Annotated in this window: 48 protein-coding genes, 1 tRNA gene and 1 pseudogene (2 of these 50 cut by a window edge); 19 read left to right on the top strand and 31 right to left on the bottom strand. The window is 46.3% G+C overall.

All coding sequences use genetic code 11. From position 1 onward, the window contains the following. Window positions 1-1702: the 5' portion of a PspC domain-containing protein gene (locus tag A8O23_RS16605; RefSeq protein WP_066623580.1), read on the bottom strand. The gene continues 776 nt to the left of window position 1, outside the view; the window shows 1702 of its 2478 coding nt (coding positions 1-1702); it begins with the start codon at window positions 1700-1702; its stop codon lies beyond the left edge, outside the window. A 2-nt stretch (window positions 1703-1704) separates the two neighbouring features. Then, complete coding sequence (locus A8O23_RS16600; RefSeq protein ID WP_066623577.1) at window positions 1705-2043, bottom strand: PadR family transcriptional regulator; 339 nt, start codon at window positions 2041-2043, stop codon at window positions 1705-1707. Between the two features lie 424 nt (window positions 2044-2467). Here A8O23_RS16600 and A8O23_RS16595 point away from each other — a divergent pair, with 424 nt between their 5' ends. The 3 genes from A8O23_RS16595 (at window position 2468) to A8O23_RS16585 (ending at window position 9952) form a co-directional block, all read left to right on the top strand. Continuing rightward, a complete protein-coding gene (locus A8O23_RS16595; RefSeq protein WP_066623575.1) occupies window positions 2468-3547 on the top strand; it encodes a putative type IX sorting system protein PorV2 in 1080 nt (359 codons plus the stop codon). Between the two features lie 17 nt (window positions 3548-3564). After that, the gene (gene porU2 / locus A8O23_RS16590; protein ID WP_066623571.1) at window positions 3565-8547 is read left to right on the top strand and encodes a putative type IX secretion system sortase PorU2; all 4983 of its coding nucleotides are present in this window, start codon (window positions 3565-3567) and stop codon (window positions 8545-8547) included. 313 nt (window positions 8548-8860) lie between these two features. Next, window positions 8861-9952: an acyltransferase family protein gene (locus A8O23_RS16585; RefSeq protein ID WP_161486759.1), complete on the top strand. Its 1092-nt coding sequence runs from the start codon at window positions 8861-8863 to the stop codon at window positions 9950-9952. A gap of 85 nt (window positions 9953-10037) precedes the next feature. On the opposite strand, the gene A8O23_RS16580 is transcribed toward A8O23_RS16585, so the two are convergent. The 3 genes from A8O23_RS16580 to A8O23_RS16570 are packed head-to-tail and all read right to left on the bottom strand — an operon-like array spanning window position 10038 to window position 12725. Beyond that, window positions 10038-10544, bottom strand: coding sequence for a dihydrofolate reductase (locus A8O23_RS16580; RefSeq protein WP_066623567.1), 507 nt, complete (start codon window positions 10542-10544; stop codon window positions 10038-10040). Beyond that, on the bottom strand, window positions 10541-11482 hold the full coding sequence (fmt, locus tag A8O23_RS16575) for a methionyl-tRNA formyltransferase (protein ID WP_066623565.1): 942 nt from the start codon (window positions 11480-11482) through the stop codon (window positions 10541-10543). Before fmt ends, A8O23_RS16580 begins: the two co-directional genes overlap by 4 nt. A gap of 1 nt (window position 11483) precedes the next feature. After that, window positions 11484-12725, bottom strand: a complete 1242-nt coding sequence (locus A8O23_RS16570; RefSeq protein ID WP_074988415.1) for an exo-beta-N-acetylmuramidase NamZ family protein — start codon at window positions 12723-12725, stop codon at window positions 11484-11486. 53 nt (window positions 12726-12778) lie between these two features. Between A8O23_RS16570 and A8O23_RS16565 the strand changes: the two genes are divergently transcribed. Continuing rightward, a complete protein-coding gene (locus tag A8O23_RS16565) occupies window positions 12779-13993 on the top strand; it encodes an ABC transporter permease (RefSeq protein WP_066623563.1) in 1215 nt (404 codons plus the stop codon). 52 nt (window positions 13994-14045) lie between these two features. Here A8O23_RS16565 and A8O23_RS16560 read toward each other — a convergent pair whose 3' ends face one another. The 3 genes from A8O23_RS16560 to A8O23_RS16550 are packed head-to-tail and all read right to left on the bottom strand — an operon-like array spanning window position 14046 to window position 16805. Beyond that, on the bottom strand, window positions 14046-14891 hold the full coding sequence (locus A8O23_RS16560) for a mechanosensitive ion channel family protein (protein WP_066623560.1): 846 nt from the start codon (window positions 14889-14891) through the stop codon (window positions 14046-14048). 32 nt (window positions 14892-14923) lie between these two features. Next, the gene (locus tag A8O23_RS16555) at window positions 14924-16105 is read right to left on the bottom strand and encodes a hypothetical protein (protein ID WP_066623558.1); all 1182 of its coding nucleotides are present in this window, start codon (window positions 16103-16105) and stop codon (window positions 14924-14926) included. Window position 16106: 1 nt separating this feature from the next. Next, on the bottom strand, window positions 16107-16805 hold the full coding sequence (locus tag A8O23_RS16550) for a peptidoglycan DD-metalloendopeptidase family protein (RefSeq protein WP_066623557.1): 699 nt from the start codon (window positions 16803-16805) through the stop codon (window positions 16107-16109). 178 nt (window positions 16806-16983) lie between these two features. Here A8O23_RS16550 and A8O23_RS16545 point away from each other — a divergent pair, with 178 nt between their 5' ends. Further along, window positions 16984-18063: a ferredoxin--NADP reductase gene (locus tag A8O23_RS16545; RefSeq protein ID WP_066623555.1), complete on the top strand. Its 1080-nt coding sequence runs from the start codon at window positions 16984-16986 to the stop codon at window positions 18061-18063. Window positions 18064-18081: 18 nt separating this feature from the next. Beyond that, window positions 18082-19815, top strand: coding sequence for a M3 family oligoendopeptidase (locus A8O23_RS16540; RefSeq protein ID WP_066623553.1), 1734 nt, complete (start codon window positions 18082-18084; stop codon window positions 19813-19815). A 178-nt stretch (window positions 19816-19993) separates the two neighbouring features. Here A8O23_RS16540 and A8O23_RS16535 read toward each other — a convergent pair whose 3' ends face one another. The 6 genes from A8O23_RS16535 to A8O23_RS16510 all read right to left on the bottom strand — a co-directional run bounded on the left by A8O23_RS16535 (window position 19994) and on the right by A8O23_RS16510 (window position 24434). After that, window positions 19994-20629 (bottom strand): hypothetical protein, encoded by a 636-nt coding sequence (locus A8O23_RS16535; protein WP_153042257.1) that lies wholly within the window; start codon window positions 20627-20629, stop codon window positions 19994-19996. 3 nt (window positions 20630-20632) lie between these two features. Next, on the bottom strand, window positions 20633-21115 hold the full coding sequence (gene paaD / locus A8O23_RS16530; RefSeq protein ID WP_066623549.1) for a 1,2-phenylacetyl-CoA epoxidase subunit PaaD: 483 nt from the start codon (window positions 21113-21115) through the stop codon (window positions 20633-20635). 214 nt (window positions 21116-21329) lie between these two features. Beyond that, window positions 21330-22085 (bottom strand): 1,2-phenylacetyl-CoA epoxidase subunit PaaC, encoded by a 756-nt coding sequence (gene paaC / locus A8O23_RS16525; protein ID WP_066623548.1) that lies wholly within the window; start codon window positions 22083-22085, stop codon window positions 21330-21332. 6 nt (window positions 22086-22091) lie between these two features. Continuing rightward, on the bottom strand, window positions 22092-22706 hold the full coding sequence (locus A8O23_RS16520; RefSeq protein ID WP_066623547.1) for a phenylacetic acid degradation b: 615 nt from the start codon (window positions 22704-22706) through the stop codon (window positions 22092-22094). 156 nt (window positions 22707-22862) lie between these two features. Then, window positions 22863-23846, bottom strand: coding sequence for a 1,2-phenylacetyl-CoA epoxidase subunit PaaA (gene paaA / locus A8O23_RS16515; protein WP_066623544.1), 984 nt, complete (start codon window positions 23844-23846; stop codon window positions 22863-22865). Window positions 23847-23867: 21 nt separating this feature from the next. Beyond that, on the bottom strand, window positions 23868-24434 hold the full coding sequence (locus A8O23_RS16510; RefSeq protein WP_066623541.1) for a TetR/AcrR family transcriptional regulator: 567 nt from the start codon (window positions 24432-24434) through the stop codon (window positions 23868-23870). Window positions 24435-24673: 239 nt separating this feature from the next. Between A8O23_RS16510 and thiL the strand changes: the two genes are divergently transcribed. Both thiL and A8O23_RS16500 read left to right on the top strand, forming a co-directional pair. Next, the gene (gene thiL / locus A8O23_RS16505; protein WP_066623538.1) at window positions 24674-25702 is read left to right on the top strand and encodes a thiamine-phosphate kinase; all 1029 of its coding nucleotides are present in this window, start codon (window positions 24674-24676) and stop codon (window positions 25700-25702) included. A 1-nt stretch (window position 25703) separates the two neighbouring features. After that, window positions 25704-25964 (top strand): hypothetical protein, encoded by a 261-nt coding sequence (locus A8O23_RS16500; protein WP_066623536.1) that lies wholly within the window; start codon window positions 25704-25706, stop codon window positions 25962-25964. 229 nt (window positions 25965-26193) lie between these two features. Here the strand turns inward: A8O23_RS16500 and A8O23_RS16495 are convergent, their stop codons facing one another. Both A8O23_RS16495 and rlmD read right to left on the bottom strand, forming a co-directional pair. Continuing rightward, window positions 26194-26562 carry a hypothetical protein gene (locus tag A8O23_RS16495; protein ID WP_066623535.1) on the bottom strand — a complete coding sequence of 123 codons (369 nt, stop codon included), beginning with the start codon at window positions 26560-26562 and terminating at the stop codon, window positions 26194-26196. Between the two features lie 107 nt (window positions 26563-26669). Beyond that, on the bottom strand, window positions 26670-28106 hold the full coding sequence (gene rlmD, locus A8O23_RS16490; protein WP_066623534.1) for a 23S rRNA (uracil(1939)-C(5))-methyltransferase RlmD: 1437 nt from the start codon (window positions 28104-28106) through the stop codon (window positions 26670-26672). A gap of 409 nt (window positions 28107-28515) precedes the next feature. On the opposite strand from rlmD, the gene A8O23_RS16485 reads away from it, so the two are divergent. Beyond that, a complete protein-coding gene (locus A8O23_RS16485) occupies window positions 28516-29322 on the top strand; it encodes an SDR family oxidoreductase (protein ID WP_066623533.1) in 807 nt (268 codons plus the stop codon). Between the two features lie 150 nt (window positions 29323-29472). Here the strand turns inward: A8O23_RS16485 and A8O23_RS16480 are convergent, their stop codons facing one another. Beyond that, the gene (locus A8O23_RS16480) at window positions 29473-30084 is read right to left on the bottom strand and encodes an SH3 domain-containing protein (RefSeq protein WP_239693428.1); all 612 of its coding nucleotides are present in this window, start codon (window positions 30082-30084) and stop codon (window positions 29473-29475) included. A gap of 210 nt (window positions 30085-30294) precedes the next feature. Here A8O23_RS16480 and A8O23_RS16475 point away from each other — a divergent pair. The 7 genes from A8O23_RS16475 (at window position 30295) to A8O23_RS16445 (ending at window position 36531) form a co-directional block, all read left to right on the top strand. Beyond that, window positions 30295-30367, top strand: a tRNA-Lys gene (locus A8O23_RS16475). A gap of 415 nt (window positions 30368-30782) precedes the next feature. Next, window positions 30783-31481, top strand: a complete 699-nt coding sequence (locus A8O23_RS16470; RefSeq protein WP_066623529.1) for a DUF421 domain-containing protein — start codon at window positions 30783-30785, stop codon at window positions 31479-31481. Then, window positions 31478-32167, top strand: a complete 690-nt coding sequence (locus A8O23_RS16465; RefSeq protein WP_066623524.1) for a DUF421 domain-containing protein — start codon at window positions 31478-31480, stop codon at window positions 32165-32167. Before A8O23_RS16470 ends, A8O23_RS16465 begins: the two co-directional genes overlap by 4 nt. A 28-nt stretch (window positions 32168-32195) precedes the next feature. Further along, window positions 32196-33158 (top strand): TIGR03885 family FMN-dependent LLM class oxidoreductase, encoded by a 963-nt coding sequence (locus A8O23_RS16460; RefSeq protein WP_066623630.1) that lies wholly within the window; start codon window positions 32196-32198, stop codon window positions 33156-33158. A gap of 558 nt (window positions 33159-33716) precedes the next feature. Further along, entirely contained in the window at window positions 33717-34196 is a 480-nt protein-coding gene (locus A8O23_RS16455) for a DUF4890 domain-containing protein (protein ID WP_153042256.1), read from the top strand. Between the two features lie 361 nt (window positions 34197-34557). After that, window positions 34558-35478 carry a serine hydrolase gene (locus A8O23_RS16450; RefSeq protein WP_161486758.1) on the top strand — a complete coding sequence of 307 codons (921 nt, stop codon included), beginning with the start codon at window positions 34558-34560 and terminating at the stop codon, window positions 35476-35478. A gap of 48 nt (window positions 35479-35526) precedes the next feature. Further along, entirely contained in the window at window positions 35527-36531 is a 1005-nt protein-coding gene (locus A8O23_RS16445; protein ID WP_066623516.1) for an N-acetylmuramoyl-L-alanine amidase family protein, read from the top strand. 67 nt (window positions 36532-36598) lie between these two features. Here the strand turns inward: A8O23_RS16445 and A8O23_RS16440 are convergent. From A8O23_RS16440 to A8O23_RS16380, 13 genes and pseudogenes are all read right to left on the bottom strand, one after another. Further along, window positions 36599-37429 (bottom strand): annotated as a pseudogene (locus A8O23_RS16440) (PfkB family carbohydrate kinase). Window positions 37430-37534: 105 nt separating this feature from the next. Then, window positions 37535-38815 carry an RNA polymerase sigma factor gene (locus A8O23_RS16435; protein WP_066623515.1) on the bottom strand — a complete coding sequence of 427 codons (1281 nt, stop codon included), beginning with the start codon at window positions 38813-38815 and terminating at the stop codon, window positions 37535-37537. After that, a complete protein-coding gene (locus A8O23_RS16430) occupies window positions 38796-39152 on the bottom strand; it encodes a YciI family protein (protein ID WP_066623513.1) in 357 nt (118 codons plus the stop codon). Before A8O23_RS16430 ends, A8O23_RS16435 begins: the two co-directional genes overlap by 20 nt. A 119-nt stretch (window positions 39153-39271) precedes the next feature. Further along, window positions 39272-40249, bottom strand: coding sequence for a serine hydrolase domain-containing protein (locus A8O23_RS16425; RefSeq protein WP_239693427.1), 978 nt, complete (start codon window positions 40247-40249; stop codon window positions 39272-39274). 472 nt (window positions 40250-40721) lie between these two features. After that, entirely contained in the window at window positions 40722-44051 is a 3330-nt protein-coding gene (locus A8O23_RS16420; protein WP_066623508.1) for a UTP--glucose-1-phosphate uridylyltransferase, read from the bottom strand. A gap of 56 nt (window positions 44052-44107) precedes the next feature. Further along, entirely contained in the window at window positions 44108-45058 is a 951-nt protein-coding gene (locus A8O23_RS16415) for a UTP--glucose-1-phosphate uridylyltransferase (RefSeq protein WP_066623506.1), read from the bottom strand. A 145-nt stretch (window positions 45059-45203) separates the two neighbouring features. Continuing rightward, a complete protein-coding gene (locus tag A8O23_RS16410) occupies window positions 45204-45587 on the bottom strand; it encodes a DUF3037 domain-containing protein (protein WP_066623504.1) in 384 nt (127 codons plus the stop codon). Continuing rightward, window positions 45565-46362 carry a HipA family kinase gene (locus A8O23_RS16405; RefSeq protein ID WP_066623502.1) on the bottom strand — a complete coding sequence of 266 codons (798 nt, stop codon included), beginning with the start codon at window positions 46360-46362 and terminating at the stop codon, window positions 45565-45567. The genes A8O23_RS16410 and A8O23_RS16405 overlap by 23 nt, the downstream gene beginning before the upstream one ends. Before the next feature lie 213 nt (window positions 46363-46575). Beyond that, the gene (locus A8O23_RS16400; protein WP_153042255.1) at window positions 46576-47172 is read right to left on the bottom strand and encodes a hypothetical protein; all 597 of its coding nucleotides are present in this window, start codon (window positions 47170-47172) and stop codon (window positions 46576-46578) included. 192 nt (window positions 47173-47364) lie between these two features. Further along, entirely contained in the window at window positions 47365-48933 is a 1569-nt protein-coding gene (locus A8O23_RS16395; protein ID WP_066623499.1) for a serine hydrolase, read from the bottom strand. Between the two features lie 60 nt (window positions 48934-48993). Beyond that, window positions 48994-50082 (bottom strand): phosphoadenosine phosphosulfate reductase domain-containing protein, encoded by a 1089-nt coding sequence (locus tag A8O23_RS16390; protein ID WP_066623496.1) that lies wholly within the window; start codon window positions 50080-50082, stop codon window positions 48994-48996. Continuing rightward, on the bottom strand, window positions 50066-50704 hold the full coding sequence (locus A8O23_RS16385; protein ID WP_153042254.1) for a hypothetical protein: 639 nt from the start codon (window positions 50702-50704) through the stop codon (window positions 50066-50068). The genes A8O23_RS16390 and A8O23_RS16385 overlap by 17 nt, the downstream gene beginning before the upstream one ends. An 88-nt stretch (window positions 50705-50792) precedes the next feature. Further along, on the bottom strand, window positions 50793-51665 hold the full coding sequence (locus A8O23_RS16380) for a PDDEXK family nuclease (RefSeq protein ID WP_066623493.1): 873 nt from the start codon (window positions 51663-51665) through the stop codon (window positions 50793-50795). A gap of 323 nt (window positions 51666-51988) precedes the next feature. Here A8O23_RS16380 and A8O23_RS16370 point away from each other — a divergent pair, with 323 nt between their 5' ends. The 3 genes from A8O23_RS16370 to A8O23_RS16365 all read left to right on the top strand — a co-directional run bounded on the left by A8O23_RS16370 (window position 51989) and on the right by A8O23_RS16365 (window position 56337). Beyond that, the gene (locus A8O23_RS16370; RefSeq protein ID WP_066623485.1) at window positions 51989-53230 is read left to right on the top strand and encodes a DEAD/DEAH box helicase; all 1242 of its coding nucleotides are present in this window, start codon (window positions 51989-51991) and stop codon (window positions 53228-53230) included. A gap of 503 nt (window positions 53231-53733) precedes the next feature. Next, window positions 53734-53877, top strand: a complete 144-nt coding sequence (locus A8O23_RS21650) for a hypothetical protein (protein WP_161486757.1) — start codon at window positions 53734-53736, stop codon at window positions 53875-53877. 198 nt (window positions 53878-54075) lie between these two features. Continuing rightward, the gene (locus A8O23_RS16365) at window positions 54076-56337 is read left to right on the top strand and encodes a TonB-dependent receptor (RefSeq protein WP_066623480.1); all 2262 of its coding nucleotides are present in this window, start codon (window positions 54076-54078) and stop codon (window positions 56335-56337) included. A gap of 186 nt (window positions 56338-56523) precedes the next feature. On the opposite strand, the gene A8O23_RS16360 is transcribed toward A8O23_RS16365, so the two are convergent. Then, window positions 56524-57671: the 3' portion of an FAD-dependent oxidoreductase gene (locus A8O23_RS16360; protein WP_082883125.1), read on the bottom strand. It continues 454 nt past the right edge of the window; 1148 of the gene's 1602 nt are visible here — the last part of the coding sequence; its start codon lies off the right edge, out of view; its stop codon occupies window positions 56524-56526.

Genomic DNA, 57671 nt, shown 5'->3' with positions numbered 1-57671 from the left:
CCAGGTCTTCAGAGTAATACTCCCCATTGGTGACGTCATGGCTGAAATGGTTTGCGAAACCGCTGGAGAACTGAAGCATTTTGCCCTCCGGTACCAATACTTTCACATTCAAGTCCTGATCACGGAAAATGGCATTCTCGTTGAAAGTGAAGGCATCATCAAAACGCAGGGTGGAATCCTGCTGATTCACCTTGTAAGAAACCATTCTGGCGTTTTTGATAGCGTCTGCTTCGTTTAAGCCTCGGGCAGTAAATGTTTTGATGATCTTGATTTCATTGCCAGTGTAGCCTTCCAGCTCTAAGTTCATACGGTGGCCGTAGTCATGTGAAGACTCACGTACATTGAACATAATGGTGTTGGTGTTTGCGGGGAAAGTCTGCTCAGTTGTATACTCACCGGTTTCTTGGAAGTAGCGTGTGGTAAGGGTAATGCCAGAAATAAGAGCCACTACCGCTATTAACCAAATACCTAACATTGACCACCCCACTGTTGGCCGTAATAAATAGCGCCGGGCCAGTAACCCAATGCCTAACAAGAAGAGCAGAATAGCCGGTATAATTCCAACAAAAAAGCCTGCCCACACTAGCCAAGAAGGTATGGCGTTAAAGAAAGCCGAAGCCGGAATCTCTCCTAACTGTACAAATTCAGGTTGATTGATGATTCCTAAGCCAACGGTTAAGACAACCATAAAACTCACCATCAACACCCCGGCAAAGACCATCATGAGTAAGCCGGCCAGCACACGTGCCATGGTAATCAGAAAGGCTAGGAAGGGGTTAAGTATTTTAGATAATACCTGAATAATCTGTGACACTAAGCGTACCGGAAACAAAAGGACTTTAGCCAAGGTGCTCTCTTGTCCGTTGGCGTCTCTCATGTTCAGGTTGTTTTTAACAGATTCTTCAATGCTTGAGAGCGTGACGGGGTTTCCCTGCATTTGCACCCGCTCGGTTATAGACTTAGCCTCGGGTACTGCAATCCACAGTACCACATAGGCAAGTAACCCTATTCCAAAAAAGAATAACAGCAGGAAAAGCAACCGAATAATGGCAACGTCAGCGCCGAAGTAAATAGCTATACCGCTGGCCACACCGCCTAACTTCTTATCAACTGGGTCTCGGAAAAGCTTGCGCACCGGAATTTCAGGTAAGACTTCGCTTTTGGGCAAGGCAATCCAGCAGACGATGTACAGGAGCACGCCAAACCCTGAAATTCCGCCAGAGAAAGGCATTCCTATCACCAGGAACACAAAAGCCAGTCTTATCCAGAGCGGGTCTGTTTGCAGGTAGTTGGCTATTCCGGCCGCTACGCCAGCCAGAACTTTCCGGTTCACGTCGCGGTAAAGGCGCTTCTGCTCAGAAGATTCTGCCGTAAAAGGTGGCGGCGTTGAGTTATGAGTGCTTCCTGAAGCAGTTGGCTCTGCCTCTTCAGGCTCAACTACCAATTCAAAATCGGCCACGGTACCCATTTGGGCGATTAGGGCCTGCACATCTTCACGGGTGATCACCTGCTTGGCAGGGTTCAATCTGGAGAAAAAGATCTCCGCGATGCGTGATTCGATGTCGGCCACTATTTCTTCGTGTCCCTCATAAGACGAGAAGTACGCCTTTACGGCGGCAAGGTACTGGCTAAGCATCTCGTAGCCATCTTCCTCCACGTGGAAGATCATGCCTTGCAAGTTGACACTTATATTCTTTTTCATGACTAATTGGATTTCTTGCGGTTGATGATGAAGGTGGTGGAATCGACCAGTTCTTGCCAGGTCAGGCGAAGCTGTTCCAGAAACTCGGTGCCGGAGGCGGTGAGTTTGTAATACTTGCGGGGCGGCCCCGAGGTAGATTCTACCCAGGAGTAGTCTAAAAGTCCGGCGTTCTTCAGTCTGGTCAGCAGTGGGTAGAGCGTCCCCTCCACTACTATCATCTTGGCGGCTGTCAATTCCTCTAGCATATCAGAGGCATAGACTTCACCGCGGGCTATGATTTCCAGAATGCAGTACTCCAGAATCCCTTTCCGCATCTGCACTTGTGTGTTTTCTACTTTCATGGTCTGTGAGTCTGAATTATTGATGCAAAGATATTGTAAGGTACTATGTAAAACAAGGTACTGTTAAAATTTATTTTTTGTTGCAGTATTTTCTAGATTGAGCTGACTTCAATTGTAATTTCTTTGGCTTTATTTGGAACTAAACTTTTTGCCAATGCCTTAGCATTGCAGCAGAATTCCGTTTGGGAGCTGTTTTAGAGAAAATAGGCTTAAAACATATTGTGCCAGAATATTTTATGAGCTAGTGTTGGTGATTTGAGAAGTGAAAAGAGCCTGTGGTATTGAGATTTAGGCTTAAGTACTTCATTAGATTATATTAAATTTTATAATTGTAATGTTTATAGAATTGACTATACTGATATTTAGAAGAAGCCTTTTATCTTTACATCATAATTACGGATTATAATTTCGTTACAAGTACATTATGTTTAAACGATTATCTATTCTCTTGGCCCTAAGCATCTTTTGCCTGGGCTTGACTGAAAGTAATGCCCAAGAAGTTTCTGCGCCAAAATACAGCAATGAGTTTATGAACATTGGTATTGGGGCTAGAGCATTAGGCATGGGCGGAGTACAGTCAGCCATTGTGCGCGATGCCACTGCCGGTTACTGGAACCCTGCGGGTTTGGTGGGCTTGAAAAATAAACACAATGCCTCATACATGCACTCAGAACTCTTCGCTGGAATTATCAAAAACGATTTTGGGTCATATGCCGCAAAGTTAGATTCCAGCAGCGCGCTTTCTTTTTCGGTTATTAGAGTTGGGGTAGATGATATTGCTGATACCAGACGCCTCCAAAACGAATATGGAGCTATACAATATGACAGTATAGAGTTTTTCTCAGTAGCCGATTATGCTTTTCTGGCTTCTTACGCCCGGCAGAGCAATTTAATTAAAGGCTTGACTTTGGGTGCTAATGCAAAAATTATTTACCGTAACGTAGGTGATTTTGCCAATGCCTGGGGATTTGGAATTGATGCTGGTGCCCAATTGCGTCGCGGTAACTGGCAATTCGGGTTGATGGCCCGTGACATTACCACCACTTTTACTGCCTGGAAACTTAATGCTGAAGAGCTAGAAGATACTTACCTTCAGGAAGAGACTTCCTTCAACACCAACAGTATTGAAATAACCCTACCCCGACTTGTGTTAGGTGTAGGGCGTTCTTTCCAAATGGGTCAGAAGTTTTCTGCCTTAGTGGCCACTGATTTAGATGTCACTTTTGACGGGAAAAGAAATACCTTGATTTCCTCCAAGTTTGCTTCAATTGATCCACGAGTTGGGGTAGAATTTGGCTACGCCAATTCTGTTTTTCTGCGTGGGGGCTTGAACAACCTTCAACAGTTTGAAGACTTTAGTGGTGAGAAAAGCTGGAAAGTGCAGCCTAATTTTGGCATTGGCGTTGCCGCCCATGGCTTGATGCTGGACTTAGCACTTTCAAAAGTGTCTGATAATTCCCAGATGTCTTCTGTAATAGTTTCCGTTGCCTATAGTTTTGATTGATTTTGAGTACGAGTTTTATGAAGACAACTATTTATCCTAGCAAAATTTACTTCTTGGCCTTGCTTTTACTGACTGTTCTGTTCGGTAAAGCGCAGCAATCATTTGGCCAGCAGTTTATTTACGGAAATGAGTGGATAAACTACAACCAGAAGTATTACAAGATCAAAGTACCTGCCACAGGTATTTATCGTCTTGATCATGGTTATTTGCAGGCAGCCGGTATTTCAGGAGTAGATCCTAGAAACTTTCAGCTTTACCGCAGAGGTAAGGAAGTTTCTATTCATGTTTCTGGTGAGGCAGACGGTTCTTTTGACACAGGTGATTTTATCGAGTTTTATGGAGAGCATAATGATGGTGCCTTAGATCGTGAATTATATAAGAATCCAGATGCAGATCATATTAATACATACTATAGCTTATATACTGACACTGCGGCCTACTTCTTAACTTGGTCTGCTGCTCCAGGCAAGAGGATGGATACTTATGCACAAGATCCGGCTAGTTTAAATCCAGAGCCTTGGCACTGGCAAGAAAACTTCTTTTTTGACAATGGCTTGTACTCTAGAGGAAGAAGGTTCGGAGAGAATTATATGTCATGGATGGACGCGGGTGAAGGGTTCACAGGAGGATTAACCGCTGGTTGGACTTTTACCCTACCGAATATGGTTACTAATCCCCATGCTGGTGGCCCCTCGCCAAAGTTAGAGGTAGCCATTTTTGGAGTAGGTGACGCGAATGATGTTGACGTATTTATTAAACCTCCTACAGGCGCAGAAAGATTAGTGGGTACCATTCAACTTGCTGATCATGAATCTAAAAAACAAGTTTTCACTATAGCTCACACTGACTTTGCTAGTGATGGGAGATTGATTGTACGGGTAACTGCTCGGAAATCAACTAATGGATATAGAGCTTTTTATTTTAAAACTATCTATCCTCAGCGTAATGTTATTTCCACTAATAAATTGCCATTTGTCAATGCTTCGCCTTCGCCTTCGCCTTTATCCTATTTGTTTGAAGGAAGTACTGCAGCAAATGCCATTGCTTATGATATTACATCAGTTGACAATATTAAACGCATTCAGGGTACGGTAAATGGAGCGCACAAAGGATTTGTTTTTCCTCCCTCTTTTTCTAAAGCAATTTTATGGTCAGGAGCCAATTTGGTGCCACCTGCTGCACATGAAGTGAAGTTCAGGAATTTGGCTGGTAATAAAGCCAATTATCTGATTATTTCACATAAGGTATTGATGCAACCTACTTCATCGTCTACTAACCCAATAAAGGATTATGCCTCTTATAGAGCCTCAGGTGTTGGAGGAGGATATGACACTTTAGTGATGGATGTAGATTTGATTTACAATCAGTTCTTCTTCGGTGACAAATCTGCAGCAGCCTTACGAAGATATATGAAGTATATGATGGCAAACGGCAAGCCAGAATACCTGCTTCTATTGGGTAAAGGTTTAGAGGCGGATAATGTTAATGTAAGAAAAAATCCGAATTCATTAGCTTACAAAGACTTAGTTCCAACTGGCGGTACTCCTGGTTCAGATATTTTCTTTACTGCTGATTGGGAGAAAGGCAATTATGCCCCTAAAGTAGCTACCGGAAGGGTGCCTGCCAATACTGCCGCAGAAGTATTAGCCTATCTTGATAAGGTAAAAACACATGAGGCGCTGCCCCAGAATTTGGATTGGCGTAAAAACATTCTACACCTAATAGGTAGCCATGGAAGTGAGCAGAATACTATTTTGTCTTACATGAGGAGCTATGAACGTATCATTGAAGACAAATGGTTGGGTGCTAATGTTAAATCCGTCATAAGAAGTTCTACCGGGGGCTTAGAGACAGTAAATATTGCAAGGGAACTAAATAATGGATTGTCTTTGATAACCTTCTTTGGACACAGTTCTGGAACAGTTTCTGATTTAGATATTGGTAGGGTTTCAGATGTAGTAAATGGGTACAATAATGAAAATAAGTACCCTATGCTTCTTATGAACGGATGTAATGCGGGTAATATTTTTACTACACAACGTTCCTTTGGCGAAGACTGGCTTCTAACACCTAATAAAGGAACCATAGGGTTTTTAGCACATGTCAGTTATGGATATCCGTCACTGATGAATGTGTATTCGTCTAATTTTTATACTACCGCTTTCGCTAATGAAGAATATCTCTTAAAACCAATAGGTATTCAGCATAAAAGAGCAATTGAACTTACAGAGCAGAAAGTAAAGGGGGATAATGCTATTGCCATGAACATGCAAATGATTTTGCAGGCAGATCCGGCCTTACATGTAATTGCTCCTGATAAAGCAGATTACACTGTAACCGATGGTGGTTTAAGCTTGCACTCATTAGATGGGTCAACAAAAGTTACCGCCAACTCGGAAAAATTTCTGTTGAAGGTAGACGTAAGGAATCTTGGCAAAGTAAATGATAAACCGTTTCAAATATCTGTAACCCGTAAACTGGAGAATGGTACTTCTATAGAATATGATCCACAGGAAGTACAGGCAGTTTATTACAGAGACACTGTTGAACTTGAATTAGAAGCTAAAACCACCAACGGCTTTGGGGTTAATGTATTTGAAGTAAAACTAGACCCGAATAATGACATTGAGGAGCTAGAAGAAAATAATAATACAGCTACATTAGAATATTTCTTCTCTAAAAGCGGAGTTTTGGCCATTGGTCCTAAGGAATATTCAATTATAAGCGAAAATAAAGTGAAGCTAATTGGGCATTCCACTGATTTGTTGGTTGGCCGGCGGGGCTATTACTTTGAAATAGATACTGTTTATACTTTTAATAGCCCTTGGAAGAAGATAAATGTTGTACAGGCTGATTTGATGCCTGAGTGGGAGGTAACCCTTCCTGAAAGTGGGGTGTACTTCTGGAGGCTTAGATATGAAACGGCAGCAGCAGGTGAGGAATTGGTGTGGGCTAGCAGCTCCTTCCGATACATACCAAACAGTCAACCAGGATGGTCGCAAAAAGGAATTGGTCAATTACAGAAGGCTGTTAAGCAAAGTTTGATTGATGATCCTGAGAAGGAAGAGCTTTCTTTCTCACCCATGTACAGGATCTTTGAGTTGAAAGGTGTTGGAGGCGGCGGCACCTTTGGTTATCCTCCGTATGGAATTTTCTTAGATAACTTTAAAACTATTGAGGCAGATTGTGCTGGGCGTAGTGCAAATTTCATGGCTATTGTCTTGAACGATAAGACACTAGAACCATTTCTTGGTATGCCAGCCGGTTTAGGAAGAATTTGTGGGACAGAACCAAAATTTGTATACCATTTTGGAAATCTAACAACCGCAGCTGATAGAACTAAGTTGGAAGAGTTTTTGAGAGCTATTCCAGAAGGTTATCATGTTGCTATGCTAAGTATGTACAATGTACCTTTCACTACTTTCCCAGAAAGTTTGAAAGAGGCCTTTAGAAACATAGGATCTTCTTTGATAGATAAACTTAAAACAGGTGAGCCGTTTGCTATTGTTGGTCGTAAGGGCTCTGTGCCTGGAACTGCAGTTGAAGTAGGCCCCTCTGATACTGACCCAACGCCCGCAAACTTGCAGACCATAAGTATGGAGAAAGAGGTCATTTCTAAAGTGGGGCAAGGCACATTGACTTCTTCTCTTATAGGTCCCGCAAATAAATGGCAATCCTTACAACTTCAATTAGATTTAGAAGATTCAGACTCATATCAATTAGATATTGTTGGCGTGAATAATAATCAAGAGGAGATTGTGCTTTGGAGAGATGTCAAAGCTACTGATTTTGATATTTCTAGTGTAAATGCAACAACTTTTCCTTATCTAAAATTAAAATTAATCTTAAAAGATGAAGTGCAACGTTCAGCACCTAAGTTAAATTATTGGACGGTACTGTTTGAGGGAGTACCAGAAGGATTGATGCGTCCAGATTTGGTAGGCTTAGATAAGTATCAATTAGAGACTCTTTCTGAACAGGCAACAAACGGACAATTAAATTTACAATTTGCTTTCCATAACATTAGCAGCAATAGTTTTAATGACTCTTTGACTGTTGAGGCTGTGGTATTTTTAGAAAATGGGGGCAAAGAGCAAAAATCGTTTAAGGTAAAACCTTTGCAAAAGGAGGAGCTTTTATATTTCACTCATGCATTCTCTACTTTAAAGATGAAGGGGAATAATAGGTTACGGGTAACGGTAAATCCTAGAGGAATTCCAGAGACATTACCGGAGCAGAATTACCTTAATAATGTGCTGGAGGTCCCTTTTACCGTTGGGCAATATGTAGGAATGCCTCCGACCTTGGATATTGTTTTTGATGGAAACAGGATTCTTGATGGTGATATAGTGTCTCCTAGGCCTGTGATTAACATGGTGTTAAAGGATAATACAAATAAGATTCCTATTACAGATCCAGCCTCTGTAAAAGTATATTTGAAGAAAGAAGGAGGTGATTTCGAGGAAATAAATGTGAGCAGTGATTCAAGAGTAAAATGGTTTCCTGCTGATGATAAAAACGACTTCCGCGTCGAGTATCAGCCACAATTAGAAGACGGAGAATATACTTTAGAAGTGCAGGGTGAGGATGCTTTGGGACAAAGAGCTGGTACCGAGCGTTTCAGTATCAACTTTAAGGTGATCAACGAGTCAAGCATTACAAACTTCTATCCATACCCGAATCCTTTTTCCTCTAAAACTAGATTTGTGTTTACTTTGACTGGTACCACTGTTCCAGAGAATATGAGGCTCCAAATTATGACTGTTACAGGAAAAGTGATTAGAGAAATTCAGAAACAGGAATTAGGTCCTATTAAAATAGGTAATAATGTGACTGAATTTGCTTGGGATGGTACAGACGAATTTGGGGATAGATTAGCCAATGGTGTTTACTTATACCGAGTGATAATGGATAATGGTCAGGATGAAATGAAGCATAGATCAACAAAAGGAGATAAAGCTTTCCAAAAGGAATATGGCAAAGTTTATATTCTGAGATAAGTTGTCTAATTGTGCGTCTTATGACGTTGAAATAGAAAAAGGCTACAAATACTTGTAGCCTTTTTCTATTTCAACGTCATTTGTAATGCAGCTAGATTATAGTAGATGATAGAGGAAATATTCCTTCAAAGCAAGTTTCAGAGTTACTATAAGAGATAAATCTTGATGCTTAATATTCAATATTTCAAAGGTGAAGGTAAAAAGGGGGGAGAGTTTAGTTGCCAATTTTTGCAGATTATAAACTAAAAATGAATTTAAATTAACATGGATCACAGCTTAACGTGATTTTGTGACTATGGACTACCTAAACAAGATGAGGTCTTTTGTAGGAAATAAAGAAGAGGGCCCTCGGGTACATTCTTTAGACTATCTACGAGGAATGATGGCTTTTATGATCATGATCTATCATTACCTTATTTGGGTATCAGATCTTTATGGAGCTGAGACTTTTTTTGGTAGAATAGGAGTTTATGGGGTTTCTATCTTCTATATTATAAGCGGTATGACTCTCTGTTTAGTTTATAAGAATAGCTTGTCTTTCACATCGTCATCCATTAGTTCTTTTTTTATCAGGCGTTTTTTTAGAATTTATCCTTTGCTTTGGGTTAGTATGCTATTAACCTTACTGCTAGATGCAAGAAGTGTTTACTCCAACTCTCATCTGTTTTTAAGTTTAACAGGACTTTTTGGTTTTGTTGATCCAACTAAATACATAGGCTTAGTAACATGGTCTATTGGAAATGAGTTAGTGTTCTATAGCTTATTCCCGCTGCTTATAATTTTGTTTAAAAAAAATAGGCCACTCTTTTTTACCTTAACCACTAGTCTTGTTCTCGTAAATTTTTACTATACTTTTTTTGTATTTGATGCCTTGTCTACACTGCATGTTCAATGGGGGGAGTACGTGAATCCTTTGAATCATATAATGTTGTTCGTTTTTGGAGTTTTTATGGGATTAAGCACCTTGAAGAACAATGCTGTGATAAGTAATGGAACTCTAAAGTTATTTTTATTGCTTGGTGTGATAGGTTTATTTTTTTATCCAGTGTCTGGAGATTTGATAAAGATAATTCAAGGTTGGGAAAGAATATTTCTTGTTATCTGTTCTTGTATTATCTGTTTTACTGTATATAATGTGCCATGGAAATTGCCTAATTGGGTACACCTTCCATTGTCAAATATAGGTAAGGTGTCATATTCAATTTACTTATTGCACCCTATATGTTTTATGCTTCTTATTAAACTGAACAATGCGGGTCTGAATTTGAAAATCAGATATTTATTTGTGCTATATGTAATTATGGCTTTTGGGGTAAGTAATTTGTTTTATTATTTCTTTGAGAGGCCTTTCGTAGGGGTTGGAAGGAGATTAACGGATAGAAAGGTGAAAGTGCTCGAAAAATAGATATTCTCACTAAAAAGTAATTAAATTATCAAATACTTCATAGGTTAGAAAATTCAAAGCGATAACTATACAAGCTCGATTGAACCTAATTTTGGCTAAAACCCACCCTCCTACGGAAAGTTAAGAATGTATAAGGATATGCATGCCGTTCATCGGCTGGGTGTTCTTCTTGTTCTGTTACTTCCCATGTGTCAGGGTCTAGGTCAGGGAAAAATACATCACCGTCAAAGGACTCATGCACCAGTGTCAGGTACACTACTTCTGCATAAGGAAGGGTTTGACGATAGACCTCGCCTCCACCCACAACCATTACATGCTCATCTATAGCCAAACCAGTTTTCAACGCATCTTCAATGGATCCAACTACTATACATCCGCCAGGTGCTTTGTAGTCAGGCTGACTAGAGATGATAACTGAGGTACGACCAGGCAGTGGCTTACCAATTGCCTCAAACGTTTTACGGCCCATTACCATAGGGTGACCCATGGTAAGGCGTTTAAAGTGTTTTAAGTCTTCGGGCAAATGCCAGATAAGCTGATTGTCTTTTCCTATTACTCTGTTCTCTGCTATAGCTACTACTAAGGCTATCATTGGGAATTCTGAAAATTAAATCCTCTTAAAAACTCCTGCACACCCATACGCTTTTTTCCTTCCATTTGAAGTTCCTCAATTGAGTAGGTGGTGCCTTCTCCGCAGTTTAGGTGAAGATAAGTTTTATTATCGGTGGAGTAGGTGCCAGATTCTTTACCTAATGTTGTTTCTGATGCATGGCCTTTAAAAATTTTGAAGGTTTTGCCATCTAAAACCAGCCATGCCGCTGGGTAAGGCGACAATCCTCTAACAAAATTATGGACTTGGTCAGCCGTCTGATGGGTGTTTATCTCGCAGGTCTGTTTGAATATTTTTGGTGCCGTTTTAAGCGGTTCCTCGAGTTGCGGTTGCGGGAAAGGCTGGGTACGTTCTTCTACAATAGCATTAACTGTGTCAACAAGCAACTCAGCGCCGGCATGTTTCAGCTTCTCATAGAGCGTACCAAAATTATCATCGTGGTCAATGACTACCTTTTTTTGCAGAATAATATCACCCGTATCTATTTCATGCTGAAGAAAGAAGGAGGTTACGCCAGTTTCTTTGTCTCCATTGATGATAGCCCAATTGATAGGGGCCGCTCCTCTGTAATGGGGCAGGAGTGAGGCATGAATGTTTAAAGAACCTAATGGCGGCATGTTCCATACGGCTTCAGGAAGCATTCTGAAGGCCACAATTACCTGAAGGGTGGCATTAAAGCTTCTTAACTCTTCCTGAAAAACCGGATCTTTAAGATTAGTGGGTTGTAATACTGATAGGTTGTGCTGTAAGGCTACTTCTTTCACAGGAGAGTGCACTAGCTTCAGGCCTCTGCCAGAAGGCTTGTCAGGCGCAGTAATGACGGCTACTACTTTATAGCTGTTGTGCAGCAGAGCTTCTAGCGCGGGCACGGCAAAATCAGGTGTGCCCATAAAAATGATCCGAAGGTCTTCTTTCTGCATTTTACTTAGATTCTGGGTAAAGGAGATACTGCTGGCGCATTTTTTTGTAGGCATTCAAGCCAGGCTGCCAAGAGGCAACAATTTCTTTTTCTGTCATGCCGGCCATTACCTGCTTCTGTAGCTTATCTGTACCAGCCAGACTTTTGAAGAAGTTGTTGAAGAACTTCTCACCTTGCCCAGAAGCTTTATAATATTCCAGCAGGTACTTTAAAGTGAAAGGTTCTTCTAATTCTATATTGCGCAAATCATGCCCGTAGCAGACCTGCCCTTTATAGGGCGGATCCATAGACATACCAGGTATGGGTTTTGGGGTAAAAGAAAACGACTTGTCAGGGTAATAAGGAGCACCAATTACTTGAAACGGCATTAAAGTGCCTCGGCCCTGGCTTACGGTTGTTCCTTCAAACAGACAAAGGAAAGGGTACAGTTTAATGCTTTGGTCGTTAGGCAAGTTTGGTGAAGGCTTGATGGGCAAAGAGTAAAACATGCTGTGGTCATAATTCTTTACCGGAATAATCTTCACTTCTGCCTGCACACCATTATTTAACCACTTTTCTCCGTTAATCATTTTTGCGTATTCACCTAGCGTGAGGCCGTGGGCAATGGGAATAGTATTCATGCCAACGAACGACTTTAACTCTGGTTCCAGCATAGGGCCGTCAATCAGGTAGCCAATGGGGTTTGGCCTGTCAAGAAGCAGCATAGGTTTATTTTGTTCTGCGCATGCTTCCATTACATAATGCATGGTACTGCTATAGGTGTAGAACCTTACCCCCACATCCTGAATGTCAAAAAGCATGACATCTACGTCTTTCATCATCTCCGGAGAGGGCTTCTTGTTTTTTCCGTACAGAGACAAAATGGGCAGACCTGTTTTTGAATCTACCGAATTGCTAATATGAGCACCAGCGTCGGCATCACCTCTAAAGCCATGTTCAGGCGCAAAAATCATAGTGATTTTAATACCTCGGCTTAGTAGCGTATCTACCAAATGTGTTTTGCCAATGGTGGAGGTCTGATTTACAACCATGCCCACGCGCTTACCTTGCAGATACGGTATATACAACTCTGTCTGTTCTGCACCCGTTAGCAGGGGAGCAACCTGTGGTGTGGACTGAGCAGATGCATTTGAGGTGATGGAGGAAGTAGCTGTTAGGTTAGTAGTAACCGGCGCCACTCCAGAAGGTTTACAAGCGGCAAGTGTGATGCACAGCACAGCCGAGCGGAGGAAGGTTGATAACATAGATTAAAATTAAGAACAGATAATAACTTATCTTTAAGCACAAAATTGAAGCAGTGAACCTTTCCAGATACATTGCCAGCCGCTTGGCTGGAGCCCGTTCAGACTCATTTACGGCATCGGTCACAAAAATAGCAAAGTTCAGCGTAGGTCTGGGCATTGCTATCATGATTGTGTCTTTTGCCATACTGGAAGGATTCCGTCATGAGATTCAGTCAAAGATCTTCAGCTTTGGCGGACACCTTCAAATAAGCAAATTTGACACCAACAATTCATTTGAAGGGTACCCTATGGGCACCACTACTGGCTTAGAAAAATATGGCTCTATACCAGGTGTGGCAAAGTTGCAACCTTTCGCCCGTAAAACAGCCATCATCAAAACAGATGAGGAAGTATTAGGTGTAGTACTGAAGGGAGTAGATTCTACCTATGATTTTAGGGGAATGGAACGTAATCTTACTTCCGGGGCTGTCATGGAATTTTCTGATTCGGCGGCCTCCAACCAAATTATGATGAGCCAGCTTATGGCTGACAAATTAAGATTGGCCGTAGGCGATAGGGTTATGTTTTATTTTATACAGAACCCGCCCCGCATGCGCCGTTTTGAGGTGGCTGGTATCTTTAAAACTGGCCTTGAGGAGTTTGATAACGTGTACGTAATGGGTGATTTGCAGCAGATCAGAGATTTGAACCAGTGGCCAGACACCTTGGTGGGCGGGTTTGAAATTTTGCTCAAAGACTTCAACCAAATAGACACAGTAGCTAACCAGGTTTTTGATAAAATGAATTATGATCTACAGCTGGAAAAGATCACGGATACTTATGCGCAGCTTTTTGATTGGCTGGAGTTGCTGAAAAGGAACGTCATTATTTTTCTGATCTTGATCATGTTCGTAGCCACGTTCAATATGGTTTCTACGCTGTTTATCATGATTTTGGAACGCACTAACATGATAGGAGCCTTAAAAGCCATGGGAGCCACGAATGGGCAGATCCGCAGTATTTTCCTGCACCGTGGGTTGCGTCTGACGATTGAAGGACTGATAGGAGGAAATTTGTTGGCCTTGTTTTTCTGTGCTGTACAAGACTACTTTCATTTGATTCCGTTAGATCCCGAGAATTATTACATGGAAACCGTTCCGATCTACTGGAGTTGGAAGATCTGGGTAGGTATCAATGCGCTGACCTTAATACTCACCATGATTTCAGTCATGCTCCCCACACTCCTGATTTCCAGAATCAGTCCAGTGAAATCAATTAAGTTTGACTGAGTGAAAAATTAGTGTATTAGGACTGTATTTTTAAAATCAGCCCTAATACACTTTATTGCTGCGGCGTGCTTGTATAAGGAGATGAACCAGAGGTTGTTCTTATTTCCTGACGAGTGTATGGCAGGGTAACTTTCTCCGCTACCAATCTGTCTTTCGCCTTTTCAACAAGTGATTCAAACAGTGGCCAGTAGTTTGGTCTTTCACACCAAGCCCGAAGGTAAAGAGTAACCGATTGCTCGTTTAACATGCTAATACCAGCAGTTGGGGCTGGTTCTTTCATCACTCTTGGGTCTGCCAAAGCAGTTTCTAACAATATGTTTTTTACCTGCGCCAGATTGTTTCCATAGTCTACTGTAAACGCCATGTCAACGCGCCGGGTTTGTTGGGCATCGTAATTAATAATTACCGCTGAAGCCAATGGGCCGTTCGGAAAGTAAATGTGCTTGTTGTCACCGGTACGAATAACGGTGTTGAAAATATTGATAACACTCACTGTGCCTTTCTGCCCCTGTGTTTCTATAAAGTCGCCTACTTTAAAAGGCTTAACAGTAAGTAGTAACACACCACCCGCAAAGTTTGAGAGGCTACCCTGCAACGCCAAACCAATGGCCAAACCAGCAGAACCGAGCAGTGCGATAAATGAAGTTACCTCCAACCCCACCTGGCCTATTACCACAATTATGAGCAAAACCATTAACAGTACCTTCAACACGTTCCGAAGGAAGGGCCGCAAGGAGGGATCCATATTCCGCCGGGTCATCACATTGTAAACAAGGGTTGTGATGCGGTTAATGAGCCATAACCCTATGATTAGTATAAAAAGAGCTATTAGAATCCGGATGCCGTACAAGAGGGCAAAATCTTGAATGCGAGTAAAAATAAAGTCAGTGTCTAACATAGGAGGTGGGGTTAAGCTAATAGCAGTTGAGTTTACCCAAGAAGCAGTTCAAATAGATTTTTCTTGTATAAACCATGTGCCAGTGCCAATAAATAAATTATGCTAATTGGCACTTGTATTTTTTTTAATAGGATAATTCGTGATGAATCTGCAAGATACATATGCAGGGCTAACAGTAATAATAAACTAGCAGGGGCAAGTATTCTAAAGTCAAATACATCAAACTTCATTATAAAAAGTCTTAGTACAACAATAATTGACCAATAAATAAGTGCTGAAAGTGCTAAAAAAAGTGGTTTGGAATCTGACGAACGAACAGCAATAATGGTGCGCCATTCATTGATATTTTTCATTCTGTAGAAACTAATGCTTATAAGCAATACCTGAAAGAGGAGTAGCAGAAATGCTAATGGGTCAAAGGAAACAAAAGAAATTTTACGGATTAGTAAAAACTCATTCAACTGTGCTTGAAATAATTTAGTGAGTAGAAAGGAGACAGTCTCATCAGGTGACACTCTGGTAGCTCCTGAATAATGTCCTGTGTTCGCACTGATGAATGAAAAATATGCTACAATGCCCCCTGCAATCAGCAAACCAGCAAAGCACAAGTAGATTACCCTTTTATATTTTTTTTGAGTGATAGTCCAAATACCTAGAAGGGATATCAGGGCCAGTACAAAACCTCCAACGTAACGGTACAAGAAAACAAGGATGCCTGCACCTATTACCTTTACAATTCTCATAGTAGATGATCTCTGGTCTGTTGCTAGTTTATAAGCCTCTAAACAAAACCAAAGCAGACAAACCATGAAGCCACCCTCTGACCATGTATAGGAAAAATTCTCTAACATGGAGTTGGCGCAGAAGACTAGGGCAACCCAAGTGGCATGAGCGGGATAATTCTTTTTTATTATAAAAAATGCAAGCAACAGCCATAGCAAGTTTACAATTTTTGAGCACCACAGGAGTGAGAAGTCGGTAACAAAATGAACAAAAGCTATGGACAAGGGATAACCTGCTGGCCAAAGTGAAAAAAACTGCACTTCATCATTGTCCTCGTAATATAATGTTCCTTTATCAACTATCGATTGAGCAGCATTGATGTAATGAACAGAGTCTGGAGTTGTATACCCGTTTTTCTCTACAGCCACCCGCGCCACAATTACCAGACAAATGGCTACATATAAAAGGAGCAGCTTTACATTCTCACTCATATTACTGCAGCTTCTCTGAGTTTAGAACCAAATTTGGATCTAAGCAAATCTGTCGGTAAAAAGCTTCCTCAGAAGGCGCGCAGACACCTGGGAAATCGCCATGTTTGCCCAGCATGTCAGTCATCAGTTGGAAATGCAGATGCGGAGGCCAATCGCCGTTCTCTGGGTAAGGGCCCATGGTGGCTACCTGCTGTCCGGCCTCAAAAGACTTTCCTGCTTCCAAACCAGCCAAAGAGGCGCGACTCAGGTGACCATACAAAGTGTAAAACCGCTCACCCTCCAACTCGTGCTCAAGAATAATGGTGGGGCCGTAGTCGCCAAAGTTGTTGTTGTCTTGGAAACTGTGCACAGTACCTGCCAGAGGTGCGTAAATGGGCACGTGAGCCGGAGCCCAGATGTCTACTCCCAGATGAATAGACCTGGCTTCGGCTGCTCCATCAAAATGTTCGCTACGGCGGTAGATGACCCTATTTTCAAAATAACCCCCCACGCCTATAGTGGCATTCTGTTTTTGCAGCATCTGTTGCACAACTTCCTCAAAGGCTGGCGTGTCTTTCAGGTCAGCATGCAGCAGGGCAGGGTTACTGGCAGAAAAGTCCAGACGAGCTACATCTGGGGCATTCAAGTCTTGGTCTAAAATAGGTGCAAAAGAGGAAGCATTGGAGGCAAGTACCTGCGCTATTTTGGAGGCGTTTTTCATAAAAGAGGCCAAAAACAGAAATTCTAAAGGTAAGTCAGGAAAGCAATTTACAGTAAAAAGCTAACGCCCGATAGTTTTTTTTAGGTTGCGTACCGGCTGGAAACCTAAATATCGTAACTTTCCGGTTTAAAATCAGTTTAGACTAGATTAACTGCATCTGTTCTACTTACCCTAAACTATGAGCAACGCCTATTACAACATGAAGGTAGCGGACATTACGCAAGAAACAGCTGATGCTATCACCCTTCATTTAGAACATCCAGAGAAAAACAAAATATCATACATTCCAGGTCAGTTCTTGACCCTGATCATCCCGATAGACGGTAAAAAAGTACGCCGTTCTTACTCCCTTTGCAGCATTCCGGAAGACCCTTATTTCTCCGTTACCATTAAGCGGGTAGAGGGCGGATTGGTGTCTAACTACATTGCCGATAACGTGAAGGTAGGGCAGGAGATAGAGGTGATGGCCCCATTGGGGAACTTCAACGTGAAAGCCGATGCTAACCTGAAGCGTCACCTTTTCTTTTTTGGCGGTGGCAGCGGAATCACGCCGCTCATGTCCATGACGCAAAGCATACTGAAGCATGAGCCTCAGAGCCGAATTACCCTTATTTACGGTAACCGAGACCTGAACTGTGTCATCTTCAAAAATGCGTTGTCAAAACTGGAGAAGCAATATCCAGACCGCTTGAAGATCATTCATGTTTTCAACGAGGCCATAGCCGATGCAACGGAACCACAGGAGAATATTGGCCTGCTAGACCGCACCATGGTGCTGCAATTGCTGGAGAACCTGAAAGTGCCTGGTTACACGCAGGAAAGCTATTATATGTGCGGACCTGAGGGCATGATGAACGAAGTGCGTGATGCGCTGCAGTTTATGCGCGTGCCGTCTAGCCAAGTATTCAAAGAAAGCTTTACCGCCCCAACTACCGTTGAAGACCACGGCGCAGATGTGTCGGCCGAGGAATCTGACGAAATCATTACCCGTACCGTCACTATTATTTATGAAGGTGATGAATATCAGGTGGAGGTAAAGCCTGATGAAACCATTTTAGAGGCTGGCCTGAAGGCCGATATAGATTTACCTTATTCTTGCCAGGCTGGTTTATGTACCGCTTGCCGTGGCAAATGTTTGAGTGGCCGCGTGCATTTAGATGAGCGTGAAGGTCTCTCAGACTCTGAAATTGACCAAGGCTACGTATTAAACTGCGTTGGTCACCCGCTAACTGCCGATGTGGTGATTGAAATCGGCTAACCGTTTTTGACCTATTTTATGGAAAATACCCCCAAAACGTTGGCCTTGCCAAAAGCAAAGCCCCGGGCTTACCTTCCGGCAGATTTTGAGGTAAAGGACTGGGCTTCGTTAGAGCCAATATTTGAAGAGCTCAAGAACCGGCCCATCAACTCTCAGAAAGAGTTGGAGAAGTGGATCTCTGACCGGAGTGAGCTGGAAAGCGTTTTGTCAGAGAACCTGGCTTGGCGTTATATCCGGATGACCTGCGACACCCAGGATGAGGCACTAACAGAGGCGTTTCAGTTTTTCGTGACTGAAATTGAGCCCAAGGCCTCGCCTTATGATGATGCATTTAACCGGAAGTTGGTAGAGTCGCCGTACGTCGAGGGGTTAGATTCTGAACGATTCTTCATTTACCTGCGCGGCGTAAAGAGAGCCATTGAACTGTTCCGCGAGGAGAATATTCCGCTGCAGACTGAAATCAGTACAAAGCAGCAGCAATACGGAGCCATAGCCGGTGCCATGATGGTAACGTTAGACGGCGAGGAAATGACCCTGCAACGCGCCGCAGACCGACTGAAGAAAACAGACCGCGCCGTTAGGGAAGAGGCTTACCGCGCCATTCAGGAACGCCGCCTTCAGGACAAAGAAAAGCTTGACGAGCTGTTTACTGAGCTGATACAGTTGCGCCACCAAGTGGCCAAGAATGCCGGTTTCGATAACTTCAGAGACTATATGTTTGCTGCCTTGGGACGCTTTGACTATCGTCCGGAGGACACATTTGCATTCCATCAGGCTATCAGAGAAAAAGTTGTTCCTGTCATAAGCCAGATTGATCGAGAGCATAAGGAGTTACTGGGGGTAGACACGCTTCGCCCTTGGGATTTAGAAGTTGATCCTAGCCAGCTTCCTCCGCTTGAGCCTTTCCAAACGGGTGAGGAGTTGTTGGAGAAAACCATTGAATGCTTCTACCGCCTTGATTCTTTCTTAGGTGACTGTCTGGTGACTATGCGCGAAATGGGGCATTTAGACTTGGAAAGCCGCAAAGGGAAAGCTCCGGGCGGGTATAACTATCCGTTAGACGAAATTGGCGTTCCGTTCATTTTCATGAATGCAACTTCCTCGCTGCGTGATGTGGTGACCCTGCTGCACGAAGGCGGACATGCGGTTCATTCGTTCCTGACCAGAGACCTGCCGTTGAATTCATCTAAACATCCACCGTCAGAAGTGGCGGAGTTGGCTTCTATGTCTATGGAGCTGCTGACCCTTGATCATTGGGACATTTTCTTCTCTAACCAAGAAGATTTAGTGCGGGCGAAGCGGCAGCATTTGGAGGGGGTTTTGGAAACTTTTCCATGGGTAGCTACTATTGATAAATTTCAGCACTGGGTGTATGAAAACCCTGAACATACCGTTGAAGAAAGACACCAGAACTGGGTGCGTATTTTTGAGGAGTTCAACCTGCATGAGGTAGACTGGAGCGGATTAGAGCACCTGAAGCCGTACATCTGGCAGAAACAGCTGCACCTCTACGAAGTACCTTTCTACTACATTGAATACGCCATGGCTCAGCTAGGAGCCGTAGCTGTTTGGAAACGCTTCAAAGAGGAGCCTGCCTCAGCTCTTGAGGGGTATAAGAATGCTCTGAGCCTAGGCTACACCGCCACTATTGGCGAAATCTATGCCGCCGCCGGTATTCGGTTTGACTTCTCCAGCGAGTATATCCAGTCACTTGTAGATTTCATTAAAGATGAACTTGAGAAACTGAAATAGTAGAAATTGTTTTAGTTTCAGCTTATTAAAAGGGAAGAGCCGCCGAATTATAATTCGTCGGCTCTTCCCTTTTTGGCCTGTTTTTCGAAAACTAGCGTGAAAACGCATCTGTACTTTGATAGAGCCTTGAATACTTAAAAGCACCTTCAATGCTTCGCAAACTCTCTGCTTTAAAGGGCTATTCCTCCTCCACCGGCTCAACCTCATTCTTCTCTACCCACTGGAAAAGGGGAGCGGGCTGCAGTGTATCATAAGGTTTGCCTAGTTTAGGAAGGCGTTTGCGGTAACGGCGGAGCAGGGTGTTCATCTCCTTTGCCTTCATGTCATAGCGGGCCCGGTAGAAAACAACCTCATTATGGTGCTCTTTAATTTGATTTCGCAGTGAGTCAATCAAAGCGTTTCCGGTTTCTACTTCTGCAGGAGGCAGATAAGCCTGTAAAGCATTCCATACCGAGTCATGCGCGTGGTCATAGTAATCAATCATGTCTGAATCACGCATGGTGCGGCGGTCGTAGCGCAGGGTGGGCAGCCTACGGATTGCTTTTTGTAAATTAGCACGTTCTTGGGCAGAGATAGAATTAGGAGGAATGGAGCCTAACAGTTCTTCCATCTGCTGGGTTTTCATGCTATCGCTGGCAACCATGACCTGCCACTTACTGGAGAGGGTATCAGAAAGAGTAATAAGCTGTTTCTGTAGCTCCTGGTTAGAGATAGGGCGCGCCAATTTGCCTGACTTGCCTGAATCTTTGGAGCAACTCATGACACTTAACGCTACCAACAGCGCAAATGCGATAGAGTATATATTTTTCATCATGGTCTATAACGGCTTAAACTGTTCAAATAATTGCCGGCAATTAAGGCAGAAGTGCATAGAGCGGCAAAGCGTTGGCCCGAAGGGCGTGCGCATTTCAGTGTTTGTACTGTGGCAGTTGGGGCATTCGGCATACTCCAGAATATCCAGAACCAAAATACCTTGGTAAGGTTGCGGCGGGGCCAGACCAAATTCTTTCAATGCCTTGCGACCTTTTTCACTAATCTTGTTCGAATTCCAAGGCTCGCTGAAACTCATTTGCACCGTAAATGCCTGCACACCATGACGCTTTAAGCTTTGCTCTACTTCTGCCCGCATGTACTCCATGGCCGGACAACCTGCAAACGTAGGAGTCATGCGTACCGTTACAAACCCGTCTTCGGCCACCTCAATTCCAGTGATCACTCCCAAGTCATTCAGAGACAATACCGGAATCTCAGGGTCTTTCACCTCGTCTAAGAAATCACGGATATGTTCAGGAGTAAGCATGGGTGGTTTAGTTGTTTGAGCTTAATTTGTAGTGATTAGTGTGTTGAACTGATTTTTGGGAAGAATGTTGTGAATTCTAAATGGCGCAAGCGTCGCTTGTGTCCGCACGGACAGCTGAACAGGAACCGATAGACACAAGCGGACGCTTGCGCCATAATACTTTCCTGTAATGCCTTCAAACTGAAACCGAATAACTAATCACTAAACAATCAATTTACCACTCAGCTGTTGGGTCAATCTTAAATACTTCGGCCATTTCATCAAGCAGGGGCTGTAGGTGTTCAGTGTGCTGCCCGTAGCGGCCGCCGTACACTGGCTGTAGGTTAGCAATCTCGGGGAGTTTTAGGTGTGTTTTTTCTAAAACTGCCGAAATACGCTCTAGCCATTGGTTTTGCAACGCAGCTTCGCCAGAGTAGATACCGGCATCAATCAGTTCCTGCTCGTGCTTGGAGGGCTCAAAAATTCCCAGAGCAAACGGTAAAGCATACTCCAAAGACTGTTGCAGGCGGCTGATACTTTCTTGCGTGGCGCTGCCCAATTGTTTTACAAGCGTGTTAGCGTGCAACACGTGGTACCTTACTTCGCCCTTTAATTTGGTGGCTATTTTAGCGATCTCCTCGTTGGTTGATTGGCTTAAAGACTCAAAACGAAGAATTTCCGCGTTGTCATACAAAAAATGGCGAATGAGGCTGAAGTCATATTCGCCAATAGGTAGCTCTACTAACTGGCTGTTGTGGAACTGGTCTGCGTTGCGCATAAAAGCCACGGTGTCTGGGTCGCCCTCACCCATTTGGTGTAGAAGCGTGTAGAAGGCAAGGCTATGGCCCAGTTTATCTTGAGCCATGCTAGAGAATGCAATGTCTTCTTCCAGCATAGGTCCAAAGCCGGTCCACTCAGAGTTGCGGTGCCCCAGAATAAGTTGGTCATCGGCAATTTTATAAAGCAGGTCTTTGATGGCGTTTTCTAGCATGGCAGCTTATGCTTTTTGTTCGGCTTTAAAACGGTCAATCTTATCTTGCACGCGGTAAGCTATGGCTTCACGATACTTCTTCTCTGGGGTAGTGGCCCACATGTCTCTGTCTTCTTCCTGGCGCAGAACATGTATACTGGGTATTATCCATACACTCACAACGGGCGGCGCTGGGTTTAGCGTTTGCCGTGCTACTTCCAGGGCATGCTCAGAAGACCGGGCGGTAACAGTACACACGTGCTGATGGGCTTTACCACGTTTCTTCAGGTGAAAAATTTCATAAGACTGCTCTGGACCCTCTGGTGTTACATACACTGAAGGCATGGTATCATATACAGAAGTGCTGTCATCGGCGTAGCCAGAAACAAACACATGCTCGGTACTGGCAATCCACATGCCGGAGCACATGGCGCGGCGGCTGTACTGCTCCTTTGCAAACAGAAATGCTATCTCCTCGTCGGCGGCGTGCACAGGACCTACATACGTAAAAGGTAGCCCTTCTTTCTTCTGGTGGAAGACTTCAAACGTAATGAGCTGATCCAGCGCCGGCTTGGGCAACGGATTTGGTTCCGGTTCAATTTGCAGCCGCGTTACCCGCGGATCTAAAGATTCAATTGACATGCTGGTTGGTCCTGAGTTCTGAGTCGCGAGTCTTGAGTCAGAAGGTTTAATAATTTTTGTATTTTGCAGATGCCACTTTAGGAGTAATGTCCCAACTTCTAAACCAAGAGGCAAACTCATGACTCAAAACTCAGGACTTGCGCGCTTTTGGCGCACTTAAGCCAGTGGCCTTACGTAAGTAGCTTTTGGCGCCAAAAGTGCGCGCCTTACCCAAGCTCCGCGTTCTTCTGCGGTACGGCGTACGGCCAGGCGCTCGGCGTTGCAGGGGCCATCACCGTTGATCACGCGTTTGAATTCATCCCAATCTGGTTCAGTATATTCCCACACGCCTTCTTCGTTCTTACGAAGCTTCGGGTCTGGTACGGTGAGGCCCAATTCCCAAATCTTGGGCACGTACATGTCCAGGAACTGCTGACGGCAAGCATCGTTAGAGGCCATTTTTACTTTCCAGCGCATGAGCGTTTCTGTGTGCATGCTCATTTTGTCTGACGGCCCGAAGAAAGTCATGATAGGTGGCCACCAACGGTTAAGGGCCTCCTGAATCATTTTGCGCTGAATAGGCGAGCCAGTCGCCATGTGCACCACAGCATCATGCCCGTATTTCAGGTGGAAGGCCTCTTCGGCGCAGATTCTGTCTAAGGCGCGACAGTAGGGGCCGTAGCTGCCTTTGGCGTTAGCCATTTGGTTTACAATGGCACCGGCGTCAATAAGCCAGGAAATAATATTAGAGTCGGCCCAGGTAAAGGCCGGGTAATTGAATACGTTGGAATACTTGCTTTTGCCGTTAATGAGGTCGGTGAGCATTTGCTCACGCGTTTTACCCAAAGTTTCGGCAGCGCTATATAGCAGCTGCGCGTGACCCACCTCGTCCTGCACCTTGGCCATTTGAGCCAGTTTACGGCGGAAGCCGGGGGCGCGGGTAATCCAGGTGCCTTCTGGCAAGGCGCCAATAATTTCGGAGTGGGCGTGCTGCTCAATCATTCTGATGAGCTGCTTGCGGTAAAGTTGCGGCATCCAGTCAGAGGGTTCTATTTTTTCACCTCTGGCAATACGGGCCTCAAACTCGGCTAACTTCACTGGGTCTTCCTGCTCCAAATCATCAAATTTGGTCGCCTCGAAAACGTTTCCTCCTCCGTACATAATTTAATTCGTTTTGGGTTCTCAAAAATTCTTGAGCCCGTTCAATAGCAAGTTCGAGAGGAACTCGGCAATATCATCTGGGCTCATTTTCCCTTCGGGTTTATACCACATGTGGAGCCAGTTAAGGCTAGAGAGCAACGTTAGCACCACAAATTTTTCATCGTTTACTTTGAACTCACCGGTAGCAATGCCTTCCCGTACAATCTCTCTGAAGCTTTCTTCATAAGCATGACGCATGCCATTGAACTGGCTTAAAGAAGGCTCGCTCAAATGGCGCCACTCGTTCAGGAACACGCCAGCTGCCGGCGGGTTCTTCGTTAATACGCGAACGTGGGCGGCAATGGCTAATCTGAGCTTTTCACCGGCTGGCACATCTTGGCTTTTCACTTCGTCAAAGGCTGCGTTAAACTCGTCTGCCATTCTAAAACACACTCTTTGCAGAATGTCTTCCTTTGATTTGATGTGGGAATACAAGCTCCCAGCTTCAATTCCTAACTCAAGGGCGAGGTCCCGCATGGTGGTGGCGGCAAATCCTCTTGATTTGAACAGGGTAGTGGCGACTTGGTCAATTTGTTCTTTGCGCGACATAGTGGTAAAGTTAATATTCAAATCTACAAAAGCTAACGCTCGTTAGCAAATAAAAGTTTATTCAGTTATTATGTTCTTACGGGCTCATGACAAGCGCCGCAGAAAAAGCTATCTTTGCGTTTCAACTACTCGGGGTAACCCAAACGATTTTTAGCAAGTTTTCCTAAAAATAGACTTAAAACATATTAAACGTTCATTAGTAAGGGAAAAGCTTTAAAATTTATTTAACGAATATAGTCATGTCTGAATATACTTCACTCGATTCACTTGGGGAATTTGGTTTGATACGCAGGTTGCAGGAAAACATAGAGCTGCAGAATTCTTCTACGGTGGTAGGCATAGGAGATGATGCCGCTGTGCTAGAGCCGGGGCAAAAACAAATTGTGGTGACCTCTGACATGTTGGTAGAAAACGTTCATTTTGACCTAACGTTTTGCCCGCTCAAGCATTTGGGATATAAAGCCGTGGCTGTAAATGTTTCTGACATAGCCGCCATGAATGCCACACCTACCCAGATTGTGGTGAGTTTAGCGGTGGGCGCACGCTATACCGTAGAGGCACTGGAGGAGCTATATGCCGGCATGCGCCTGGCCTGCGAGAACTACAAAGTTGACTTGGTGGGAGGAGATACCACTGCCTCTAGGGGTGGATTGGTTATTAGTATTACTGCTTTAGGCGAGGTAGAGAAAGGCAAAGCTGTATTGCGCAGTACCGCCAGTATTAATGATCTCATTTGCGTAACAGGTGATTTAGGCGGCGCTTATTTAGGCCTGCAGCTGCTGGAGCGTGAAAAGGCTGCTTTTCTGGCTGACCCTGAAACCCAACCTGAATTGGAAGGCAAAGATTACGTGGTAGGCCGCCAACTGAAGCCAGAGGCCCGCATGGATGTAATTCATGAGCTAAGGGAACTGGGCGTGCACCCAACTTCCATGATAGACATATCTGACGGATTGGGTTCTGAATTGCTGCACATCTGCTCCCAGAGCCGCGTGGGTGCCGCTATTTATCAAGACAAACTCCCTGCCGACCAGCAAACTCTAGAGACAGCCGAAGAATTTAAGTTAGACCCTGTCATGTGCATCTTGAACGGTGGCGAAGACTATGAACTGCTTTTCACCGTGAAGATGGCTGACTTTGACAAAATCCGTAACCACCCAGATATTACTATTATCGGGAATATTACGGATGCCGGCGAAGGCGTGCGACTCGTAACTCCAAGCGGCAATACCTTCCCTATTAAAGCACAAGGCTGGAATCATTTTAGTTAGAATGTCACTAGGTCTGGTAAGACTACTGTCTCTGTTTGCGGCAGTTGGGTTGCAGTTTTTGGCTTTGGAAGCACTGCAATTAGCTGCACACCCCTGGGGGTTGTACCTGATGATAGTTGGGTTTTATGTGTTGGGCAAACTACTTCAGAGGTATTCAGTAGTTCCAGTTCCAAAAGCTATTGGCTGGGGCATACAATGGGCAGGAGTGGCAGCACTAGGCTTATGGGCAGTATTTATGATCTGGCTCGCGTTCTTTTGGTAAACATAAACAAGAAAGGCAGGAGAAACTCCTGCCTTTCTTGTTTATAAAAATCACTGTAAGCTAAAAGCCTATATATAGGCGAGCTTGCTGTTCAGGAAAAAGCTACTGGCACAGACACTAGCAGGTCTGTAAGATACTGCTAGGTCTTAGGAGCAAGTGATATTGTTTTAGAGGCTGACTGCTATTGCCTGAAAGAAAAACAATCAACAATCAACAACCAGCAATCAGATTAGTCTTCTGGATACGGCACAAAAACGAAGTTCATGAAGTCGCGGTCTATCACGAAGAGGCAGCAATACTCATCTGGATCGCGGTAGGCGTGGTGGAATTCCTCTACTTTATCAGCTTGCACTAACTGCCGCCCCACAAAGTCATCGAGGTAGGAAGCGTTGATATTCCATTCCAAATCACGCTCCTCAGCGGCAATCAACAAACCACCTATTTTAGTTATCTCCCGAGAGAAAACGAAAATGGGGTACTTTGAAATCTCCCGCTTTCTAATCTGGTAAGATGCTTCTTTCAAAGTATCAGACACCTGCACAAAGTCCTTGGTGATGGTGCCTAGGTATTTACCGTTCAGTTCTGGGTCGTTCTGCATAATGGTAGCAAGTATCAAGTAGCACGTACAAAATTTAATATCAGGTTCGTTTTGGCTTGTTTTCTGTAAAACAGGCTAAAAACGCATCATCGGAACTCAGCTCTCTACTAGAGAGGAGTTGTGGGTGAAGCTTTTAATGCCAACAGCGCCACGCTTTCTACGTGGTAGGTCTGCGGGAACATATCTACGGGCTGAATTTTCACCACGTCATACAGCTCAGCCAGCATCTCCAGGTCACGGGCTTGGGTGGCGGGGTTACAGCTCACATATACAATGCGGTTTGCTTTCACCTCCAGCAATTTGGCCACTACATCGGGGTGCATGCCGGCGCGGGGCGGGTCAGTGATAATAACATCCGGTCGACCGTGTTTCGCGAACAATTCATCATTCAGCACCTCGCGCATATCTCCAGCGTAAAAATGGGTGTTGGTGATGTCGTTTATCTGCGAATTGATTTTGGCGTCTTCAATGGCACTGGCCACATACTCAATTCCTACCACCTGCGCGCAGTTCCGGGCCACAAAGTTAGCAATGGTGCCCGCGCCTGTATACAGGTCATACACAGATTCGGTACCATTCAGCAGCGCAAATTCTCTGGCCAATTTGTACAGGTTATACGCCTGCTCAGAGTTGGTCTGGTAGAATGATTTCGGCCCCACTCTGAAACGCAGCCCCTCCATTTGCTCATGAATGTACGGTTCGCCGTGGTAGCACACCACGTTCAGGTCATGGAAAGTCTCGTTGCCTTTGTTGTTGACCACGTACTGCAAAGAGGTGATCTGCGGGAACTCCTGCAGTAGGAAATCCAGCAGCGGGTGTAGCCACTCCGGCCTGTCCTGGAAAACCTGCACTATCACCATCAGGTCGCCGGTATTGGCGGTTCTAATGATGAGGTTGCGGAGGTAGCCTTCCTGCTTCACCAAGTCAAAGAATGGTAGGTTATTTTCGCGGGCGTAGTTCTTTACCGCTAGTCGTATCTCATTGCTTGGCAAGGGTTGCAGATAGCAATGCTGCACGTCCACTATCTTATCGAAACGCAGCGGAATATGGAAGCCTAGTGCGCGGCGGTCTACATCTTGTCCGCTATCAATCTGTTTTTTGGTCAGCCAGCCGTAGTCAGAGAATGTGTATTCCAGCTTGTTCCGGTAAAAACTAATGCGGTCCGATGGTAGAATAGGCAGCATCTCGTGGCCTTTGATCTTGCCAATGCGCTCCACGTTGTCATTTACCTGCTTCTGCTTAAAGTGCAGCTGGGTGTCATAGCTGATGTGTTGCCACTTACAGCCGCCGCACACGCCAAAGTGCTCACAGAACGGCTCTACGCGTAGGTCTGACCGCTCATGAAAATGAATAGGCACCGCCTCCAGGTAATTCTTCCGCTTCTTCGTCACCCGCACGTCCACCACGTCGCCGGGTGCCACGTCAGAGATAAACACCACCATGTTGTCGTGGCGGCCAAGGCACTTGCCCTCAGCAGCCATTTCCTCTACCCGCAGTTGGAGTATCTCTTCGTATTTATGTTTTTTCTTCTTGAATTTTCTCACAGTGCCGCAAAAATACAAAGAAAACTCTGCACAGTAACCAATAAGGTTGAATGCTGTTTGGAGCTATTTTCAAGAAAACAAGTTGAAAACAGCTCGTGCCACGGTCATCCTGAGCGCAGCCGAAGGATCTAACGAAGAAGTTTTAACTCATTCAGTCTGTGTTAATGGATGCGTAAAGGAAAGTTTGAGCCGCTGAAAGAGACTTGCTTTTCTCTACTTGTAATACCCGTTAGATCCTTCGGCTGCGCTCAGGATGACTGTTAGCTGTAGAAGACTTGTCTGGGAAGTCAGTGCCTTACAGTCATAACAAACGCATCATAAAGCCGTCTTCTCCTGCCAGAGTAATACCAACCAAAAAGTTCTTGTAGCTTTGCAAAGGTCCTTAGGGCCTTAAAGTAGCAAAGAGAAAATGAAAGATAAAGTCATCATCATAACCGGCGGGTCATCAGGTATTGGGCGGGCGTGTGCCTTTTCGTTTGGGAAGGCCGGTGGTAAAATTGTCATTAACGGCCGCAACAGCCAAAAACTGCAGGAAGTAGGGCAGGAGCTGCAGAGCGCGGGAATAGAATATTTAGCCGTGCCCGGCGATGTGAGCAAAGAAGAAGACTGCCGTATATTAATTGAGCAAACCGTGGCCAAATATGGCCGGATTGATGTGATGTTGAACAACGCGGGCATAAGCATGCGGGCACTGTTTCAAGATGTGGATCTGGAGGTGATACGTCAACTGATGGACATTAACTTCTGGGGCACTGTGTACTGCACCAAATTTGCGCTGCCGTATATATTGGAGGCTAAAGGTTCTGTTATTGGTGTGTCGTCCATTGCTGGTTATCAAGGTTTGCCAGGGCGCACGGGCTATTCTGCCTCAAAATTTGCCATGCAGGGTTTCCTGGGCGCGCTCCGTACCGAAACGCTGCACCAGGGCATACATGTCATGGTAGCCTGCCCCGGTTTTACCTCTTCCAACATCCGCAATACCGCCTTGGCCGCCGACGGTAGCCAGCAGGGAGAGTCGCCGCGGAATGAGGGCAAGATGATGACCGCTGAGGAAGTAGCCGAGAGAATTCTGGAAGCCACCCGCAAACGCAAACGAGATCTTGTGCTCACCACACAAGGTAAACTGGCGGTGTTGCTAGGTAAATTCCTGCCAGGCCTGACAGATAAACTGGTGTACAACCAGATGAAGAAAGAACCTAATTCCCCGTTCAAGTAGTTTCTGTTTCAGAGCTACTTCCAAAAAAAGAGGCCTAAAACAAAACTTGAGGAACCTCTGTGTCGGAAGGATTGGAATAAGAAAGCAATAGCTGATAATGCCTTCCAAAATATAAGGCTGACAAACTCCCTAATTCCTAATTCTTAATTCCTAATTATTTAACGGATGGGGGAGAAGTAGCAGATTGTTTTTCCGGATATAGGCAGTTTGGTCATTCCACTCAATGCGGTACCAAATATCCTCTTCCCCCAAAATGTCTACTTTGTGCCCTATGCCTACCGACGCAATTAGAGCGGCTCCCGCCGATGGGCCAGCCATGATAGGCACATTGGTGCTTTGAATAATACCTTGTTTGCCCAAGGTTAAGAAGTTGGCGAAATAGAAAATAAAGACCAAGTACACAAAAAAGATCACCTTGGTATAAGGCCTTATATACAATTTCTTTCGCCAGCGCAGCAGCATAATAAACAAGCCCAAGGCGGCTAAAAAAACTAACCCGTTTAAAATTTGGGTGTAGTACTTGTAGAACTGTGTTTTGAAAAAGTCCCAGTCGGTATAGGTATAGCCTTCCAGTTGCTGCTCAAGACCTACTTCCTCCATTTTCCGTAATACAGAACGGCTTGGGTGCTTGCTGTAATACAGTTGCAGGTACTTCATAGACTGCGTGTATTGTTGAAGGCCCTCGTGAATGTAGGCCATCTTTAAAAGCATTTGCGGGGTATACACCTGTTCCTGGTCAAGCAACTGCTCGTATATGCGCAAAGCATTGGTGTATTGGTGTTGCGTATAGAGAGAATCAGCAGTTGTTAAGCGATCTGTAGCGGATTGAGACAGAACAGGTTGGGCTATTCCAAACCAGAGTACGCAAAAAAGCGAACAGAATTTGCGGAAAATGTTTGGCATTTAGTGAAAGAGACTTTACTTTTGCATCGCAATTGAGGGTAACGCCCTTATAAGCAAAGGTAGTAAAAAGATTCTGTAGCTCAGCTGGTAGAGCAATACACTTTTAATGTATGGGTCCTGGGTTCGAATCCCAGCGGGATCACTTCTAAACCCCTTCTAGTTCATCTGGAAGGGGTTTTTTATTGCCCTGAATTATAGGTGTGCTGTAAAGGTGGCAGCTAGATTCTAAACCGGTGCAACTTTAGCGGAAGGGATAATTCCCATAGATTGTATCCAGTGCTTTTCCAAGGCAGTCCTTTTTCATTTCTTTTATTAGCCTCTCCTCTGAATTGCCATTGTGCACTTGCTGCAAAAAGAGATATTCCTCTTTGGCCACAAAGTACTATCGCATTGTTTTCAACTTATTCCGAAGGAGATAATGTATGATGATGTAGTATTAAAAGGGGCAACCTTCATGCTCCGTACTTACTCTCAGGTATGATACCTTTTCATTAACCGTATTAATTCATCCCCCTCAAGATAACTCTTTTGCAGGAGATACTCGTATTCGAGGAGGTATGAAAAAGGAAGAGATATATCTGGGAGACTGGCAGCGCCTGCTCTTCGGCAATGCCCCTGCCGAATTTATGCTAGAAGTGCTGCTGAGGTCTCTGGTGATTTTTGCAGTGCTGCTTGTGGTGCTTCGTCTTTTAGGCAAGCGCATGAACGCGCAGCTTACCATTTCTGAATTGGCCGTCATGCTCACACTAGGAGCTATTGTGGCGGTACCCATGCAAATTCCGGAACGTGGCATTTTGCAAGGCATCATTATTCTGGTTTGCGCTCTTGTTTTTCAACGGGGATTAACCTGGCTTACGGTTAAATCAAGAAAAGCCGAAATGATCACCCATGGGCATCATTCTATCATAGTCCGTAATGGGGTACTGCAAATAGAGGAAATGGAGAAAAGCCATCTTTCTAAAGAGCAGGTGTTTTCAGCGCTCAGGACCCACAATATCATGCACTTAGGGCAGGTAAAGCGGCTATACATGGAAGCCTGCGGGTTGTTTTCAGTTATACGGCAACCAGATTCCAAGCCTGGCCTCTCTGTCTTACCCATAAAAGACAAAAACTTGCTAGAGGCCCAAAGCCATGCCCAGGAAAAAATAGCCTGTGTCCGCTGTGGTACTCTGCTCGAAAATATAAATCAAGATAAGCATTCATGCCCCACGTGTAGTTGCGATGAGTGGGTGCCTGCCGTTACCGACAAAAAATGAACCCGGAAGAAATACAAATAACCGATTGGGGCCGCATCTTTTTAGGTGAAGTGCCCGGTAGCTTCATGCTGGAGGTCGTCATCAGGATAGCTTTTATGTACCTGGTGCTTATGGTGTCTATGCGGGCAATGGGCAAACGGATGGCTGGCATGTTAGGCCGTACCGAAATGGCCGCTTTGGTTTCATTGGCGGCCTCCATTGGGGTGTCTCTGCAAGACCCTACCAAAGGCCTTTTGCCAGTAGTCATTATTGCGGCAGTGGTAGTAACCATTCAGCGTTTCATTGCCTGGCGAGGCACCCAAAGCTCTGATTTTGAGCAGAAGGTGATGGATGACCTAGATATTCTGGTAGAGGATGGTTGTCTGAACTTAGAGGCAATGGAAACAACTCGGGTAACGCAGGAACGCATGTTCGCCCAGCTACGGCATGAAGGGATTTTTAACCTTGGTAAAGTGAAACGGGTATACCTAGAGGCGAATGGTTCTTTCAGCATTCTGCAGTTTCCAGAGGAAAGAGACGGTTTGTCCTTGATCCCAAACATGGACCCTGAGCTGCAAGAGAGCCAACCAAGAGCCGCAGAAAAACTAGCCTGTACTAGTTGCGGCAAACTCATGCAAAAGCAAAGTACAACCAAGTCGTGTGACCGATGTGGGAAAGAGGATTGGTCTGAGGCGGTGCATTGCTGAGAGAAATTGACAAGTGGAGAAAAACATTATGATAAACGTAGGATACCATATTTCACATGAGCAGTTTGCGCCAAGTAAATTGCTTCAATTGGCAAAAAGAGCAGAAGAGGCAGGGTTTGCCTTTGCCATTTCCTCAGACCATTTTCACCCCTGGAGCAACCAGCAGAGTCACTCTGGTTTTGCCTGGTCTTGGTTAGGAGCCGCCATGAGCGCGACCAGCCTGCGGTATGGAGTGGTGAACTGTCCTGCGTATCGGTATCATCCGGCCATCATTGCCCAAGCGGCGGCTACATTAGACGAGATGTTCCCGGGCCGGTTTTTCCTGACCGTAGGCAGCGGGCAAGCCATGAATGAAGCCATTACGGGTATGCGCTGGCCATCTAAACCAGAGAGAAATGACCGCCTGAAAGAATGCGTGGACATTATAAGAGCCCTTTGGAAAGGGGAAACCGTGAACCACCATGGCCTGATAACGGTAGAAGAAGCCACGCTCTACACACGTCCTAAAAAAGATATACAATTGGTGGCCGCCGCCATTACCTCAGAAACAGCTGCCTGGGCAGCCAGCTGGGCTGATGGGCTAATTACCATTTCACAACCGCTGGACAAACTACGGAAAGTGGTGGATGCCTGGAAAACGAACGGAGGTGAAAACAAGCCCATGAAAATAAAGGTGCAGCTTTCTTATGCCAAAACAGACCAGGAGGCGCTACTTGGTGCGCATGAACAGTGGAAAACAAATGTTTTCGGCAGTGCCATGCTAGCCGACTTGCGTTTGCCAGAACAGTTTGAGCAGGCCGCTAAGTTTGTGAAACCTGAAGAAATAAGAGAATTCGTACATGTGTCGCCGGAACCGGAGCAGCACCTGGAGTGGCTACAGAGCTACATTGACCTTGGTTTCAGTGACATAGACTTACATAATGTGAACACGAAACAAGAGCAATTTATTGAAGTGTTCGGGGAGAAAGTGGTACCAGTTCTCATGAAATAAGTTTGAGCGGTTTCTGTTTTAGGCCTGTTTGAGAAAAATCAGGCCTAAAACAGATCTAGGAACAGTAGCTTGATCAGTTTTAAGTTAGAATCTGTTGAGAAAAACATTAAGAAGGTGGAACCTGCTTAGAAAATCTCTCAAATTCAGGAAAGCCGCTGCAATAGTTGGTGTTCTCACAGTTTCCGTCAGGCTAAGCCCTGAAGTGTATAGTTTTATTCAGGCCCCTGCCCTTGTTGGTGTTATCACCAACAAGTAAAACTGCAGACAAAGCGGTAATCTTTGCTTTTCCTTCAATAGCTTATCAATGCAGACAAAGTCCCGCTACTACCATTTTAAAAGCCATTGTGCTTGTTGGTGATAACACCAATAAGGGCAGGAAACTCTTTTTTTTAAATTTGTAAATACTTGGTGCATAGAATATTGATGTGGTTAATTGAGATTGGGGAGGTTGGTTTTATTTTTTGGCACGTGGTTTGAATAAAGCATAGCAACTAAGCTAGAAAAGTTCTGGAGCTTAGTAACAAAGACTTGAAAACAAACCCTCAAAAAGATAACAAGATGAAAAAGTTAGTTGCAATGATCGCCCTTGGAGCCATGGTAACCGGTACCACATTTGCCCAAACCACTCCGCAGAAAGACAGAAAGCCACGCACTGAGCGAGCCGGACAAGGCAAAGGCGACCGTCAAGCCAAAAGCCCCGAAGAAAGAGCTGCTAAAAGAGCTGAGATGATGACTAAAAAGTATAATCTCTCCGCTTCTCAGCAAACTAAAATCAAAGCCCTTCACGAAAAGCAAGGCAGAGAAATGGCTGCCCTACGTGGCAAGCGCGGCCAAGGCCAGGAGATCAGCCAGCAGCAACGTGAGGCCATGAAAGCCAGACACGAGCAATACAACAACGAGTTAAAAAGCATCCTTACTCCTGAGCAATATGCCCAGTATCAAGCCGACCGTCAGAACAAAGGCAATGGCGAGCACAGAGGCAAGAAGAAAGGCTACTCAAAAAGAGGTGGCGAAAGAAAGCAAGAGCAGAAAAGCTAAGTGATTTTAGTAGTTAAGGTGAAAGCAGAAAGGCCAGCGCAAGCTGGCCTTTCATTTTTGTATAGGTGCCGTTTTGTAATTACTGCAGACCTAAAACAGCAGCTTTGCTTGTTGGTGATAACACCAACAAGGGCTGATGTGGTAGGTAATCTGTGGCTAAAGCTCACCGTCACTAAAGCTTTGCCGTCCGCCTTTGTTGTGTGTTTTCACCAACAAGCCTAATGGCCTTGGGTGTGGTAGAGGCTTTCAATTGAGTCTTAATAGGCTGGTCAACTGGTAGCATGTAATTTGAAGTTCTGGGGGTAAGCGCTACCTTAGAGTTCCTCTTTTCTGAAAAGAAGCCAATGAGATGCCTGCCTCTATGAAAAAGCTACTATTTCCGTTCCTGTGTTTCTTGTTCCTGACCAATTCTATGTACACCCACGCGCAACAATCGCCTCAACAGGTTCTTCGGCTAAAGACCGAAGCTCAACTCAGAGAAATGATAGATGCCTCGCCGGCAGTTACAGGACTGGTGGCCGTAGATTTAACATCTGGTGAAACATTCAGCTTTAACCAAGATGTCCAGTTTCCGCAGGCCAGCGCCATTAAGGTTCCTATTCTACTAGAGGTCTATAAGCAAGCTCAGGAAGGAAAGTTTGCCTTAACTGATGTTCTGTCCATTGAACCGGCTACTGTGGTGGGAGGCACCGGCATCATCAAAGATTTAGTAGATACTTCCTCTTTCAGCATCAGAAACCTGGCCGTGCTTATGATTGCGCTTAGTGAAAATACCGCCACCAATGCACTCATTGATTTGGTGGGGATGCAGAACATCAATAAAACGATGCAAAACATGGGGCTCAAACAGACAAGGGTGCAGCGCAAGATGATACAAGCCGCGGCTTCCGGACGCGGAGAAGAAAATATTTCTACCCCTGCCGATGCCGCTAAAATGCTGCAGATGCTTTACAAAGGCGAGTTTTTAAATAAAGCCACTTCCCAAGAAATACTTTCCATCCTTCTCAAAACCGACAGACAAACCAGCAGGTTATCCGCTGGAATTCCTCAGCATGTACCACTGGCTTTCAAACCCGGCATCTTGAACGGGGTATCAACAGAGTGGGCCATAGTACTATTGCCGGAGCGGCCATACGCCATCGCCATTATGGAAAGCTACAAGCAAAGCGGGAAAGCAGAAAAGATCATGGAAGAGGTGTCCGAGGTGCTGTACAATTACTTTTGGCGTTTAGGCAATGCCACCCGTTACGGTACCTACGTAGATCCAAAATTGATCAAATAGTTTTCATCTGTTCTTTGAATATTCCTTCATTAATCCCGTCTGCTCCAAATGAAGATAAATTTGTACCTGTGGTTTGTTCTTTTCCTAAGTTTGGCGGCTTGCACTTCTGCTCCAAAACAAGAAAAGGGTACTTTAGCCGGTAGAGTCATTTGTTTAGATGCCGGACATGGAGGCACCGCCCAAATAGATAGCTACAGGGTTGGGCCCACCGGCGAACGAGAAGAATGGATCAACTTGCGGGTGGCTTTGCTGCTGCAGAAAATGCTGGAGGAAAAAGGAGCCAAAGTGCTTATGACACGCACTGCAGATATCAACGTTCCGTTTGATGATAGGGTGAAATTGGCCAAAGAAAATAAAGCGGAGGTATTTCTTTCCATTCACCATAATGCCACCGCAGACTCAACGGTCAACTTCCCCATTATTTACTTCCACGGATCGGCTTCTGAAAATGTGGGCAGCGTGGTGCTAGCGAAACATGTGGGACAAGCCTTGGTTCAAAACTTTTACCCCAAAGCTACTCCGGTGAGTGTGGTGTCAGACCATACTATTTTCCCGACGGCGGGTGCCAAGGTGTTGCGCGATACCTACGGAATTCCAGGAGTCATAGCAGAAGCATCTTTCTTTACCAACCCCACTGAGGAAGAACGTCTGAAACAAGAAAGCCATAACCGGAAAGAAGCCTTGGCTTATGTAGCCGCTCTAGAGGCTTTTTTCAGTAAACCTGTTCCAGCCATTCAGCCCAAAAAGTCTATAGTGGAGTTGCCGCCGTTCAGAGCGGCTCAGGAAGCTGAACGCATGAACGAAACCGCCCGCCGCTGGCGACAAGATTTTGAGGAAGGGGAGAAGCTACTGAAAAATGAAACGGATACTACCGCTCTTCGGCAGGCCTATGAGTTGTTTACCCGTTCTGTTCGTTCTTTTCCAGACTCATATTTGGCTAGGCAAAGTCACCAATACCGCGCCGCTATTCTACAGAAGCTAGGAAAGAAAGAAGAGGCCCAGCAAGAGGCTACCCGTGCCAAAGAATACTATGTCAGGCTTCAAGAAGAATAGCATTGTTGAAAGTGAGCAGGACTTGTTTTAGCCCTGATTTCTCAAAAAGAGGCAAAAAACGCAAAACTTAACTGGCTTTTGTCTCTCTTAAAGCGGCTATTTCAGAAGGAGAGATTTTAGGGGTTGCCCCTTGGTGCGTGGCCACCAAAGCCCCCATCAAGCAGGCATTGTCTAAGGCCTCAGCTACGGAGCCGTTCTGCAAGAAAATGCGTAGGAAGGTGACTAAAAAAGCATCGCCGCTGCCAATGGTATCTTCCACTTCTACGCTGTAACCGGCATGCTCGGTAAAGGCGTCATTGTGCAGCACCACGGCACCATTCGCCCCTCGGGTAACCACTACCGTTTCTAATTTGAATTTCTGCTGCAACAGACGCATGGCTTCTTTCTCATTTTGAGCAGTGCCGAACCAGGAGCTGATCTGCGCTAGTTCATGATGGTTCATTTTCACGAGCTGAGCGTGGTGCAGGAGCTGTAGGGTTATGTGTTGGTCTACAAACGGCGGGCGGAAGTTCACGTCCAGAATCTTGTAGGGTACCAACTCCAGCAACCTTAAAAGCGAGTTGCGTGATGTTTCTTGTCTCGCGGCCAGCGTACCGAAAATAAAGGCTTCTGAGCCTCGGATAGCCTTTATTACATCTTCCTCTGCCTCTATAAAATCCCAAGCCACTGGGGCTACAATGTCATAAGTGACTTCTGATTTATTCTCCACATTTACCTGCACTACTCCGGTAGGCTGCTCCTGGTCTGACTGTACAAATTAAGTGTCAACTTCTTTTTCCTGCAGAAAAGAAACCAGTTCCATCCCAAGGTTATCGTGCCCCACCCGACTAATGACCGATGCTTTTCGGCCGGCATAAGCCAGATGTATGGCTACGTTCATAGGAGCGCCGCCCGGCATTTTGCCCGTAGGTAACATGTCCCATAGCATTTCCCCGAAGCAGATAAATTCTTTTTCCATTCTTTTAGAAGTAGGAGGTAGTGATCAAAAGTACCTAACGCAATACTAGGGAAGAAAGATAGGAACAGATGTTGGTTCAGGTTTAACCACCGCTGGAGCCAAGGCGGCTAATTTATTCTGAATGACTTTCTGGTGAGCCGGTGAAAGAGGCAGAGCTAAGGCTTTTTGGTAGCAGGCCGTGGCTTCAGTGAGTTGGCCGGTCTGCGTGTACAAGTGGGCTAGGGCGGTGTGGTAGAGGTAATAGTTATGAGCTTCCTGCGGAAGCTGCTGTAATAGTGCAATGGCCGAAGTAGGTCCTTGGCAATGGGCCAGCGCTACCGCTCGGTTTATTTGAACTACAAAAGAAGAAGGCTCCTGCTGCACCAGAATGTTATATAGCCGCAGAATACCAGCCCAGTCGGTTTGGGCATAGGTGGGGGCGGTAAGGTGCAGTCCGGCAATGCAGGCTTGGGTGTAGTAAGCGTTACCTTGTGCTGGGAAAGTTTGATGAAGGTGCCTGAAGCCAAGCGTCATCAGTTTGCGGTCCCAAAGGTTACGATCTTGCTCTGAAAGCGGAACGAAAGCACCGTCTGACTGCGTACGGGCTGCAAATCTGGCGCATTGGAAATACAGCAGGGCCAGCAGGTGGTGCACTTCGGGCGCCTGTTCGCCGAAGGGATTTACGAGCAGTTTGGTCAGCCGTACAGCTTCCAGACAAATGTCATGGTTGAGAAGGGAATTGCCGGAGGCGGTGTCGTAGCCTTCGTTGAAAAGCAGGTAAATGGATTTAAGCACCCATGGCAGCCGCTGTGCATTATGCTGAACAGGCACTTCCAAAAAATGAGGGGGCAGTTGTTGAAAGAAGCTTTTGCTGCGCTGCAGGCTTTTGTACACGGCTTCTTTGCTTTGCTGTAACCCTTGCGCAATCTCCTGTACCCCAAATCCTCCCAGGTACTTCAAAGCAAACATAATCTGTGCCGACGGCGACAAAGTCGGCTGGCACAAAGCGAACAACAGCCGAAGCTGACTGTCTTCGGTGTCAGGTTCCGTAGCCTGTTCAAACATAGCCTCTGCGCTTGCACAGGAGAGGGGGCGGGCTCTACGGCCTGCTTGTTTTAAAGTGTTGAGCAGTTTGTTCTGGGTTACCTGTAACAGCCACGCTTTCGGATTATCTGGAGAGCCCGACAATGGCCATGTTTTGAGCGCTGTGTAAAAAGCATCCTGCAAAGCGTCTTCCAAGTCTGATTGGTGGGCAGGTCCGTACTTTCTGAATAAAACAGAGAACACCTCTCCGTAAGTTTCTCGGAAGAGATGTTCAGAAAAAGTTTCAGACGGTTGGTGCGGCATAATCCATGATAGGTCTAACCTCGGTGGTGCCGCCCCACTGGTGACAAGGACATTCCTTGGCAATTTCTACTGCCTGTTCCAGACTTTCGGCTGTAATCAGGTAAAAGCCGCCAATAAGTTCTTTTGTTTCAACAAAAGGGCCGTCTGTCACCAAAGCATTTTTGCCCTTAATGTAGGCGCCTGTTTCTTCTAGACCGTCTCCACCCTCTAGATGACCGGCCTGAGCAAGTTTCTCGGTCCATTGCATGTGCGCCTGCACCAGTTGCTGCATTTCCTCAGCCGACATTTCCTGTAAAGTCTCTACGTTGTCGTAAAGCAAGAGCATGAATTTTTTCATAAGAAAGGGTTTAGGTTAAGTATGCAGCTAAGACAACTACGGTCTCTTATTTTGGACAAGTGCTTTTAATTTTTTTCTGTTTTAGGGCTGATTTTTAAAAAGCAGGCCTAAAACAAAGGCTAGTAGTTTTTGGCCAACGTTCTGAAAATGGTTTGCCAGCTGGCTTTGCCGTAGTCTTTGCCCAACCGCACAATGATCAGGTTTTTGGCTGGATTCACATACACATACTGCCCCAGAATTCCCTGTGCCATGTAATCACCCTCTTGGCTGGGTAACCACCACTGGTATTGGTAATGGCTGGCGCTGCCCTGGCTTGTGTCTACTTTGGTAGATTCTTTTACCCACTCCGCAGGCACCAGTTGCTGCCCGTTCCAGTTGCCTTCATTAAGGTACAGACGGCCTAGTTTGGCGAAGTCGCGGGCGCGGGCATTGAGGCAGCAGAAGGTTTTCTCCAGACCGTCTTTAGACTTGTCAAGGCTCCAGCTGGCGTCGTACTCCATTTGCAGGGGCGTCCAGATTTTCTCCTGCAGGTACTGCGTAATGGTCTTCCCCTTGAGTGCTTTCTCCAGCACGCCGCCCAGCAGCTGGGTGTTCCCACTGGTATACTGGTACCTTTGCCCCGGCGGCACTTCCGGCTTCATGTTGGCCATGTATTTGCGCAGGTGACGGCCGTAGTAAAAGCTGGCGGCATCTCCGAAGGGGTTCACGTAGCTTTCGTTGAATTCAATGCCCGAGGTCATCTGCAGCAGGTGCAGAATAGTCACATTGTCTAATCCGTTGTCTTTCAACTCAGGCAGGTAATTGGTGATAGGTTCGTCTACTGATTTTATCAAACCGTCAGCAATGGCGCAGCCAATGAGCATGGAAGTCACCGATTTGGCCATAGAAAAAGACGCCACCACTGATGACTGCTCATACCCGTTAAAGTACTTTTCATACTGTATGGTGTCGTTTTGGATGATCAGGAAAGCGACCGATTCGTTGCTGGCTAGGTAGTCATCAAAAACTACTTCGCGATTCCCCCCAACGGTCAACACTTTTGGGGCCCTTGGGTTTTTAGCCGCATAAAAGGTAAAAGGCTGAGGGCTCGCGGTCAAAGGTCTTGCAGGGAAGATTTTATGATCCGTGATGTCAGCGAAATTGTAGAAAACAAACCGTCCCAACTGGCAGGAGGAAAATACCGAAGCAAAGGTGACTGTTAGGAGGACCAACTGAGAGAGTTTCGTCAAGCGCCGCATAGGAAAGGCAATAGTTCAGGTGGTGAATATATTAAATATTCGTCTTGTTCAAATAAGGCATTCACCGGCTCAAGAAAAGTAAATAGGCAAATAAAATTACACCTCTGTCATCTTGGAAAGGTCTTGTGAGCAAGCAAGAAAAGCACTTACTCTCCGCTACGGCAGTTGGCCGCCAAGATCCTTTCAGGATGACAAAAGAAAGGGATGTGTGTTCATTTTGTCGAAGAAATAATGTGAGGAAGCGGCAGTGGGAAATCGCGTTTAAATAATATCTGTACACAAAAAAGCCTCCGTTCAGGAGCTTTTTTGTGTTGGCTAAGCTAATGTAACGTTAGAAGTTGCCCAATGAAATAATATAGTCTTTGCTACCGTCAATGTCCCAGGCATCTAACTGTGCTGGATCTTTCATTTGCTGCCCGCGCTGACGAGGTACGGCAATGTATCCGCAGGGTACATCTGGCAAGGCAGACATGTCGCTCCACAGCTTTTCAATTTGGGCAACTGGGTAAATATCTTCCTGCGCATGGCCCCAACGGAATTTTACTTCTTTAATGGTGACATATGTGGGCATGCGGTGCGCCACACTTCTGACGGCCTTGGCCAACACAGCATCTTCGCGCCTCAAATCAGCACGGGTTAACCCGAACAGGGCCAGCAGCGGATCAATCTGAATCCAAGTGGTCATGGTGTTATAATAACTCAGGTTCAGCACGTCTTCTTCCCGAGGCTGGGCCAGCCCTTCCAGCAGTCTGAGTTTTCCGTTTACTCTAGCTAATCCACCGCCACGGTCTTCAATCCTACGTGGGACTACTTCGAAGGTGAGAACATTGCCAGATTGTAAATGATACCCAAGAGCGGCCGGATTCACGTCTGCCCCTAAGGTGTCTATGTTATGCAGCATCAGTGTTTCTAGCTGCGGATTCTCTTCCAGCATCTGTGCCAACACCCCGTTCCGGATCAGGTTAGAGACCTCATACCAGTGACCCAGCGGCGAAAAGCGCTGTGAGGCAATGTTATCCACGTAGTCTGTGCCTTCTCCCTTCGACTTCGCCCAGTTAATCAAGGCTCTGCGGCTGGCTTCACGCACCTTTTGTTTGTTCTCGTTCAGGGTTTCCTGAGGCATTTCCTCCCATAAGAACCGCAAGTCACGCTCCATGGGCACAAACCGCTGGCCAATAGAGCGCCCCGGCGATAGGTAAACAGGGCCATTGTAGCCATAGTTGTTGGTCTGCTGTAACTGGTGCAGAATGGGGCCGTGGGTGAGATAACTGGTGGCTACCACGTGCGGAATCACCGCGCCATATTTAGAGGCAACCGCTTTGGTTTTGGCTATATGTATCTCCAGAAAGCTACGGTGTACTCCTTCAATTTCTACAAACGGATTCAGAGCTTTAATCACACCGGCTCCTTTGGTCCAGCGGCTACCTACTCCGGCGGCTAAACTCAGAACCGCTACTTTACATGCACCTATAGCTTCCTCACCCGCAGGAATAAACTTATTTAGTTCTGCCAGTGACGCAATGTCTGGAGGCTGCACGACTTCAATGGTAGTCTCGTTGGGCAATCTGTTTCTGGAGAGGCCAATGTTACCTTTCTGTAGCTGTTCTCTTATTTCTTCATGCTGAATGTAATCAAAGCCGTTCTCTTTTTTTATACGGTCTGCTTTTTCATTTTCGGCACTGCGGCTGCCTTGCGAAGACGGGTCTGATACGTTGAACAGGTTGCTGACAATGGTGCGCAGGAGCGGGTAGGCTATATTGTCTTGACTGCATTTGGTGGTGTAGAAGTCTATCTCAGCCCGGCGGATGTAGTTAATGGACTGCGGATCTTTCTTCACCAGGTCAGAAACGTGTATGCCGTAATATTGCTCTGGCATCATGGCGTCTGATCCCTCGTGCAAATAAGACCAAGAGCCTTTGTGATTAATGCTCCAGTTGTATACAATCGGCTCCATGGCGAACGGTAAAGAAGCCGATAGTTCACTCTTTGTGGTCTGTAAGATTTCCAGTACCCGCAGCTTGTACTCTTCGTACTTTTCAGGAGCCACGAACATGCCCATGCCGCCCCCAGACATGCCGCCCAGCATCAGGAAGCCTAAATAATTATCACCAAACGCTTTCTTGGCTTTCCTGATAATTTCTTCTGTAAAGTGGGTGGAAGCCCAAGGGATAATGGTCTTAATGGGATGCTCAAAATTATAAGCCGTGTTGACGGCCAACTTCTGGATGTCTCCTTCTTTTAAAGCCGCTAAAATGTTTTCAAAAACTTGGTTGGTTTTCTGGCGGGCATCCCATTCTTTTTCGCCGCGGAGCAGGTACTTCTCAGTTACCATTTCCAGAATTGGCCCTACGTTAGAGGCCATGCCGCCGTGCATGAGCACCAGCGAGTTCATAAGTCTGTTGTCCATCTCTGGGTGCAGATCTTCGCCTCTCAGCACCCTGTGTTTTGGTAGCAGGGTGCCACGGCTAATGCCGTGTTCAGGGTCGCCGGGTTGGGCAATGGTGCCTTGTATGGCTTTGATGCCTGGCCATACGCCTCCAGAGTCTTGCCAGCCTCCGCCGGAGCCGCCAATCCATTCGCCTAAGATAGCTCTGGAGGCTACCAACCGTCGCTCACTTTCTTCCAGGCTGCCCACCAGGTTCTTGGTTTGACCAGTTGCCCGCATCAACAAGCTAATGATAGAACCCAATAAATTGGTAGATACCGCAAAGCGGGAGCCTTTCGGAATATCGTTTACTTTGGTAACCAATTCAATACCCATACCCGGTGCCACAATACGAGCCAAAATTTCTGGTAGAGATTGGTTTGTGCCTTCAAAAGAAGGTGGTATCAAACTTGAGGCAATCACACCCGCTTTCACTAAACTTAAATAGTCGTTCCCGAAGTTGAAAAGATCATCTAGTTCCGTGATGTCTTTGGTGGTGTTCAGGTCTATGCTGGTAAGCCGTAGCACTGGCTCCTGAATGACCCGCACGTAAGACTGTAGCGGAGGTTTTATGTCTTTGTCGCGGCCAAACACTCCCAGATCAATAGAAATGTTCAAGACACGGGCACCCTCTGGATAGTCCATGCCTAGGAAGAAAATATCTGACCAGCCGCTGTGGGTTAGGTCCATCCGGACAGAGGTTTTTTCTTCTAAGAGAGGATAGAAGAGGGAGCCTTCCTGTCTTTGCAGTAACTGCGGATGAATTTTGATGGGGTGCTCTTCCTGATGGCCCACCCGGAACATCCACTGATTGCCTTTGCTGGAGCGCACACTCTTTCGCACCTGGTCGGCCAGAATCTGGAAAGACAGGTGGTGGTAACTTTCGGCTAAACCACTGAAGAGGGCAGCGTTGGGGCCGGTGGCATCTATTTCCTTTAGAAAGGTAGCAATGGCCTGCTCAAACCTTCTGGCCAGCAGATCTTCAAAGCCGGCATATGGTATTTTGCCCGTGGCCGGAGTGTCTGTCGCTTCCATTAAAAAGAACCGGTAGCCGGCAAACAGAAACAGAATAGCCCTTACTTTGTCATATAAGTTGGGAGTTGCTTTGCGGAAATCGTCTAACTCACGCAGTGCTCGGTATAGCTCCTTTGAGGAGAGGCTACGGCTCAACTCGTAAAAGGACCTGTCTCTTTGCGTGGGGTCAGTAGACGTGATGGTTTGTATGAATATGTTCATCTGCCGGTTTTATCAATCTTGAAAGCCTGAGAGAACAGGAAATATTCCTGCAGATTTTACTTTGCGTTACGCTGGTTTGCTTCGGCTAAAAGTTCTACCATGGTAGTGAGGGTTTCGTCATGGGCTTGTCCGGCCAATCCTAAAGCAATCTGTGCCTGTAGTAAGCCCTGCTTTTTGCTCAGGTCGTAGCGGTTTCCTTTTACTTCAAGGGCAAGATATTTATCGGTAGAGGCGAGTTCTTGTATGGCGGGGGTAAGTTGAATGTTATGGCTTCCGCTGTCAACTTGTGTCTGGAGAATCTGGAACACAGTAGGAGGGAGCGCATGCATTCCGAAGAAGCAGAGGTAATAACCCGCCCGTAATCCTGAAGTTTGCAACTCTAGTTCAGCGGTGCTGACAGAGGGCTTTTCAATGATTTTCTCAATCTGGTAAACGCCTTTTTGGTTAGGCAAGTGTTTACCCGTTAAGGTGCCGTAGCGGTGAATCTGGTGTTCAATGGTAGGGTTCACAGCCGAGGCGCCGCATTCTTGCTCCAGCGCAAGATTGATTAATTGTGCTGCACAGCGCTGAGTAGGGTCATAAGACACATACAAGTGGTCACCCAACAGTAACAAGAAAGGCTCATTGGCTACAAAGTCGCGGGCTAGGTAAACGGCGTGGCCGTAACCCAGTGGTTCGGTTTGCTCAATAAACTGTACTCTGCTTCTGAGGGTGTCTATTTTGTCAGCCTCTTTCTGGGCCCAGTCTGTGTTCGCGAAAGACTCTAGCAAGTTGTTCCTTAAAGAGGCAAAAGCTTCTTGGTAACGAGGGCCATCGCCGGGGGCGCAAATAACCGCAATTTCTTCAATGCCACTGGCAAAGGCTTCTTCCGCAATAATCTGGATAGCTGGTTTGGTCAGTCCGTCCACATCAATAACCGGAAGCATGGCTTTCTGTACGGTATCAGCTACGGGGTACAATCTTTCGCCGCGTGCCGCTGCGGTAATCACAGCCTTTCTTATTTTCATAGCTTAGGTATAAAGTTCAAGTAGTGGTCAGGCAATTTACTTAAATACTGCCTACTAAAAGTGTTGGGAAATCATTTCCGAATCCTACAAAAACAGCCTTCTGTTTTAGGCGTGATTTTCCAAAACCAGCCGTAAAACAGCCTAATTATAACACCAACTGCTCAAAAAGCTGCCGAAGCTTCTCTTCAGGATCTTGGCAGAGGCCGGGGTGTATAGGCGAGGTTTGCACAATGGTGCTGCGGTTGGCCGCCAACCACCGGAACCTGCTGGCAATGGCGAATTGCCCAATCACGCCGCCTTGGCTGCGCCCGGCACATATACGCTCAAATGCCTGCAGGCGTTCTTCTAGCTCTTTAAGGTCTACCTCTTTGGAGAAAGCCTGCAATCGTTCCTGCGGCAAATGGTATAGGGTTTTCAGAAAGCCTTTGGAAGAGCAGAACAGAATCACGCCCACGTTCAGAAACTCCTCGCGCTCCACCCGGGGCACAACCCGAATGACGGCGTACTCAAATAAGTGCTTTTCTTGCATGTTGCGCTTCTTTGACAAAGGTTTCTGAATGGGCCAATCGGGTAAGTAAAAAGTTCAGGTAAGCCTGGCGGTGCTCCTGAAAAGTCTCAAAAGGGGCATCTTTTAAAAGCCAGTCGTCCGGAATTAGGGAGACAATGGCTTCTACCCGCTCAGGTGTGAGTATTTTCTTGGCTTCGGCATCGGCGGCTTCTAACTCAGATGCTTTGGGCAGCAGCACGTGGTCTTTTACCTGCGGAAACGGCTTCTTGCCTTGTTCTTCAATGTTGTTCCAGGAATGGTGGAAATAGAAAGCTGCGCCGTGGTCAATAAGCCAGAGCTCTTTGTGCCACATGAGCATGTTGGTGTTGCGCGGGGTGCGGTCTACGTTCGTGATGAGGCAGTCTAGCCACACAATTTTAGAAGCCAGAGCGGCATCAACTGAATTCACCAGCGCATCAAACGTGATGGCACCAGACAGGTAATGCAGACCCAGATTAAGCCCTTCGCTGAAACGAAGCAGATCCTGTATTTCCTCGTCGGGTTCGGTGCGGCCGAAGGCTTCATCTAAGTTGGCGAAGACAATTTCGGGTACTCTGAAGCCCAACGCTCGAGCCAGTTCACCGGCTACCAGTTCGGCAATAAGCGCTTTCACGCCTTGACCGGCACCTCTGAATTTAATGACGTACAGAAAATCATCATCGGCTTCTACAATGGCCGGCAAAGAGCCTCCTTCGCGGAGGGGTGTGACGTAGCGGGTTACGTCAACGGTTCTTATTTCTGGGGGAATCGTCTCCATACTTCTGTTTTACCAGTTTCGGTTATGCCCTAGGCCATTAGCTGACCCGGCAACGGTGAGGTACATCTTTTAGCGTGAGAAGTTTTTCAATGTAAAAACCTCTAACCCAAGGCACACTTCTGTAAAGGTACGTTTTCGGCCTGTTTTTCAGAAAATAAATCGAAAACACAGGTCTCAAGAAAGTATGGGCCATGACGTAGCGCACCACAAGGGTTAAGTTTTGGAGAGGCTTCGTTTTTTCTTGTGGCTGATGGTCTTGTCTACCAAGAGAGAAGTAAAAGCAACGGCGTTCAAACCCACCACATTTCTCCAGAATACCGGTGCGCCAGAGGTGGGTTTTACAAAATAGTGATGGGCGGCAAAGGCGTTGAGCAAGCCGAAGGTGACAAGACGAGTGAGGTTGTTTTCAGATGTCTTTCCCCCGTTGAACGCCCCTAGGGACATGACATGATAGCTGGCAGCCGACCAATAGGCTCCGTTTTTGGCAAAAGCAGGTGTGCTTACGAGTAAAATCATAGATTCTGCCAATAGTGCCTCGCCTAACACGTTTTTGAACTTCTTCCCCTCGGGTTCCGGAATCAGGACAACCGGTATTGAATCGGTTAGGGGAGGAAGTAGGTCCGTTTTTGTGTGCACCAGAAAAGGATTGGGTGTATAGCGGCGGGCTAAGGTAGGGAAGTCTCCAGTGGGTGCTACAAGTATGCTGGAATCTTGCTTTAATGTGGTGACAATAGCGGTTGTGTCTTGCCCTATAGCAGGAAAAAAGGCAGTGGCCATGAAAAGAGCCACTAGGTAACATAATTTGCGCATGTGAGCTGTGTTAAATTTTGATTACAGCACGAAAGTATGCGGCAGCCCATGGCTGGTAAAAAGTAAATTTACAAAAACATTACTTTTGGTAGTAAGTTGTTTGGTCGTAAATAACTGTATTACAATATATTAAAGCAAGCTTGTGTTACTTTTGTACTTGCCAGTAAGTAGTTGATTTACCCGAAAACCTGTTTACTTATTTGCCTTCGGCTCTTGCACCCGCGTGAAATTCAAATCCTGAAAATCATAGCTGAAATCGGTGAGCGGGGAGATGGGGGCCATGGTAATGCCTTGGGCGCGGCCCTCAAAATCAAGGGAGAAATTCACGAAGGCGTCGGCGTCCATGCTGCGGTGTTTCCATTTTACAACGTAGGTGGTGCCTTTGTAGGCGAACAGTTGACCGGTGAGTTTGGGCGACTTCTTAGCATCGAACCAGAGCTGGCCGTTCTTCAGGGAAATGGTCACCTCGCCCAGCCAAGGGTCTCGGTAGGTGCCCAGAAAAGCGCTGTAGTCGGGTTTCTTTTTCTGCTGCTTCTGCATGGCGGCCACTTGCTTCCAGATAGCATCGGTCTCGTTTCCGGCTTCGGCCAGGGCCTCGGCGCGGGCTTTGGCGTACTGGGCCACGCGGTCGGTGCCGGACATGTGAAAGTAGCTGTCCTTTATTTGGTCAGTAATAGCCCGGAACGCGCCGCCTTCCTGCTGGTTCGTCAGGACAATAATGCCCAGGTTCAGCTCCGGCAGCATGGTGATTTGCGTGACCATGCCTTCCAGCCCGCCGGTGTGGCTCAGTTGCTTGTAGCCTTTGGCGTCTGACACAAAAAAGCCCAGGCCGTAGGCCGCGAAATGCGAGTTGTAGTTGCCGGGGTGGCGCACCGGAATAATGGTCTGCGGCGTCCAGAGTTCTTCGTGCACGGTTTCAGAGATAAGCCGCTGCCCGTTTCCGTATTGGCCGTGGTTCAGGTGCATGAGTACCCACTTGCTTAAATCTGCCACGCTGGAGTAAATGCTTCCGGCGGCGTGGTCTATCTCAGAGCTATGGCGCTGCACCACGCGCACTTTGCCCTCTACCATGGCGTGGCCGTCTATCACGTTGGTCTGGTCTTTCAGGCGCTCATAACTGGCCGCAGATTCACGCATGCCCAGGGGCTGCAGAATGCGTTCCTCCACAAATTGGTCCCAGCTTTTTCCGGTGACGCGGGCCACCACTTCGCCGGCCACAATGTAGAAGTTGTTGTCATAGTCATATTGGCTCCGGAAGCTGGAGGTGGGCTTAAGGTGGCGCAGGTTGTAGATAATGTCTTTGAGGGTGAAGCTGTTGGAGTCTGGCCAGAGCATAAGGTCACCGGCGCCCAGCCCCAGGCCGCTGCGGTGGGTGAGCAGGTCCCGGATGGTGAATTCCTCGGTCACGTAGGGGTTGTACAGCTTGAACTCCGGAATATAGTCCTGCACCTTGTCGTCCCAGGTCAGTTTGCCCTCGTCTACCAGAATGCCCAGCGCCGTGGCCGTGAACGCCTTGGTGTTAGAGGCTATCCCGAAGCGCGTGTGCGCATCGGTTTTCTCGCGGCTGTTCAAACTCCGCACTCCGTAGCCTGCCGCGTGCACCACTTTCCCGTCTTTCACCACGCCCACCGCAATGCCCGGCACGTTGAACGCCTGTAGGGTGCGCTGCGCCAGCTCGTCTATCTGCGCGCTGGTGAGCCCTTGGGTAAAACCGAGGGTGGTGGTAGTGAGGAGGAAGAGGGTGAGGAGGAGGGGTTTCATTTTTAGTTGTAGATGGTAAGATAAGGGATTCGTGTGTGGTGTCTTAGCAGCCGAAGAGTACTATGTACTAAAAACATTGTTAAAAGGCGTATTTTCAATATAATTAGGGTTGTCTATATCTTTTTGCCACAATTCTTTTATCCTAACTAATTCTTCCTTTTGAATTAAGACAGTGTTAGATTTTGATTCAACTTCTAATAATTTTTCCAAAATAATTTTCCGCCCTTCCAATGTTATGGGGCCTAAACCTTTTTGTCCATTTCTTCTTTGGTTACACCTATATTTGGGATTATCTCTGAACTCTGCTACCCAATTTCTAAATTCATGCAAATGGGTTAATTGAGAATACCCATTTTCAATCATTTTTGATATTGATTTATCTTTTCTTACAACTGTACAAGTCCAGCAACCAAATCTACTGCTGCGGCAGGATTTACCTGGAAGTTCCCTGTAAACAGGGCACTCTGAGCCTGCGTCTTTATACAGTTCTCCAAGTTTTTGTGTATCTATGCTTTTTGGTAAACTATTGAATTTTAGAGTTGACCAAACATCTTTTATGGAATGATATATTATTGGACTGAATATTTGGTTTTTTTTAGATCCTGATTGAGTTAAATAATACTCTGTCTTTGAGTGTTTAGATATAGCTCTATCCCGTTGTTCACTTTCACCCTTGCGAATTCCCAGCAATACTGTTGCTTTTGGGTAACTGTCAATAATTTGCTTTACAGGATTTATTCTTAATTTGTCTGTACACCATCTGAAAATATTAGTTGGAGTAGGGTATCCTCTTCCGATTACTTTAACAAAGAACCTGTCGTCTAATTTGGGTATAGCGATTATATATTTTATAGGTAATCCTAAACCAGTACATTCCGCCTTAAGACTTTCAAAGGTTTGGTACACATATTTAGTAATTACAGGGTTTTCGACTCCTGTATCACAATAGATAACCGTGATTTCTTTATGAAAAGAATTTAATTCAGACAATGCAATAATCACTAGCTTTAATAGTGCTGAAGAATCTTTCCCTCCGCTATATCCTAGAAACCATGGGCAATCATCTTTTAAGTATTCTTGCTTAATAATATTAATGGAGTTTTGATCCTTTGCAAGATCTGGAGTTAAACAGTTATTGCAAAATTTCATCAATTTTTTCTTTTAAAGTTTTGATATAGTGCGTCTCTATATATTCAAGTTGATCATTGGAAAGGTTAAAATGTTTAAATATAGTTAAGATATGTAATGAGAATGATAAAAGCCCTATTCCTGCTAACAAAATACCAGTCATCCAAATACTTGTATTTTTTGTGGGTACACCAATTCCTAAGTATATAAGAGAGGCAAAGATTGAAATCAAGAACACATCGGCAGTAGAAGTCCATAAGATTCCATTAGAGTATACTAATTGACTTTTTGCAGTAAGCGAAGCATCATTGTCTATGATTTTGTAAAATATATGCTTAAGTCTTTTTTGCTTTAAAAAATTAATTTGCTCTTGAGTGAGTTCCTTGTTGTAGATTTTTAGTAAGGAACTTGTTATATTTAAATCTATTTTTCGATGGGAGTAATTTGTTATGAAGAATCTAGTATTAAGCATATTATAAACTGCTCCAAGAACAAGTGCAGGAATTGTTAAAAGACTGTAGGCAAGCCATTCTTCACCAATTTTGTATTTAATACCCATTTGGAAAAGGAGAGGAAGGAATGCAAGAATCAAAGCAAGACCAGGGATTAATAGTCTTAGAAATTTAAGTGTTTTTCTTTCCACAAGTTAATATTTAAAGTAGGGTCTTGTGTGAATAACGTTCAGTAATTATCCGAAGTTTACATTTATATGTAGTTGATTTGAATCTTTTCTAATCTTTATTATATAATTCAACTGCGGATTGAATTAAATCAGTTACGATTTTTTTCTTCTTGTCAAAATTTTGAGTTGTTACTGCAAAACGCAACCATTTGTCTCTGACTACTGCTGATACTCCCTCATCTTCTAATTTTTGAATCCATTCATCAGGATTTTCAATTTCGGCCAGAACGTTTGTAAACTGCTTTTTTGGCTTAAAATGAATAAAATTTCTTGATTTATACCCGTCAGACAGGCCTATGTAATATTTGTTGTAATTGAGCTTTAACTTGGGTTCTGCTTTTTCATTTATAATTTCTAAAAGCTTGTCAACTATTTCAACATTTTTAGGAGTTGACCTATTGTTCCAATAATTTCTATCAGTTTCTGCTAATTTACTTTCAACTATATCATCATTTCTTAACGCAAACCTGTCCATAACTTTTGTAAAGTTTAGAACAATGTTACCACCTACTTTTAATGCTGTTATTTGAATTATTATTAGAGGTATGTGCCCATTAAAAAGGCCTAAAACATTTAGAAACCTACTAGTTATATCTTCAGCTATCAAAACTCCACAATGGTCGTATTGAGGATAACGCCTTTTTTCAACATCCCAATATTCAATGCAGCGAATAATGTGACTTTCATCAGTTTGCCCAAGTTGGAGCTCAACTTCATATCTGGCATTATTTTCAAAATCTGCAAGTAAAAGGTCGAGCCGACCAGATTTATGTTGTTTTCTTTCTCTGTCAATAAGCTCTAATTCTCCTAATCCAATTATTTGAGGGTTCTCTGCAATCCTATCTTGCAACCATATTTCATTAAAGTCAGGATGAGTTTTTAAGTTTAGTTTTTCTGCTGTTGTGAATGTTAATTTTGTCATTTCAAACTTATTAAAGTAGCTGCCAACGCGTAAATAATGCACCGGTTCAATTTTTTTACATAACCTCAAATGAGGTCGGTGCAGTTTTTAAAAATAAGAAATAAATAAGCCTTGATAATATTATATATTATTTTCGAGATACAATATATAAAATTTCATCTTGTTTACAACTTCTTTCCCCAAAAACAGCCCCGAAGTGCAAAACCACCGCCTCCGCCTGCAAAACCCAGAAAGAAATCGCACCTTTGTAGAAGTTTCGGCGGGGGAACCGTAAAAGGGGAGAACCGCCACCACCTCGGCCGCTGGCCGGAACCATTGCGCCCATGAAATTCGAGGATTACCATATCAACCCCGCCATCAAGAAAGCCCTGGACAAACTGGGCTTCAAGAAACCCACCGATATCCAGTTTAAGGCTATTCCGCCCATCTTGAAGGGCGAAGACGTGCTGGCCATCGCGCAGACGGGCACGGGCAAGACCGCCGCGTTTGCCATACCCGTGCTGCACCTGCTGCATGAGCGCAAGCAGTACGGCCGGCAAGACGGCATCAAGTGCCTGGTCATGGTGCCCACCCGCGAGCTGGCCATCCAGATTACCGAGGTGTTCCACACGCTGGGCAAGCACACCCGCGTAGAGACCATGACCGTGTTTGGCGGGGTGGAGCAGGCGCCCCAGATAGAGAAATTGCAAGACGGCATAGACGTGCTGGTGGCCACGCCCGGCCGCATGTTTGACCTCGTGAGCCAGGGCCACATCCGGCTGGAGCGCGTAGAAATGCTCATTTTGGACGAGGCCGACCACATGCTGGACTTGGGCTTCATCAAAGACATCCGCGACGTGCTGCGCCACCTGCCCCGCAAGCGGCAGACGCTGTTCTTCTCGGCTACCATCAATGAGCACATCAAAGACCTGGCGTACTCGCTCGTGACCAAGCCCATCCGTATCCAGATTTCGCCCAAAGACCCCGTGTCTAAGAACGTGGACCACAGCGTGGCGTACGTGGGCATGGACGACAAACGCTACTTTCTGGAGCGCGTGGTGAAAGAGAACGAGGGCAGCAAAATACTGGTGTTCGTGCGCACCAAAGTGCGGGCCGAACGCGTGCACAACGCCATGGAGCGCGTGGGCATTATCACCGAAACCCTGCACGGCGACAAAGACCAGAAAGACCGCCTCAACTCGCTCAACCGCTTCAAGCGCGGCGACGTGAAAGTGCTCATCGCCACTGACGTGAGCTCCCGCGGCATTGACATACCAAGCGTAGAGTACGTAGTCAACTATGACCTTCCCGACGTGCCCGAAAACTACGTGCACCGCGTAGGCCGCACCGGCCGCGGCACCCAGAAAGGCAAATCGGTCTCGTTCTGTGCCCCCGAGGAAAAACCCATTCTGGACGTGATTGAGGAATACTTGGGCAAGCCCATCAAAGTCCTAGAAATCAATAAGGAAGATTACACCAGTACCATTGACTTCTCTGCGGAGGTAAAGCCAGATTTGAAGAGTTTGCTGCGTGAGGTGGAGGAGTTTGAGAATCAGAAGAAAGGGAAGAAGAATAAGAAGAAGTAAGCGTTTTGGTGAAAGTTTTTGGAAACCCGTTTTCGGGCTGTTTTATGGAAAACAGGCTGAAAACGGGTTTTATCTTTTCAGTGGATTTACTCAGGCAATTTTCTCTGGCGCAAGCGTCCGCTTGTGTCCGCACGCATTGTTGATACTCCCCCTTTGAAGGGGGCGAAGGGGGTGTTTACACCTGCCGGTCCACGCGTTGTCGATCCTTCTCTTTTGCGGTCATCCCGAGCATCGCCGAGGGATCTAACGAAGAAGCAGTCCTTCTACCAGTTATTTTCCTTCCACCACCGCTTTACCGCCTGCCGTTGTTGTGTGTTATCACCAACAACCTAAAAAGCCTCTGCTCCCACTGCCTTTGTTGCTAAACCTCTAGGTATGTCTCTCCCTGCTTAGGTTTGTCACTTTTCTCCTTGATGAGAAAAGTAACCAAAAGAATCAAGAAGCCCTTAAACTCGCTGCCGCTCAAACAGTAATGGCTTCAGTTAATTTACCACCTGGCCCATGTGCGCTGTTCCATAGCGGAAGTGGCTACTGCTAACTTGAACCTGTATCTCGTGCTCCCGCTAAGCGCCTCGGCGCCTACGGCTTCTGCGTTGCCCGCTCCCGCAGGAGACGCTAAGGTGGGAATGGTTTCTATTCTTTTTTGAGACTCGCGACTCGTGACTCGTGACTCAGAACTCAGGACTCAGAACTACTCCAAGTCCTGCTAGTGTCTGTGCCAACTGCTGCCGCTGAATCAAAATATCGAATGAAAGAAGAAAGGAATAAAAGGTGTCTAAACATAAGTAGTGTTGTGTCGTATTTTATTTTTAGGTTTGTCTAAAAATAGTAATTCAATTTTGAGCATGCGAAAACAACTACTCCTCCTGCTGGCTTCTTTGCTCACTTTTACTGTTGCTGCCCAACAAACAACTATTTCTGGAACAGTGAAAGACGCGCAGACTCGGGAGCCGTTAGGGTTCTGCAACATCAGCGTTCTGAACTCCACCCTAGGTGCCATGGCCGATGAGAAAGGGAAATTCAAACTCTCTGTTCCGCATAATCTTGCTTCTGGTCAGTTGGTGGTTTCTTTTCTGGGGTACCAAAACGACACCCTTCCGCTGCAGTCGGGCAAAACAAACTTTCAGGTGAATTTAAAACCCACAGCCGGCAAACTGCAGGAGGTGGTGGTAACGGGCACCATGAAGGAGATGAGCCGGCTGGAGAGTCCGGTGCCGGTGGAGGTGTATGCGCCTGCGTTTTTCCGGAAGAACCCGACGCCCAGTCTGTTTGAGGCCGTGGGACAGATAAACGGGGTGCAGCCGCAGCTCAACTGTAACGTGTGCAACACCGGCGACATCCACATCAACGGCATGGAAGGGGCGTACACGCTAATTCTGATAGACGGAATGCCCATTGTCAGCAGCCTTTCGTCGGTGTATGGCCTGAGCGGAATCCCGAACAGTTTGGTGGAGCGCATTGAGGTGGTGAAGGGACCGGCGGCGTCTTTGTACGGGTCGGAGGCGATGGGCGGCATCATCAACGTCATCACCAAAAGTCCGCTGAAAGCCCCAAAGGTGAGCGCTGAGGTTTTCGGTACCTCGTGGGGCGAGGTCAGTTCAGACGTGGGGCTGAAGTTCAAGGCCGGAAGCGCGCACGCCTTGATAGGCGTCAACTACTTCCACTACCAAAACCCCGAAGACCGCAACCACGATGGCTTTACCGATATGACGCTGCAGAGCCGTGTGTCGGTGTTCAACAAGTATGATTTTGTTCGGCCCGAAAACCGGCAGGCCAGCGTGGCGGCGCGGTACGTGTACGAAGATCGCTGGGGCGGGCAAATGAACTGGGGCAAAGAGCACCGCGGCTCAGACCAGGTCTACGGCGAAAGCATCTATACCAAACGCTGGGAACTGATCGGGCTGTACCAGCTGCCGGTGCGGGAGCGCATCATATCGCAGTTTTCTTTGAACCGGCACCAGCAGAATTCGTTCTACGGCACCACGCCTTTCCATGCCGACCAGCTGGTGGGTTTCGGGCAGCTGTACTGGGACAAGCAACTGAACGCCCGCCACAGCCTGCTCTTGGGCAGCTCGTTCCGGTACACCTGGTACGATGACAACACCCCCGCCACAGCCACGGCAGATGCTGCTCAACCGCAGAACCAACCGGTCACCACGCCTTTGCCCGGGCTTTTCGTGCAGGATGAGTGGACGCTCACGGAGAAACACAAACTGCTGCTGGGCTACCGCTATGACTATGACAAACGGCACGGGCACATCCAGTCGCCGAGAGTGGCCTACAAATGGACGCCGGGGCCGCAGCACGCCATCAGGGCCAGCTTCGGGACGGGCTACCGCGTAGTAAGCCTGTTCACCGAAGACCACGCCGCCCTCACCGGAGCCCGTGAGGTAGTCATTACGGAGAGATTGGAGCCAGAGCAGTCCATCAATACCAATTTGAACTACCTGTGGCAGGCACCGCTGGAACCGTTTCTGCTCACCGTAGATGTAACGGGTTTTTACTCTCGATTCAGCAATAAAATCATAGGTGACTTTGACACCGACCCGCAGAAAATCATTTACGCCAACCTGCAGGGGCATGCGGTGTCTAAAGGCATTTCGGCCAATACAGAATTCTCGTTCTACATTCCCCTGAAAATAGCGGCCGGCGTCACGTATATGCAGGTGTACCAGAAACGGGCGGCAGGCGAGGGGCCGCTGGCGAAAGTGGTGCAGCTGCACGCGCCGGAATGGTCCGGTACCTACTCCGCCAGCTACACTTTCCCGGCGCAACTTACCGTAGACCTGAACGGCACCTGGACCGGCCCTATGCGCTTGCCTATTCTTCCCTATGATTACCGTTTTGAATATTCGCCCTGGTTTACCATCATGAACGTGCAACTAACCAAGAAAATGAGTAACGGGCTGGAGGTATTCGGAGGAGTGAAGAACCTGCTCAACTTCGTGCCCCAAAACCCCATCATGCGCCCCTTCGACCCCTTTGACCGCACCGTTGATGACCCCATCACGAACCCGCACGGCTACACTTTTGACCCCAGCTACAACTACGCCTCGTTGCAGGGCATCAGGGGCTTTCTGGGAGTGCGGTATAATCTGCTGAAGTAAAAGAGGAGGGCGATTTGGAGCTGTTTTTTTGAAACTAGGCTGAAAACGGGTGTCATTCTGTAGCCGCATTAATAATTTTTTTTTTATGGCAAGCGCGCTTGTGTCCGAACGCATTGCTGAAATAAACGTGTGGACTCAAGCGGACGCTTGCGCCAGGTTAGAGTAGTATTTGATTAGAAGAACGACCTACTTTTTCAAAGCCTTTCTGATAAAATAAGCTCCGGCCAAGGCGGTACCGGCAAAGAAAACCGCCGAGGATAGTTTCTTGAACCTGTTCACGGTGCTGGGCTTGCCTTCCATTTTGGAGAGGTTGTAGTAGGCGGGGCCTTCGAGTACTTTGCCCTCAAAGTCGAAGCGGCTGCCGTGGCAGGGGCAATCCCAGCTGGTCTCTGATTTATTCCAGTGCACCACGCAGCCCATGTGGGTACACATGGCAGACACTACGTGCAAGTGGCCGGAGTGGTCGCGGTAGGCGCCATAGTTCTTGCCGTCTATCTCTACGTTTTTACCTTCACCCACCGGAATTTCATCTAGCTTTTCTACCTGACTGCGGTACGGCAGGTCCTTAATGAGCTGCATCATCACATCGGTGTTCTCCTTCATGAACTTGCCAGCCGACTTCATGGGGTTGTGCCGGTTAGGGGAGTACATATCGGCGTATGGATTTTCCTTGCCCAATATGAGGTCGCTGATGACCATGGCGGCCAGGGTGCCGTAGGTGAGGCCATCGGCGGCGTAACCGGTGCCCACGTAAATGCCGGAATCTTTGTCGCGCTGACCAATGTAGGGCAGACCGTCGGCGGGTTTGTATTGCTGGGCACCCCAACGGTATTCAACAGATTTTACATCGAACCGCTCCCGCACGTACTGCTCCAGCTTCTGGAAGTTCTCCTGGTTGTTTTCTTTGTGCCCCACCTTGTGCGACTCACCCAGAACAAGCAGGAAGTGCTCGCCTTGGTCGTTGGTGTAGGTGCGCAGCGAGTGGTGGTGCATGGCGTGGTAGTTCCAGTAGGTGCCTTCGGGGTAGGGCTGGTTTAGTTTCACGCCCAGCGCATACTCGCGGTAAGGCCCCAGCAGCGTATGCAGAAACCAAATGCCCTTGGGCGTATGGGTGGCGTGCACTACCTGCTTGGCCCGCACCTTTCCGTGCTGGGTGTGTACCACATGGGTATCGCCTTCGTCTACCTTCAATACTTTGCTGTTCTCGAAAATCTGGCAGTTAGGCCCAGCCGTGTGGCGGGCGAGGCTTTTTACATACACCATGGGGTTGAACTGCGCCTGGTGGTCTAGCCTGAACGCGGAACCGATGGGAAAAGGCAGGGGCGAAGTGGTGT

The sequence above is a fragment of the Rufibacter roseus genome (assembly GCF_001647285.1).
In the GTDB taxonomy this organism is placed as follows: domain Bacteria; phylum Bacteroidota; class Bacteroidia; order Cytophagales; family Hymenobacteraceae; genus Nibribacter; species Nibribacter roseus.
Note: the sequence above shows the minus strand (reverse complement) of the source record. Positions and strands in the feature narration are given on the sequence as shown.

Bases quoted from the DNA above. Each gene is read 5' to 3' on its own strand.
- A8O23_RS16370 (WP_066623485.1), top strand. From the start codon at position 51,989: ATGAAATTCGAGGATTACCATATCAACCCCGCCATCAAGAAAGCCCTG.
- A8O23_RS16585 (WP_161486759.1), top strand. From the start codon at position 8,861: ATGAGGTCTTTTGTAGGAAATAAAGAAGAGGGCCCTCGGGTACATTCT.
- A8O23_RS16540 (WP_066623553.1), top strand. From the start codon at position 18,082: ATGGAAAATACCCCCAAAACGTTGGCCTTGCCAAAAGCAAAGCCCCGG.
- A8O23_RS16410 (WP_066623504.1), bottom strand. From the start codon at position 45,587: ATGCAAGAAAAGCACTTATTTGAGTACGCCGTCATTCGGGTTGTGCCC.
- A8O23_RS16520 (WP_066623547.1), bottom strand. From the start codon at position 22,706: ATGTCAATTGAATCTTTAGATCCGCGGGTAACGCGGCTGCAAATTGAA.
- A8O23_RS16560 (WP_066623560.1), bottom strand. From the start codon at position 14,891: ATGTTAGACACTGACTTTATTTTTACTCGCATTCAAGATTTTGCCCTC.
- A8O23_RS16465 (WP_066623524.1), top strand. From the start codon at position 31,478: ATGAACCCGGAAGAAATACAAATAACCGATTGGGGCCGCATCTTTTTA.
- A8O23_RS16595 (WP_066623575.1), top strand. From the start codon at position 2,468: ATGTTTAAACGATTATCTATTCTCTTGGCCCTAAGCATCTTTTGCCTG.
- A8O23_RS16510 (WP_066623541.1), bottom strand. From the start codon at position 24,434: ATGTCGCGCAAAGAACAAATTGACCAAGTCGCCACTACCCTGTTCAAA.
- A8O23_RS16415 (WP_066623506.1), bottom strand. From the start codon at position 45,058: ATGAAAATAAGAAAGGCTGTGATTACCGCAGCGGCACGCGGCGAAAGA.
- A8O23_RS16445 (WP_066623516.1), top strand. From the start codon at position 35,527: ATGAAGATAAATTTGTACCTGTGGTTTGTTCTTTTCCTAAGTTTGGCG.
- A8O23_RS16470 (WP_066623529.1), top strand. From the start codon at position 30,783: ATGAAAAAGGAAGAGATATATCTGGGAGACTGGCAGCGCCTGCTCTTC.
- A8O23_RS16365 (WP_066623480.1), top strand. From the start codon at position 54,076: ATGCGAAAACAACTACTCCTCCTGCTGGCTTCTTTGCTCACTTTTACT.
- porU2 (WP_066623571.1), top strand. From the start codon at position 3,565: ATGAAGACAACTATTTATCCTAGCAAAATTTACTTCTTGGCCTTGCTT.
- A8O23_RS16430 (WP_066623513.1), bottom strand. From the start codon at position 39,152: ATGAAAAAATTCATGCTCTTGCTTTACGACAACGTAGAGACTTTACAG.
- A8O23_RS16395 (WP_066623499.1), bottom strand. From the start codon at position 48,933: ATGAAACCCCTCCTCCTCACCCTCTTCCTCCTCACTACCACCACCCTC.
- fmt (WP_066623565.1), bottom strand. From the start codon at position 11,482: ATGCAGAAAGAAGACCTTCGGATCATTTTTATGGGCACACCTGATTTT.
- A8O23_RS16495 (WP_066623535.1), bottom strand. From the start codon at position 26,562: ATGCAGAACGACCCAGAACTGAACGGTAAATACCTAGGCACCATCACC.
- A8O23_RS16450 (WP_161486758.1), top strand. From the start codon at position 34,558: ATGAAAAAGCTACTATTTCCGTTCCTGTGTTTCTTGTTCCTGACCAAT.
- A8O23_RS16400 (WP_153042255.1), bottom strand. From the start codon at position 47,172: ATGCGCAAATTATGTTACCTAGTGGCTCTTTTCATGGCCACTGCCTTT.
- A8O23_RS16485 (WP_066623533.1), top strand. From the start codon at position 28,516: ATGAAAGATAAAGTCATCATCATAACCGGCGGGTCATCAGGTATTGGG.
- A8O23_RS16500 (WP_066623536.1), top strand. From the start codon at position 25,704: ATGTCACTAGGTCTGGTAAGACTACTGTCTCTGTTTGCGGCAGTTGGG.
- A8O23_RS16580 (WP_066623567.1), bottom strand. From the start codon at position 10,544: ATGATAGCCTTAGTAGTAGCTATAGCAGAGAACAGAGTAATAGGAAAA.
- A8O23_RS16460 (WP_066623630.1), top strand. From the start codon at position 32,196: ATGATAAACGTAGGATACCATATTTCACATGAGCAGTTTGCGCCAAGT.
- A8O23_RS16390 (WP_066623496.1), bottom strand. From the start codon at position 50,082: ATGAAATTTTGCAATAACTGTTTAACTCCAGATCTTGCAAAGGATCAA.
- paaD (WP_066623549.1), bottom strand. From the start codon at position 21,115: ATGCTTACTCCTGAACATATCCGTGATTTCTTAGACGAGGTGAAAGAC.
- A8O23_RS16420 (WP_066623508.1), bottom strand. From the start codon at position 44,051: ATGAACATATTCATACAAACCATCACGTCTACTGACCCCACGCAAAGA.
- paaA (WP_066623544.1), bottom strand. From the start codon at position 23,846: ATGTACGGAGGAGGAAACGTTTTCGAGGCGACCAAATTTGATGATTTG.
- A8O23_RS16555 (WP_066623558.1), bottom strand. From the start codon at position 16,105: ATGAGTGAGAATGTAAAGCTGCTCCTTTTATATGTAGCCATTTGTCTG.
- A8O23_RS16550 (WP_066623557.1), bottom strand. From the start codon at position 16,805: ATGAAAAACGCCTCCAAAATAGCGCAGGTACTTGCCTCCAATGCTTCC.
- A8O23_RS16570 (WP_074988415.1), bottom strand. From the start codon at position 12,725: ATGTTATCAACCTTCCTCCGCTCGGCTGTGCTGTGCATCACACTTGCC.
- A8O23_RS16380 (WP_066623493.1), bottom strand. From the start codon at position 51,665: ATGACAAAATTAACATTCACAACAGCAGAAAAACTAAACTTAAAAACT.
- paaC (WP_066623548.1), bottom strand. From the start codon at position 22,085: ATGCTAGAAAACGCCATCAAAGACCTGCTTTATAAAATTGCCGATGAC.
- A8O23_RS16435 (WP_066623515.1), bottom strand. From the start codon at position 38,815: ATGCCGCACCAACCGTCTGAAACTTTTTCTGAACATCTCTTCCGAGAA.
- A8O23_RS16455 (WP_153042256.1), top strand. From the start codon at position 33,717: ATGAAAAAGTTAGTTGCAATGATCGCCCTTGGAGCCATGGTAACCGGT.
- thiL (WP_066623538.1), top strand. From the start codon at position 24,674: ATGTCTGAATATACTTCACTCGATTCACTTGGGGAATTTGGTTTGATA.
- A8O23_RS16405 (WP_066623502.1), bottom strand. From the start codon at position 46,362: ATGGAGACGATTCCCCCAGAAATAAGAACCGTTGACGTAACCCGCTAC.
- A8O23_RS16545 (WP_066623555.1), top strand. From the start codon at position 16,984: ATGAGCAACGCCTATTACAACATGAAGGTAGCGGACATTACGCAAGAA.
- A8O23_RS16535 (WP_153042257.1), bottom strand. From the start codon at position 20,629: ATGATGAAAAATATATACTCTATCGCATTTGCGCTGTTGGTAGCGTTA.
- A8O23_RS16600 (WP_066623577.1), bottom strand. From the start codon at position 2,043: ATGAAAGTAGAAAACACACAAGTGCAGATGCGGAAAGGGATTCTGGAG.